The organism is Pseudomonas sp. FEN (assembly GCF_904067045.1).
GTDB lineage: Bacteria > Pseudomonadota > Gammaproteobacteria > Pseudomonadales > Pseudomonadaceae > Aquipseudomonas.
Window position 1 is genome coordinate 1 of record NZ_CAJFDC010000014.1, and the last position, 57,671, is coordinate 57,671.

Consider the following 57,671-nt stretch of genomic DNA (forward strand, 5'->3'; position numbering starts at 1 on the left):
GACCGTCGTCAAGGGAGACGACACACTGTTTTTCCCTCCCCTAGGCGATCGCCCTCTCGAACCTATCACCACCCTGCGACTTGCCAACGGCAACCCCATTTGCTACCGAAACTTGCGGCGGGCTTCTGCGGGTCGACTACAGGTGGATGCCCAAGTGCAGACGACGCTCCTTTCTCGCGGTGAGATCACGTACGAATAGAAAACGTACTGCTAGGTTTGCCGCAAACCGAGCACCCCTGAATATCAAGTTGCTGAACCGACATGGTCTGATACTTGGCGCCCGTTCGTGCACATCCCCGATCGCTTGGCATCGGAGAATGTGTTCACGGGTCGTGATACTGAAATTACTGCTCTGTGCGAATGGGCTGATGATCCGGACTCTCGAAAATGCATGGTTTGGGGCGACGGGGGTGTTGGCAAGACCACTATGGTCGTTGAGTTCCTGCATCGCTGGCTCGACGGCAAGACGAAAATTGAGTGGACGCCGGAAATCATCACCTTTTATACGGCCAAGAAACCCGATGGGGTCTGAGTGGCTTGGAGCAGATCTCAGTCCAGGAAATTGGTGTTGCGGACGTCGTGCTGGATGTGGCTCGCATGCTAACCACGCCCAAGCTTGATCGCTCTTGGTTCGAGAAAGAACCTAAAGAAGTGGTTCAAAAGCTCGCTACGCTCCAATCTGTACTGAGGGTTTCTCGGGACAACCATCTGATCATTCTCGATAACACCGAGACTATGGCCAACAGCGATGCTGACGTGAAGGCCTTGGCCGTTCAGATCAACGAGCTCACTCGAAGAGTCGGCCGGGTCATCCTAACCTCTCGCCGTAGGGAGTTGATTGAGGCTCTCCCGGTACAAACTGAAAATTGGAGTGACGAAGAGGGGGCGGAGTTCCTGCGCAAACGAGGTGCGACTCTTGGATGCACGGCTATTGCACAGGCAGGCCCTTCCACGCTCAAGCGGTATTCCGAGCGCTGATCAATAAGCCGATCGCTTTGGAGGTGTTTGTCCAGGCAGCTGCCACTCAGGGGGCAGGGCTCGAAGCAGCGTTCCAACGTGTTCAGAAGATGCAGCGCCAAGATCTGGGACAATTCCTCTATGACGATGCATGGGGGCGACTCACCTCAGATCTCAGACGTGTTCTCCTCCTGATGACCCGACTTGGGGACAACCATGACCAATACCTCTTCCAGCTGTGCTGTCAGCGTACGGGGGTGACTGTTGCCGCTGCAAGTGAAGCAATTGAGGAAAGCCGTGGCATCGGTAGCTTCTCTAGGATCGAGGGTGCCGCTCAGATCACCCTTAGCCCTGAGTTCTACAACTACTGCGTGGAACGTTACGAGGTAACTGACGGAAAGCGTGAGCCAACCGACGATGACGTCAACTGGGTCAAGCGTCGTTACCATGAGTTTTTGACCAGCACTGAGGCTAAGGTGTCCGACCGCGCAATCCAGGCATTTCGCACTCCGGCAGCCCGAGCCGCCTGGAAGAGCTATAGCGAAGGCAACTACAGCGACGCCTGCGACTACTATGAAACAGCCGTACTGGAAGACCCAGAGAACGGTTGGCTGTTTGACCGTTACGCCTACACCTTAATGCGCAAGCGTCGGCTACCTGCTGCACTAGAGCAGTCACGTAAAGCTACCCTCCTCCTGCCCGATGAAGCCGAGGTCTACTTCACCAGAGGTATGATCGAGAGCAGGATTGGTGATGAGGATAGCGCTCTTCAGCACCTAACGACGGCGGAAGAACTGGGTAAGCCTAAACACCTCTGTGAGCTTCAGAAGACCTACGCCTATATCAATACTGAACCACAGAACCTGATCAAGGCTCAGGAGTGTGTAGAGCGTGCACTTCGCTTAGCACCCAAAGATCGTTTTTATAGCCGCTTCATGGAGGAGGTCACTCGCCTGCAACGCCGCTGGCTTTGACTCGGCAGCGCAAGGAATTATGTCTTCAAATGAATAGGCCTCCCGAAGGAGGCCTTGACCTTGATAGTTCGAGCTGACCAAACTGGCGCTAGGTGTTGTGCCGCAATCGGTGCGGGACCAAGTCTGTACTCTTCATGACAAGCACTAGCTCAAGCGTAGCGCAGAATGTCTTTAGGTATTTTTAGCAGCGTCAAACTCAAGCAAGCTCCTACCGAGTATGAGGGCGTACCCCGTCAGCACATGTAATAGTTCTTCATGGCGGTTTAATGAAACTCGCACGGGGCTTGCGAGAAGCTGCTCTTCAACGAGTATAATTACTCCCTCGACAGTATCAGTCCCTATAAACCTACGTATCACTTCTTCGGCTGCTGGCCCACGAGCCTTATCGGTGAGCAAGCAAGAATTTTTGAGTATGGCTTCTACGAGCGCACCTGTATTCGAACAGCGCCCCGCTCGATGCACGATGATGTGTCTAAACTTTTCGATCATGAAAAGGTAGAATCGTAAATCCTTTGCCATTTTGTTGTTTTTTTCTGTTTCAGCAATAGCTGGGATTTTGGCCCTAAAATTCCTGATGATATCGGAACTTTTCTTCTTTAAGCGCTCCGTTGACAGCTGCCGTTGATGATCTTCTTTTATTCGAAGCTCTGAATGAACATTCGCGGCCAGTTCGTACACTTCTACCACGTAATCTTCGAAAGCCTCAAATGCATCCACCAATAAAAGCTGACAAATTTTATTTTGATGAATGTGGGCCTCACGGGCGCGTTCGGCTAGGGTATGTGACGTGCTACTATGTGGCTGAAGCCTTCCCGTGAATGGATTGTGGAACATGTATACGTTATAGCTTTTACCAAGAAGATCCTTTTTCTCCTGGCTAAACTCTGAAATCGCATCATGCTGAGTCTTTAGCTCAGCCACCACCTGATCTTTAACCTTGCTCGCCATCCGCTGATGCATTTGCAAAAAAGAGAACTTGTTCAGGAGGGCCTTGAAAAGCTCGTCGAATTCATATGCATCCATGGTTTAAACCTTACAAGTTTTTAGAGTTGATTTACAGTAACCTGCCGCTGCGCACCTAAGCAACATTCAGGTGCGGTATGAATCCGTCTCAATATCTTTCAATTCACTATTGCACCTAACAAAATAATGGCTCACGAAAAACACATAACCAGTGGCGCCGTGGTGGGCTGACTAAGAAATTTGCTAACCCCCTCAAAAGTCCACACTCCTACCGGTCAAATCGCTTGCAGTACAAGAGTATTGTGAACGCTAAAAATGCTCTGAGAAAAAACTTATGCGTCGACTTAATCCACGTCACCTTCAGGCACCAACGGATAGTTGTAAATTACGGTGCTGGCCAGCTGCTTTGCCAAGGCAGCTTTTGGCGAGCTTTTCTTCCAGCGACTGGCCAGTTCCTCCGGGCAGAGCTGTGCGAAGCCTGCAACTTGCAAGGTTCGGAACGCCCAAGCTTCTGCTCTCAGCAGGAAAGCTACTGCCCACGCAAAGATGAGCAATCCTATGCAGCCCAACCACCTACTCGATTTGTCGCTCCAAAGCGTGGGCAGCAGAGAAACTAAAACGGGTATCAGCGCCGTGATCGCGGCCAAGTAAACTCCTGCTTTGGCACAGGTGTTGCGACTGTCCATCCGTCATCCAAAAACGGTTGGCCGATTAGCCCTCGCGCCTGACAATCGAGTTACACCTTGAGCGTGCACAGGGCCGCCGCCCTGGCCATCGCCGGATCCACGGTTACATCGCGCAAGTCTTGCGGCCGTTCGCCAGCCATCGCTGTTTCCCTCACTCCCCCTCCTCCTGCCTGGTCCACGCGGCACTGCGTCGACCTAGTGCTGTTTCCTCAGCTGGTTTTCGGCGCGGCTTTGCGCGGCAACCGAGGGCGCTCTGCCGCTGTCGCACTGCGGCTAGGGGGAGCCAACTGCTGGCTCAGGGTCTCCGCCCGTGCCTGTGCGGCCGCCGCTTGCTCACGGGAGTTGGCCAGCTCGGCCTGTGCGCTCTGCAACTGCTGCTGCAGGCCTTGTAGCCGTTCGGTCGTGCCCACATCCGCCTGACGAGCCTGATCAAGCTGGCCGAGCAGGACTTGTGTTTGTGCCTGCGCGGTGGCGCGCTGTTCGCGCGCCTCGGCCAGGCCAGTCTGGCTGGCCAGCAACGCCTGTTGCAAATTCTGTAGGCGGCCATTCGCCTCCTTGAGCTGGGCGGTCACGGCTTTGCTTTCCTCGCGGGTGCGATCAATCTCGCGGTACGCCCGATCCTCCACTTCGCGGGTGTAGCGTTGCTGCTCAAGCCGCGTTTGCTCTGCCTGTTGCTGGCTTTCCAGCAGTTGCTGGCGCAACTCGGCCAACTGCTGGCGCTCCTCATCTCGCAGGCCGAGCAGCTCCTCACGCCGCTGGCGCAGGTCATCGATCTGTGCCAAGCGCTGGACCAGCAATTGCTCCAGGTCGGCCAGCCGGGTGTCGGCCATCTGCCGCGCGGTCAGCGCCTCGGCGGTCTGCTGGCGGGCTTGGGCCGCTTCCAAGCGCACCCGCGCTTCCAATGCGGCCAGTTCCTCGCGCTCTTCATCCAGCACCTGCTGCTGCCCCGCTAGTGACTGCTCAACCACGCCTTGGGCCAGCGTGGTGGCCTGCTGCCAGATGGCGACAAAGGCTTGCGCTACTTCCGCCGGCAACCCGGGTAGCCGGGTTTCGCCGCGCAGGCGCCCGGCCAGCTGTTCCCACCACTGATCGAGCAAGGTGCCAACCCGCGCCGGACTGCCGCGGCCCAGTTCCAGACGCACCCGCTCCACCGTCGGCCGTTCGCCGCGCGCCAGAACCGCATCCGCAGCGGCAAACACCTCGTTTTCTGGAACTCCTACCGCCACGGGCTACCTCCGGATATATTAGGTCTGATAATGAAAGATTATCCGACCTTATCAAATCAAAACTTAATTAATAATACGTTGAACGTAATGAATAATACAGGTGCGTTGCAGCCCTCGATTGACACGCCACTGTTACTGCACGAACTGGCCGACAGTACCCGTGCCGCCGCCGAGTCCTTCATCGCCGCCGGCACGGCCGCCAATACCGTGCGCAGCTACCAGAGCGCCCTCACCTACTGGTCCGCCTGGCTGCGCCTGCGTTACCAGCGCACGCTCGGCGACAACCCCCTGCCGCCGGAGGTCGCCGTGCAGTTCATCGTCGATCACCTCGCCCGCCCGGCAACCGGCGGCTGGAGCCACCTGCTGCCCGCAGACCTCGATGCTGCCCTGGTCTCAGCAGGGGTCAAGGGCAAGCTGGGACCCCTGGCGTTCAGTACGGTCAGCCATCGCCTCGCCGTCCTGGCCAAGTGGCATCGTTTGAAGCAATGGGACAATCCGACCGAAACGGCGGCGGTGAAGATATTATTGCGTGAAGCGCGCAAGGCCCAAGTTCGCCAGGGGGTAGCACAGCGCAAGAAAACTGCCGTGGTCCTGGAGCCATTGCAGGCGATGCTCGCCACCTGCACCGACGGCGTACGCGGCGTGCGCGATCGTGCACTGTTGCTACTGGCCTGGAGTGGTGGCGGTCGACGCCGCTCAGAAGTAATTGGCCTGCAAGTCGAAGACCTGCGTCGCCTGGATGCCGAGACCTGGCTCTATACGCTCGGGGCGACCAAGACCGACACCGGCGGCGTACGCCGCGACAAGCCACTGCAAGGGCCGGCGGCGCAAGCCCTGGCCGACTGGCTCGCTGTGGCCCCAGCCAGCAGCGGCCCGCTGTTTCGCCGCCTGTACCGAGGTGGCCGGGTCGCACCGCACGGTCTGTCCGGCGACCAGGTCGCGCGGATAGTCAAACGCCGCGCGGCGAAGGCAGGTCTGGACGGGGATTGGGCAGCGCACAGTCTGCGCTCAGGCTTCGTCACCGAGGCAGGACGCCAGGGCGTGCCGCTCGGTGAGGTGATGGCAATGACCGAGCACCGCAGTGTGAGCACGGTGATGGGCTACTTCCAGGCGGGCGCCCTGCTTGACAGTCGGGCCAGTAAACTCCTAGGACCGACACCGGGCGCGAGCGAACCCGCTCCAGAACAAGCAGCCGGGTCAAGGGGGCGAGCGCCTTCTGCGCCTCAACCATGACGACCGGGGAACACTCATGCGGTTACGCGACTGATCGATGCAGGCAAGTGCAGCGCCTACCTGAGGTTACATGGGGAACAAGTCGATGGCGAAAATGGTTTTGCTGGGAGTGCTGTTGTGATAGGACACTCGCGGCACCAACACACCCGCGGGCAAGCTACTGCTCAGGTGACGTTCGACGCAGGCATACACCGAAAGGAAGAACCGCTCCAGCGCGTTGATCGCGGTACCTTCGTGATCCTCGTAGAAATACGAAAGATAGCCCATGGCGTCGCGGTCATGGATAACCGTGCCTCTTTGCAAATGGTAGGAATGGTCTAGGCCGGTGATTTCGTCCGGGAGGAACTGGAAAGTATCGTGATCGAACTCCTGATAGCTGCCTGGGTGCCGAAATGAGTGAAAGTGCCTGCTGACAGTCCCCAACGTCGGAGCGTTGAACATGAACAAGTATGTCTTCGCCTCCAGTCGCAGGCTCTGAAAACTCTGGAAATAGCGAATCACCTCATGAAATCCGGCCCGGTTGATCGAGGTTTTTACTTCGATAATGGCAATCACCGCCTCTGCCGGCACCACAACCACCCCTTCTACTCGATAGAACGGGGCATACCGGTGCGAGTCGTAAATCAGAATATCGCACTGCCTGGATAAACCGCCCGCGCTGTCGATGATGAAGCCCTGCTCCACACTGACCGCCCCCGGTAGGTGGTCTTTGAGGAACTGGCGAAGCACCGCTTCGGCCAGTGCGCCAGTGGTCGGGTTGTGCCGGGTGATGTACACCTTGGCCTGGGCGATCTTGCTGTACAGTTCCTGACTCGCATGATCAAAGTAGTGACTCATGCCTCCTCCCTTTAAAGGTAAGCCGCAAAGCTGATGGCTGCCGCTGGCCAAGCCTCATCGATTGTCAGCATGGCTCACCATCTCGACAAGGCGCCGCCGCGCTGGCAGTTGAGCACCCGCAGCGATTCATCCTGCGGCGCCAACGCAGTGGTTTCCAAAAAATTACGCGGGACTCAAAGATCGAAGATCCGCGAACTGCCCCCCCATCAGACGTCAGCGCTGGCACCGGTCACTCGCCAATTTTTCAGAGCGCTGAAATTAACACGGCGTTGCTCTTTCGGCATCGAGCGAGCATTCCAAAGGTGAACCAGGTCGTTGTGCTGCATGTGAGTAATGCCCACCACCAGTAGTGGACGCTCGGCAGCACCTCAGTGCCAGAGATAGCGGTGTTCGCCGAAAACCGTATGGCCTCTCGCAAGACCGGCGGGCTTATTAGCAGCCCTATCGCACTTGGTGACGTATTCGTTATGGACGTGGAGCATGGCTATTTGATACCGTCCAAAACCCTATCTCGCAACTGTTGGCATCCACAGTCGACGTCACGCACCGGAGACACCATGGAATGGCCGAAATTCGACCTCAACGTTCCTTTCCGGTTGTTATTGACCTTCAATGCGACGTCTCTTCTGGTGATCGTGTTTTTGGTTCAGAAGGGTTACGTGCTGGGGTATTTTTTTCCTGAGCATGCCCTTGTTGTTGTTGCTCTTCCCAATTTCGTGTCGTACGCCCTCTATTTCTGCGCCCCCGTATTGCTCACTGGATTAAGCTTGGTGCTCAGTTCATCGCTGGGCAAAGATGAATTCAAGCCAGGCCAAGTTGATTCTATTGATCATGCCAACAACAGTTTTTTGCCGAGTTACCTCGGTTATTTCTTCGTGGCACTCAGCGTTCCGAATTGGGAAGCTCTGTTTTTTGTATACGGCGTTCTATTTGTTTTTACCTACCGGTCGCAAGCACTGTATTTTAACCCGCTATTTTTATTATACGGCTACGAATTCTACAACATCACCACCACAGCGCGCGCGTCAATTTTCCTGATTTCACGAACAAGGTATAAGTTGCCGACTGACGTCGTGATCGAAAAGGCTAACCGAATCAATGACTATACGTTCATAGAAAAAGGCTGAGCATATGGATTATGTACTGGTAAAGATTAAAAAACTCAGAAAAAAACCATTCTTCAAGTTAATTTCTGACTACACGCTTTTCGACGACTTGGGTATCGATCCCGCCGCTTGCGTGAACTACAATCCTGATCACAATCTGGACGAGGATTCCTGGTTCAAAGTTGAGCATTTCTCCGCGCAAGCGTTTTGTGTCGAGATGGTGAAAGGCGACTTTGACGCCAAGGAATATGACGACTTGGCCAAACGGCTGTTCAATGACATCTCCTACATTGTGGCCAGCCAAGGGGAAGACTTCTACTTTCAGAAAGTCACGCCTTCACTGTTTATCAAGCGTAAGACCGTGGTATTCGGCGAGGTTGCGGAGATTGAGGAATCCCAGAGTCGCTTAGTGATAAATGCCCAGCCGGATGCCATCTACCTCAGAGCTTCTGACACCCTCATCTTCAGAAATCTGGCCACCATTTCCAGCATTTTCCCTGGGATTGATGAACTGTACAAAGAGGCGACGCAGGAAGAAGTTGAGCAGTTTCTTGAAAAGCCCTTTATTGCCCTATCCAACGATTTTGCGGCGGAAAAGGTTTCCAAACCGAATCGCAAGCGTATTGCCTTAGCGATGGCGACGTTAGAGGCGTTACCCGAACAAGACAAAGCAGGAATGCTGACCTACATTGATGGCTACTGCGGTCAGCAACTCGTCTTTGACGCCAACAGTGGCCGGTTCGAGATCTCGACGGACAATGAACTCAAGCTCCTGATTTATGGCATAGAACAACGGTTCTATACCACTCAATTCGGTCAAGAGAAGCGACTGGCCAACTCAGTTCAAGCCCTTGGCTGATGGGGCCGAGACGATGCAATTAGCCGATCAGGCGACACTGAGATCCTCCGTTTTTTTGCAATACTCTTGCCTAAAGGAGAGTCGACACTGAGGAGAAACTCGAAACGGATTCTCAGCCTGACGGCAGCCGCCCGTCAAAGCGGATTGAGAACGAATAGGCATAGCCGACGAATGTACCGATGCCAAGCGCCAAAAGACCGCGAGGCATCTGGTACCAGATCACTCCTTGATAGCGGCCTGATCCCGAATCGCGGACGCTAGCTCCCTGAGGGCATGCACTATCCGTGAGCGCTCGCGCGGATCCTGCGCAGCTACGCTCTCGGCCAACCGTTCGGGCTGCTCCAGCAAGCGCTCCAGCGCATCCAAGTCATTAGCATTAAGCTCCAGCTCAATCAATAATTTGCGCGTCATAACACCCCCTAATGAAAAGTCACAAGTTCCTACTCCGCGGCGTCCCGGCCGGCGACACCCAGTATGCAGGATACGCTCGGTTTGCGTAGCCTAACGATCGAGCAGGTAGTGGAAGTGGGCACGCAGAGGAGCACACCAGCACTCTGAGCGCTGCTGGAGCCAAGCCAGATAACTAAGGACTCGCACCGCATCGCATAACATCCCCCTCCAAAGATACTCAATCTGCCAATCATGTCGTTCACGCTTACAGAGATGCCAGATATGTGCGCACTACGGCAACTTCAGAAATAAGCCGAGCAAGGCAAACATGGCCATCTGGGAGCGACGTTCGAGCTGAGCATCGCTGTTGATGGCGTGCACGGCATCATCCATCCCGATGTCCGTCGGTTGGACGCCGACACCTGGCTCTACGCCTTGAGGGCAGGTGTGTGAGTATCGTCAGCCTTGTGCAGAAGATATAGCCGCTGCCATAGCATCGTAGATAACACCATGATCAAAGCGTGGCTCTCAATTGTCCGTCATATGGCAGCCGCACACGCTACCACATCAAGAGGTGCTGTTAGGCTCATTCTGGGGGGGAGCCAGGCTGAGCGGCTTGCCGGCCAGCCGTGCGATGTCATTTGCGCTGACGAACTCCTGATCAACAGCAAAGTGTTCGCAAAGGTGCAGCAATCCCTGAACGTCGCTCCGAGCTGTCTGAACGATCATCCGCCCCTGTCCATCCTTGCACACGGCTGAGACGTAAGGATGCCTGGAACCGTCATGCCGGATCGCTTCCATCATCGGTTCATAGAGGGCCGACAAAGTCATGTCCGGAACCTTGGAAGCAAGACGGCAGAATATCTGCATGCCTGCCATGTCCAAGTCACCCCAAAACTGGATTCGCTGATGCCGCAAGATGTCGCGCAAGGTCGGCACTTCTCCGCCAGCGGAGCGGCTGAGGACACGCGCCTGCCCCACCTCGACAGCCCCCGCAAGCTGATTGCCGTAGTCATTCGCCGAGGCACTCAGACCGAACCCGAAAGTGCAGACGAAAAGACAATGACGAGCTGCCACCGAGTCCACGGCCGCCTCGAAAGACACTGGGTTCTCTACAAGCACGACCGCAGTGGGTGCCTCCAAATTTCCGCCTACCACCACATAGACCGGGCGAGGCAAGAATCGGTCGATCTCGATACCGAAACTGTATAGAGCCTTCCAATCGAGGCTGGATAGCAGCTTCGACGACCCCATGAGATACATCGCACTGACACTGAACACTTGCTCGCCAAAGTGCTGCGCTTGGTTTTCTCGCAGGCGAATAAGCCCGTCCAGCAGCGACGCCATGTTTCTTGAGGAGAACGCCTCCATTGCGCTGCCGATTGCCTGTAGTGCGAGTTTGTCTCGTTCTGGGAGGGTTGAGTCAGCCAAGACGGCACGCCATGCCTCGACATGCGAAGGCACTTCCTGGTCAGGCCGCACTACGGCTAGGAAGCCGCTGATAGGCTCTCCGTGTTGTCCGGCGGCGTAATCGATAAGTTGCTCGCCCCGAAGCTGGATAAGCGCCTTGCGTAACGCTACCGGATCGTTCAATACATCGGTTCGCAATTTGTCGAGAATGCCGCTGCAGCGCAGCTTGCCGGTAGCGCTTCCCTTCGACTTCCTGCAAAGCCACGCGTAGACGCGCTCGTGAAGCTCAGGCACGAGGGCAATCCTCACCAGTATTGCTTTCCCGGAATGCACTCGTGTAGGTGATCATCCCGTTGTCGTCTTGCCATGGCTCGACGGTGACGAACCGACGCCGCACACCTCCTTTGACGCCCACCTTCTTCTTACCGACCAGATGAATCGGGAAGATGTTCTGGTTGTTGACGTAGTGCGGGTTGTGGATAAGGCCGATCAACTGGAAATTCTCATCGACATCCTTGAGTCCCTGGAAGGCGTGATCGATGTAGTCCTCGTTGCTGAGATTCGAGAACAAGCCGTCAAAGAACATGATGCGCTGAGCGCTCTTGAGCGCCGCCTTCTGTTGCTTACGACTACCGTACATAAGCGCCGCGCGCGTCAGAGAATACTCGGCCTGTTTGATGAGCCACATCATCATCAATGCCGTGCGCTGGCCGGTAGAAAGTCCGCCGCCCTCGCCGCTGAGAGGCGATTTCATGCCATCCCATATGGCAGCATGCGTAAAATGGACGCGCTCCTTGGAGAAGATGTTCGCGTATATCTGCTTGTGAATCTCCGCTTTGTACGACTTGTTGCGACGCTCGATATCCTTGTTGAGCGCGACCGGGTTACGATCGCGGGCAGCTTGCTCCCGGTCCTGAATTTCGATGATGAGGGACTCTATGATGCGGCGGATCGTCTCTTCGTCCGCAACGTCTGCTTCGACAAAAAACGAGCGTTTGGCGTGCGCGCCATCACGTCACCAAGGATCTTGAGATTAATTTCCGCCTGCCGTGCGAACCGGACAAGGCTGTCGACAGTCGCCGCCTTATTGGTTTCCATCGTCTCTCGCATTCTCGTCAACTTATCGACGTACTCATCGATGGTCGCTCGAATCTTTTCACGGATATGGTGAATCGCACTCAACTGCGCGAGCGTCGTCGCCTCGGCGATTCGCTCAATCTCGGGGAGTTGTAATCCCTTGATGTGACCAGCACGGGCTTGTTCGCAGAAGCGATTGCGTTCATCGGCAAAGGCGTTTTGTGCCGCCGTCCGTGCTTGGCGGCGTTGAGTGAGTAGCCGAGTGTCGATTTCCAGGGACTTGATCGCTTCCCGCAGGTTGGCGATGGCAGCCTTTGTCTCCACCGAAGTCGACGGCAGCTTCCCAATGCACCCGTTCCGTAACACCTCGGCGTCGGCGAGGATGTCTGGGTGCGCCTTCGCTTCCATAGCGACCCGTGTACGAACGTCATCCGAGAACGTTACGATCTTCCCGTATTGCTCGCGGATTTCCACAATGGCGTCGTGAAGGTCGTAGAGGAACGGCTCCAGGGCAGACAAGCGGCCGTTGAGATCGTTTATGGACTGTTCCGCAGTGTTACGCTGCTCCGTGAAGATGTCCCGCTTCCCTTTGGCTTCTGCGATCCGGTCAGCAAGTGCCAAGCCTTCGGCCTTCGAGGCCTCGATGTAGCGATGGGCACGCTCGAAGTCGATGTCCTGAAGTCGGGCAATAGACGTACTCACGGCGCTTTGCAAGGTCTTGGATTGTTCCTCGGCTTCGCTCATGAAGTGTGCGGCCCCGTCTTCCTCAAACGCTATCGAAGTTTCGAGATCGCGCTTGTCGAGGTGGAACGTCTGATCAAAGCTATTTAGGGCCGCCGCTGCTGAACGTTGATTTTCCGCCAGCTTGCCCTCAATCTCGCTCCGCAATACCTCCAGCTTCCTGAAGAGGTCAGCGGTCATGGACTCAAGTTGTTCAACATCTGCTTTCGCCCGCACCAGGGCGCCCTCTCCACCAGAGCGGAAGAAGTCCTTGGCGGCGATTAGTGCACGCGTGGCGTCCTCCTCGACCAGCCGCTGGAGCCGTTGAATCTCGCGTTTGAGGCGGGCCAACCCACTCTCTTCGTGAGGGATAGTTTGGGCGACCAACTCTTGCCACAACGTCTCGCCGCCGAGCGTTTGGTACTCCTTCGCTGCTGCAATGGTGTCCATTGCGTCGACCTTCCGTTGCTGTTGCGGCAACTGCTTGGAAAGCTCATCAAGGTTCTGCTTTGCCTCTGCATATTTCGTATCCGAGTCCTTCCGAACGGCATCGCGCGCTCTGAGGATAATCGCTACTGCTTCGGATGCCGGATCGATACTGGCAAGCCATGCAGCGGCCTCAGCGTCACGCGACTCAAGGCTCTTTTCTTCCGCCACGAGCCGCTCCTTCTCCTCGACTATGAGAGTTGGATTCAGCAGGATCTTGACCTGCCGCGTCGAGCGGCCAGCGAGGAAGGTGTGAGTGACTTGTCCCGTCACCTCGTAGCTACCGGCTTCGACGAATTGACGCAGTGGCCCGGCCAGAAAGACCGGAACAGTCAGTTTCGCCTTTTCCAAAACCTCGGTGGCTTTGTCCGCATCTTCTGCGGACTGCACGACCGGTGCAGAAAGTGCTGCGGAGAACAGCGATAGGACTGCCTCCCGACGATCCCCAGGCGCCGCCATCGCCAAGGCGTGCAGTCGCGTGAAGGAAACTCCCGCCTTCGCTAGCGCGTCCAGTGCAGCCGAGTAGACTCGCCCGTCAGCAATCGCATAGGCATCAAGTTCTTTTCGTTCCGCACCAATCTCTTCAAGGCGTCTCTTGATCGCGACGCGCTCTCCAAGTAATTCGCCACGCTGACGCTCAATGGCTTCGAGGCGCTGTTCGGGAGTCTCCTCGCCGTGGGTATCGCGGAACTGCAACAACGCCTCAACGTAAGGTTGGTGCTCGGACAGAATTGTCTCTTCCGTCGCGATCTTACCCTTCAAGTTGATCAAGTCTTTGATCGGATTGAGTGCGCCTGGAGCGGCCTCGCCGAAGACCTCATGGAAAACCTTCACCTTGGGCTTTAGGTTATCCAGCTTGTCACGAGTCTCGATGGCTGCGCGCAGTCGCTCGGTCGTACCATGAAGCTGTCCGTTCGTTGTTTCGAGGTTGCTCTGAGGGTTCTGCAGTAGGGGATCGACATCTCCGAACAGTTCGCGAAAAACAGGAAGCGCTGCCGCCAGCTCGCTCAAGCGCTGATGCGCGGCGATTGCGGCACTGAGTTGCTCTGCCGCTGCTTCGTGCCGAGGGCGGAGTTCATCTCGCTGCCGGCAAGCTTGATCCATTTCATCCTTTGCCGCCTCGACAGCCGCAACCGCTTCGGTATGTCGGTCGACAATGATCGACAGCGCCTCCGACAACGGGCAATCCCGGTACTTGGCAGTTACCGCTTGCCAAATCTCATACTTGCCAGTCAGCGACGCCACGCGGTCACTATGGTCGGAGAGCGCCTCACGATCCAAGTTAAGCTGCTTGTCCCCCCATTCTTTGGCCACCCTCGGCTGGTTCTTGTGCTCCGGTGGGAATAAGTCTGCCCGCGCAGCGAACGTCTCATATGCTACTTGGTTCTCTTCTGCCTCCCGGAACTCTGCGATGAGGTTCTCGTACTCGGATGACCATTGTTTGACGCCTGCATCTGCAGTCTTGTGGGAGCTGGATGCCTTTTCAAGTTGGGCAGAAAGCTCGCGCTGAGTTCTGCGATACGGGTTCGTATCGATGATGTCAATCACGATCCCAAAGGCGCGAGTTAGGAGATCAGTAAGGTTGCTAGGGTCACCAGTCGGCAGAAGAGCTTTGGCACCCGTGAGCGTATAGCCGTTGACAGCATGCTTCCGGTGTTGCCCGCGCTTGGACTCTTTAAGATCACAAGAAAATTCAATGACTTGCGAACTTTCTGCGGGTGCATCTGACTCTCGCGATCGAATGCTGGACTCTTTAAGATCACAAGAAATTTCAATAACTTGCGAGCCGACGACTGACGGAGTCACCTGGACCCGTTGCGCTTGCTGATTTAGTCTTCCCGTCTCTATGCCAAAGAGATTTGCGAGCCCGTAATCGGTGATCAGAACTCCGGCCCGTTTGTCGATCACCAGGCTGGCAATCACCGCGCTGAGCTTGCTGTCCTTTCTCCATGACGCATCGTGAGGGATTACCGGTATTCCCGGTATCGGATCTCGTGCCGAGAGCACATGCACCACCGCTGCGTCCCGGACCACTCCAGACAATTCATCCTCGTAAGCCACGTTGGCTTCGAGAACATCCCGCGCCTTGGCTTCGACCGGCTCGAACTTGTCGAGCGCTGCTTCCGCGTCGTTCAGTTCATACTGACGCAGGTTGATGTTGACCAGGGCGTCAGCAGTCGGCTTCAAGGTCTTGTAAAGCGTGTCTTCGAAGTGTTCCTCGTCTTCGTCGCCCTCAGTGCCCATCGATTGGCGGAGAAGCTCTGGGGCGACAAACTGACGAAAGAACGCGGCGTCGTAGGATTCACCGCTTTCAGGCTCCACCTTGTTGATCATCGCAGAGTAGTCGCCAGCCCCCTCCAACTGGAACTCCACGTTCTTCTTGACGACTTCGATGTTGGTGAACTGACGTATCTCTTCCAGCCAATCCTTCTGATTCCGCCATTTGTCCCATCGCGCCCCCTGTATGCGCTCGACGGAACGCCTGAAGGTTTCGTTGCCGATGAGTCGAAGTTTGTCAGGCTCCTGAACGAAACAAGGAGCGTCAGAAAGCAGCCCTAGATAATGATAGAAATAAGGATCCTTGCCACGGCTCCAGGCGAGACCGATCACGTAGGTCACCCCCGGAATCTCACTAGGATCGACAGTGATCAAGTCGCGCTGAAGAATATCTTCGTCATGCGGCTTCTCGACGAACTCCATGCGGATATGGGTCCAACCGTGCTCTGGCGGTGCAATGCGATCCGCTACCTTGGCCTTGAGCCGAGCATCCCGGCTCAGAAGGAATAGCGAGGACTCAGTAAGACTGGTCTTTCCGCCGCCGTTGTCGATTTGTAAGGCAGACGACCGGCCAAAGAGGCGGAAGGTCTCACCGCGATAAAGCGGCACCCATTCACGCCCTTCGGTGTAGCCGTCGCTTAAAAAGTTGGCTACCTGAATGCTAGTGATTGTTGCCATGAGCGACCTCCTCGACTTCCTCGATCAGCACAGCGGACGCTGCGTCAAACGGCAACAACGCCGGCAGCAACGGGACAAGCTGCCGGTCATAGTTCATCTTCATCTCGAATGCGAAGAGGAGCGACTGGCGGTAAACATCCTCTTCAAGGCGCTCCAGCAAGCTGGCGTCCTGCATGATCTCGAGAAAGGCCGAGCACAGTTGCGTGATCGTGCCCTCCTTCGTGGAAGTAAGGGCGTCATAGATGGCCGTCGTCTTCAAGGACGCCGGATCCATTTTGAGAACCGAGTCGTTGATGTAGTTCTTCACCGCATCGGTGAACACGAGGCGATTGAAGGCCGTGTCAACCCAATCTTGCATCGCTCCGGGACTACGGTTCTTCTTCGTGTAGAGGAGGTCGAGAAGGACGAACCAGAGTTGCGTGAACCAGATCTTGATCTCGGTGTCCGAAACCTTGTAGCGCCCGAGTTGCTTCATGCGCGAAATCAATCGCTCGGTGCCAAAGAAAGGTGGATTCGTATCCGGCTTGCGCGCAAGCACGAAGGTCATTGCGCCGGCAGGTATACCAGCCACGTCGAACTCACGGAATGACTGGAGCACAAGGCCCTGTCCGTCGAGAATCTCTTCAAGCAGGGTTCGCATCTGAGGATCGGCATCCCGCAAGATCGTGGCGACCTCGCGCTCCTCGCGTGAGATGTTCCGTCGTGCCGCCTTCGTCTCAGCAATGCGGTGCTTGAGCAGGAAGGCTTGGACGCGGCCAAGTTCCGAGTTATTCACGCATTGCTCCTTATTGCCAATTCAAGGTCACAGAACAGGAAGTCGCCGCCATTGACCTGCTTGGTCACCAAAGTCGGCGACACCCGGATTTCGAGCGGATCTTTGATAGGAAGGGTATCCGGCGCCACGAACACGCCGACCAGATCGCCCACCGAGGGCTTCCCATCCAGAAGGAACCAGCCGCGATCAATAGCCTCTGAGAGGCGCAGCGGTGACTTCTTCAAAAATGTGGCGATCTCTTCTCCGTGTCGTGCGATGAACAGAACCTTGCCCAACTGGGACACCGACTCCACCGTCTCATCGGAGAACTCCATAGCATTTGCCTCAGGCATCCCCTGGCGAATGGGGACCGCGTGCCAGCCATCGAGAACCGAGTGAAATGGAGCCTCAAGAGTTGTCGCGCCCCATTGGCGCATGAAGTGCGCTTCTTGTACTTGACTGAAGGGCGCCTGCACGAGTTCGCGCGCCAAATCAAGGAATGATGGAGGCGGCACTGCAATACGCTTGTTCTGGGCGGCGGCCTGTACCAATTCAGATACGCGCCGGTTGAAGATGATCAGGACTTGCCGTACCCGAAGGAGGTGGGCTCGTACGCTCTCGAAGGTGATGTCCGCGTCGCTACGCTCCAGCCATTCGGAGAAGTCGTCGGCTGTCGACTTCTTGTCTACCTCTTCTTCGGCCTTACGGACGATATCGATCGTCTCGTTGATGACTCGGCAGTATTGGTCGAACCGGCCGACGTATTTTTCGGCTGTCTCCGTCTTCCCGACCTTTTCTAACGCAGAAAGGATGTCGAGGATCTCGTTGCGAAGCTGGCCGACGATCTCATCAGAAAACGTACCGACTTTCTGGAAGTCGCGGAATTCGACAGCGTGAAGAAGGTTGTAAGCATCACCTCGGATGTAGGTGGCGTCCCGAGCGGCATTCACTAGAACCGAAAGCATCCGCCCAGTCGGTGATAGGCGGTACTCGTCCGCGTAATCGGTCTTGTCGACGATGGCGGTCTTCCGCCTCTCAGAGTGCCGCGCCGCTTCAAGTGCCCCTGGCGCCCGCTCCAAGTAATAAAGCTCAGTCGGGCGACGGAGAACATTGAGAACGTAAGCCACATCACTGGCGGCGAGGCCAGGTATTGACAGACTGACGTGACGAAAAATCGCTGCGAACGGCATGTACTCTTGATGGGCGGTTTCATCTTGAGCTTTGAGGCATTGGATGACTAGTGCCGCAATATCAAGATAAACACCATCGGTTTTCCCCGGGCGCGACTCACGCGTAAATGCTGGGGACTCGCCATATCCACGATCGGAATCGTGGAGGTCGAGTAAACGCACTGTTGCAGAGAGTAAGGGGATGTAGTCCACGTCAGCTTCTCATATGGGAAACAGCCACGGTTTGACTTCCGTTACGTTCGTGACCGCCAATTGGTAGTCGGGCGGACGCTGCTTCGTTACATCTACGGCTGCTCGTATGTCTTGAATGAAGTACCCGATCAGCGCGCCGCGGCATGTGACAATGCGAGCCGACGTGTTAGCGAAATACTCAAATCTGATGACCTCTCCTTGCTCGCGACTGAGATCGGGGTGCGCGATCAAGCAAACTGGAACGTGCACGTTCCACGCAGCGTCATCTTCCTCGGAACGTTCTGCGCGCAACCCTGTAGGCATCACATCCACCACCCGGCCAAGGGAGTAGTCCCGGAAATCATCGCGCGTCGAGCAATAGGCACGTACATGCCAACGTCGCCCGGCACGAACCAGGTGATGGGGAGTAATGGTGCGCTGATGCGGCGCTGGGTCCTTCATTGATCGATAGGTGATCTGGACGGTCGCATGGTTTCGAATTGCATGCGATAAGGCGGCAAAAATACTTGGTTCTGGCGTCGTCAGATCGGGGAACGCAGCGCAAACTGGACCGTCGACGACCGCCCCGCCAGTCACATAAGGCAGCCCCACCAGGCTGAGGTATTTCGCTAGAGACTCAGCACAATCACGAGTGTCCGACCTTGCGTGCGCGTAGACTGCGCTCGTTGCATGGTAGCTACGTGACTTGGTGTTCCATTCCACCCATAGGGGATGCGCATCGCGGAATTCCTGGATTAGTTGGCTTGCTCGAATATCTCCAAGGCCGAGCAGGCTCGCTATCCGGCTCCGGTTTAGGAAACCTTCCCATAGCAGCAGCAATTCAAGAATAGATTGACGCTGTTGTGCTGAATCCACTCTGCCCATGCTGCTCTCCGACGGACGTATAAAAATCTATACCATACAATCTATTGATCGCATAATAGATTTTACATTCATGCGTCGCGTCGCCCTGGCAAGCCAACGCCCTGTCTTACTTGCAGCAGCCCCCCCCCCGCTCAACCAACGCCATCATCAGTTCAGTACATATGGCAAAGCTGAGCGCGATGAAAGATAAGCTAATGAATTAAGCGCTCGGGACACTAGGTCACCCCTATGCCCTGCTCATTCTGCGCCCATTTTGCTTTGCACGGAGTTTGGGCAAATGCACATTTCTGACCATCAGACATAAGCACTATTCGCGCTCAATTACCGCACTAGCAACGGATGCCGTGGCATTAGATTACGTACACAGTTTGGCTAGCTTTCCAATAAATAGTGAAAATGTGCGCGAACGACTGGGCTCCAACCGCCGGAACGCTGCTTCAGCCAATCTAGGTAGCTGGGCACCCTCACCGCATCGCTGTGCATCGATCCCCAGAGCCGCTCAATATAGCCGTCGTATGCCGGACCGCCTCCGAGCTGCCACACGCGCACGCAGTTCGGCAGCTTCAAAAATAAGCCGAGCAAGGCAAACATGGCCATGCGGATCTCCGCGGAATGCTCCCCTACGTCTTTGCACAAAAAAGCTTCACAACCTGCCTCTGGCCGTAAATTAGAGCGCAGGGAACACCATGACTTGATATCCAGAAGCCGGGCGATATACGAGCGTGGATCAATCGGATAATTTCGCTTTTTGCCTATGATCGCCAGGATATCCTCCATGAACAGCTCCACCTCAGGGACGCTCGCTGCAAGCTCAACATCACCGATGATAACGGTTCCGCGCTGCACAGAGGCCTGATACCAGCGCTGAAAATACCAGGCCATGAGCTGCAGAATTTGGGGTGTCGAACACCGGAACTTCACCCTTCGCTCAATTGACCGAAACGTCACAGGCGCTGGGAGACGCTCCAGTGTCAAATTGAATTGGACGAATGAAAGCAGCGCGGCCGGCGCCGAGGTACTGTCTCCTGTATGCAGGAGGCAGCCGTGTACCGGACACACATTAAACCACCAATAAAACCAGGTGATTCTCGATGAGGGTTGTCGACCGCTGCGAAAATCATTGAGGAGGCAGAGCTCGCAAAACTGCAGGCGCTTCTCGGGCGCTGCCTTGAGCCAGTCACCGGGCAAGGGAAATGATCGCCTTAAGCATTCGCTTGAAAGGCCTAATGCCATGGATAAATCCTCCGCCACCGCGGGAGTTAGGTTCCCATCAGCGTCTTCGACACCCAGCCGCTTTAGGCAGCGTGTGGCACGTATAAAGGGGGCGGGATTTTTGGTGCGCGCCCCCCTGGCAAGCCACGCAGAAAAAGCCTCTTGAGGTACCGGCTTAAGCAGTCCGCCGAAGTGCGCATTACTCCTCATGGTCGAAACGATCGAGATATGGCGGGATGTCGGCGGCCTTTTCCAAGCAGTCCAGATCAATTTCTTCCTTGCGGTCCAAGATTGCCCAAACCGCACCCCGGGTAATCCGCTTGACTATGGCATCGGTGATGCCGCCCGTGGCGCTCAGCAGGAACTTAACCTTCTCTTGCCGCCAGAGTTCCGATGGCCTCCTCAGTGGCAACGCGCTTTCATACCCGGCTAGAAATGACCTGAAGCTCTCGTTTTCTTTCCAGCGCGGCAGATCGTATATTTGAAAGCGGCGTTCTAGCTGGGCATCACTGCTGATGGCATGCACGGCGTCATCGACGCCGAATGCAATGATCGACAGCGACATCGGCGGGCTACTCAGCGCTCTCAGAAAGGCCAGGTTCTTTCGCTGATCAACCCGTCCGGCATTGAGGAGATTGTGCACCTCATCGATCAGCACCAGGCGCATGCTCCTCAGCTGAGCCAGTCGACAAAACGCCTCAGGGACCAGACCATTGCGAATTTTGCCGATTGGTACTCCCAGAGCCTCACTGATGCTATCTTCGAAACCGCGCAAGCTAGGATCCGGGGACAGGCTGAATGAAATGTAGCCGTAGGAATCTACATGCCTCTTTCTGAGGTTCTCCATATCCAACTGAATTCTTTCAAAAAGACTGGTTTTACCCATTCCCGGGCGACCGGAAATCAAGATGCACTGCGCCTGAGTTTTGGGAGGCATTTCATAGACCGCTCTGACCGCGGTCCTGACCGAACTAACTTGAGGGTAGTTGACCCAGCAATCCTTATAGATGCTGCCGATTCGGCCCTTGTCCCCGAGGAGCGCGAGGTTGCGACGCTGTGGTGAAATGTGCTCCAAGCTCAATGCATCTTTCATAGGCACTCACCTCATCATGGGCTCCGGACCCTATTCTTCGATCTCGTAAGCTTTCGGCTTAAGGCTGTAATCCGTCGACGCGGGGTGATCCGGAACCGCAATTTTTTCATTAAGTGGATGACCCGGATCGGTGAAGCGAGTTTTTTTTCGCTCTCTCATTTTTCGCGCCTGCTTGCTTTTCACACCAGCGGCATTTACGAGTGTTTCGTTTTTTTCAATTAGATTGAATACTTCCGCAGTGGGAACCCTGCGTTCGCTCTCATCCTTTAGTTGTGCTCTCAACCGCTTAAATTCCGTGAGTGTGGTGTTCGGCAACCGCAGATCCGCGTAACCCAGCTCTATATACGTCCGCTCGCCAGTGGGGAGTACCCACACTTTGCTTAATGACTCCGGATCGTAGCGCACAGTGCACTTTGTCCCGATGTCAAAGCGCTTCAAGGTTGAAGAGTAGTAATCGATGTTATGAAGCCTGACGCCCGCTCGACCGATCACCCTTTTTTTTATTGGCATGAAGTCGATCAGCAGGCGCAATTGATCGTCAATAATCGGCGGATAGGCAAAGCCACCATCCTTATTGAGGTAATGCTTCTCCCACTGAAGCAGCGGTGAGCAGCCGAGCGCTGAGTGTGTTGTTTTGTGATAGATCTCGACCTCTCGGATGAACCACTCTCGAAACTCAGGAAACGATAGCGTGGCATGCTGATCGCTTTTGTAGTGGCCTTTATCTTTTGCCGAGGACATGGTGGTTCCCGGCAACATATGGACTTTTCCCATCAACGTGCCGATCAGGCGTTCAATGTGGGCTCCGTTGTGGGGCGTACCTTTGGGCCTGAACGTCAACTCAATGCCATACCACCGACAGCTGTCAGATAAATTTTTCGACCTGAACTCCCTGGCATTGTCGACGTGGATTCTTTTCGGTACGCCGTAGAACGGATACTCCCCACCAGTAAAACCGTACGTTTTTAACCAGCGCTCCTTGGGCAATATCGAATGGGAGATACACAGCGCTACCGACATCGCCGAGGGATACGACAAGGATAAATAAAAGCCGAGCACCACCCGCGTATATACGTCGATGGCGATAGTGACCCAGGGGCGGATCAGCGGCAGTCGCTGGTCACTGTCGACGATAATGCAATCGACAAGGGCATGATCTATCTGGATCAGCTCCAGAGGCGCCTCAGGCTGTATCTTTCCTCCACGAACCTCGTAGGCCTGACGCGCGGCTTTCGAGCCCGATTTCTTGGCCAGTAGTGCGCGTGGCTTACGCTCTCTAATTCTGTTGGCTATGGTGGCGGGGCTCGGTGCCTGGATGGACAGCGCTCGGCAGCGCTCCATCACTTTTGCGATGATGCTCTTGGAGGTTACCCCGGGACCGCCATAGCACTCATCAATGGTTTCTTGGATGATGCCCTCCGCATCCGCCTCGATCATCTTGGTTCCTTTGGACCTGCCGCGTAGCTGCGGGAGCAGGCTCAACGGGCCCACATTCATGTCCAACCTGGTCAAGAGCCTGCGAACTTGGGATGCGCTCATCCCTAGCGCTGCGGTGCATTGCGCCATATCTTGCCTGGAGAGAGGGCTCTTGCCGACCATCGGAGACAGGACGTTAAACCGCTCTGACGCCAACTGAAGGTCAGTCTCCTTTACATCTTCGATGAGAAGCGTTTTTTGTATCTGGGCGATCTCATGATCCGAGAAAGTTGGGGGGCTTTTCAGCTCACATTCGATTTCTCCAGGCGATAGCAAGACCGCTTCTCCGGTAACAATATCCCTTGCCTGTATTTTATTTGAAGAAACGGAGGCGATGATCTCCAGCTTTTTATTACCAGCCAGCACTAGAACGCCCGGAGTTATGCTTATTTGTTGCATGGCTTCACCCACAACAAAACACGCGATACTAGGCTAAAAATCTAGTTAAATATGCGCAATTTTCAAGATTGCGATGTTGCTACTCGGTAATGCGCAATGGAAAACCTTACTTTTCAACCACCTATGACTCGCGCATATTTAGTTAATCTCGACACTTGGCTTGCATAAATCCACGCAACGCTACGGTACCAAACTGCTACGCAGCATGATCGTCTGTGCCGGTGATGCGCTCTGAACCGAAACGCAACTGGCCCCATTGCATCTGTCTACGCCTTGAGTAACGATCCTGACCAGTAGGCCGCAGCGGCCCTTTATCGGAGAAGGACCTTCATGGGATTTTATCAGTGCCTGCCTTGCGTAAAAATATTCGAAGAAAACGTCGCGTCCGTTCCTCTTTGCCCGTTTTGTCGCGGCCAGGTCATACCCTATACAGGTCCTACACCGTCCAGCCTTTGCATCACACCATTGACCACACAACTGGCACCTATTTTGCCATTGCCGGAAGTCTCGCCTATCTCCTTCAAGTTCATCAGTCTTACTGCCGAGAATGTGGATTTCTGGAGAAATTACGCAACGCTCATGCGATTCATCGCATCCAATCTGTTCTCTGGCGTCACCGTGTATGGCTACCAACAGGCCGTAAAAGGCTTTATGGATGCGTTGGATTGTTTTAAAAAAACTCCTAGCAGCCAGGTATGGGTGGCCGTCGCCACGTTTGGATCAATCAAGAGCAATCCCTCTGCCAGGTCCTTTGTCAACATCGAGATGTGCATGACTGTCACAACACATCCAGACGTCCCGATAACTACACATATGGGGATTTTTCGCTCTCCCTTGCGCTTGGTAAAAACTCCCGAGCTGGAAAAGGTTCGCGGCTTACATGCCGGCGGTGTCAGCGTGGGTGATATCATTGCCGTTCTGGAAAAGAAGCGAAGCCTGGCACACCCCGTCCGCCGGCTTTCAACCCAACTTCATGCCTTTGCTGCCAAGCGTTGTCTGCAAGAGAGCCGTGGGCTTGCAAAGATCTTCATGATTACCGCGCCATTGGCGAAAATGCTGGAAATTCTGAATAAGGATTGCTCCGCCTACTCGACTGAAAAAATAAAATCAGAGAAAGCAGGCAGTACATTGGTCACTCTGGTAGGCGAAGCTCAAACACCCAAACGTCACCAGTTTGTAGTCAATAACATTCAAAACTACCCGTGGCTCACTGAACTGACTGACCTGAATGGATCTCGTCCGAAGATTGCCATCGAGATGCAGCCCTTGGCGAGTGCCATGGATGAGAGTACGCGTGTCGAATCCGTTCTGGACTGGCTTGAGAGTCGGCACAATCCCGCTCGCTAAAGGTCATCGCCTTCGACCAGATCAGGCTCGTAGTCTCCGCCACGCAAAAAACATACGACTGGCTCTCCACTGTACAACTGACGAAAAACCGCCGGCAGCAGATCCGGCAGATCTTCGGCCAGTAATCCGGGACCGAACTCAGTGGCCGCCGCGCCATGCAGCCAGGCACCCGCTGCCGCGCTGGCAAAGGCCGGCATTCCTTGGGCGAGCAGGCCCAGGATAATTCCGCTCAAGACATCGCCCGTACCCGCGGTAGCCAAGGTCGACGGCGCATTGGTATTGATGATTGCCCGGCCATCGGGTGCCGCGATGATCGTGTCACTGCCCTTGAGCACTACCACCGCCCCGCTACGCTTGGCCGCGGCTCGGGCGCGGGTCAACTTGTCGCCAGCAGGATCAAATATCCGGCGAAATTCAGCCTCGTCATGGGTCAGTACGCAAGGCCCGTCAATCGCTCGATCAAGCGCGCCCGGGTCATGCTCAAAGACAGTCAGCGCATCGGCATCGATCACTGTCGGGCGCCCGGTGGCAAGCATGGCCAATACGTGCCCACGGGTTTCGTTGTCCACGCCGGTACCGGCGCCGATCAGCCAGGCGGAAAAACGACTGCCATCGAGCAAATGGCCAAAGTCCTCCGGCGTCCCCCAGGAACGCACCAAGATGCTGCTCAGCGTCGAGGCGTAAACCGGCAAGGCGATTTCCGGCACCACAATGCTGGTGAGGCCGGCCCCGGCTCTTGCCGCACCTCTAGCGGCCATTCGAGCCGCCCCGGTCATCGGGTAGCCACCAAATATCAGTGCATGGCCTCGGCTGTATTTGTCGGTATCAGCCTCGGTTCGCGGCAGGCTGGCCAGCCACAACAGCGGATGGTTCTCAAAAGTCTGCGGGGCGATGACATCGAGCACCGCTTCAGGCGTGCCGATATCGACAACGACAACCCCACCACAAAGGTCCCGCCCCGGTAGCAGCAGATGACCTTGTTTCTTGCGGAAAAACGTCACGGTCAGTGCTGCCGGTACCGCTCCCAGCGCTTCACCGCTATCGCCCATCATCCCGCTGGGGGTATCGATTGCAACAAGCGGCGCCGTGCCATGGCTCGCGGCGGCAAGCGTTTCCAATGCCTGGCCTTCCAGTGGGCGGCTGAGGCCGGCACCAAACAAAGCATCAACGATCAGTTCGGCGCCTTCGAGCACCAAGGGGCTCAAGGTTTCGACTTCCCCACCCCAGCGCTGTGCATGTTGCCCGGCTTCGCCCTTCAGATCGGCTCGACTACCCAGCATCGCCACGCGCACCGGCCAGCCGGCCTGCGCCAGCAGGTACGCGGTGACGAATCCGTCACCACCGTTATTGCCTGGCCCGCACAGCACTACGACCGGTCTGGGTGTCCAACGCCGCTCGATTTCGCGCGACACCGCGGCGCCGGCATTGCCCATCAGATCAAAAGACGACACGCCGGCAGCGACCGATAGCCGGTCGGCCTCCGTCATCTGCCGGACCGTGAGGAGCTCGTTCTTGAGTTGCCTATCCGTTTTCATGAAATTGATCCCGTATCCGTGGTCGCGCATACCACCTTAGTGACAGGACTTCGCCTCAATCAATACCTGTGCACTGACGGCCCCCAAGGAGGCCTCCAACTCCGTGGCTGCGGAGTCAATCAAGTTAAGCGTATTACTGGCTGGTGAGTAGCCACGGAAACTACCTACACTACTCCCGTCTGAAGCTATTGCGCCAAAGGCCAGGAGCCATGAAAAAATTCACGCGTCGTCATGCCGAATCCCATAACAGCAGTCGTATAGGCTGGCTGAGAGCGGCCGTGCTGGGAGCAAACGATGGCATTGTCTCAACCTCCAGTCTGTTGATCGGGGTCGCCGCCGCGAATGCCTCTCACAGCGCACTGCTCGTGACGGGCATGGCGGGACTCGTGGCGGGCGCCATGTCGATGGCGGCAGGTGAGTATGTTTCGGTGCACTCCCAGGCCGATACCGAGCACGCCGACCTGGTCAGGGAGAAAATGGAGATAGAGACAAAGCCTGCGGCCGAGCATCGAGAACTGGCGGAGATCTACGTGCGGCGAGGGGTCGAGCCTGAGCTTGCCAGGCAGGTTGCCAGTCAACTGATGGCGCACGATGCCCTGGGTTCACACGCCCGAGATGAGCTGGGGATTTCCGAGGAACTGACTGCCAAGCCTCTCTCTGCGGCATTTGCTTCGGCGATGAGTTTCATCGTCGGAGCTATCTTGCCGGTCGCTGTAGTACTGATAGCACCGTTTCAGAATCTGATCTTCTGGATATCCGCAATGTCACTTATTTTCCTCGCCACCTTGGGCGCAGTCGCCGCCCGGACAGGCGGCGCTCCGTTGTTGATGGGGGCTTGGCGCGTGACCTTTTGGGGCGCGTTGGCGATGGCAATTACCGCCGTGGTTGGCCGAATGTTCGGGGCGGTTGTCTAGCGCAGCAAATCACCGATCGGTCCAGCACACAGCCCCAAACTGGATCAGGCTTTGAACTCGATGCACAATTGAGGCGCGCGCTGGGTAGCACTCTCAACGCTCGATGCTACTCTCTAAGCGGTGGCTATTACTCTCAGGGCATTTTCGGGAGCTACACCAACCGTGCTTGAGATCAGTCATGAGCCAGACCACACGTATGTCGAATTCTCGTACCACGGTGCTTTACAGGCGCTTTCTGTGGCTATCGCTGTTGCTGGCCTGTAGCGCGCATGGCGCAGCCTTACCGGTTGACCTGTTTATTCTCGACGCACCACCACTGACGCTTGTCGATAGCGCCAAAGGCCACGGAATAGTCGGAGATGCCGCGCTCATGGCTATTGCCAGGGTCGGCTATGTCGCTCATATACAGGCGCTTCCCTGGGCTCGATCGCAAAAGTACGTCAGTGAGAAACAGGACCTGCTGATAGCCCCTCTGTCCCGCACGCCAGAACGTGAGGATCGCTTCACCTGGATCGCGCCCATCATGACCATGGATCGGGCTTTTTTCAGCCTTGAGCATCGAGTGAGCAGCTATGCCGAAGCCAAGAAGGTCTACCGTGTGATCGGCGTGGGACTGGGCAGCGCACAAGAGGAAATCCTGCGCACGCAAGGCTTCTCCCATGAGCAGATCTACCCGTTGACCATTGGCGACAATCCCGCGCAGATGCTCCTGAAAGGTCGCATCGATGCCTGGTTCAACGGTGTCCCTGAAAGCGAGTACATCTGGCCGAAGGTATCTCGACGCAAACTGCTCATGAGTCCTGTCATGAGCACCGTGGATCTGTATCTCGCCTGCTCGAAGCAATGCTCCGCCGAACTGGTGCAAGGCTTGCGCGAAGCGATTGAAGCACTGCGCAGCGACGGGACTCTGGCACGGATACGAAAGAGTTATTTGTCACAATAGTCAGTTTGCGGCTTTTGCCTAAGCGTCCTGAGACAGCAAGGCCAGGCTGTGTCGGGCAATGACGGCGTTCTCGTCAGTGGCTATGACCCATGCGCCGACTTTGCTCTCGGGCAGGGACAGGCAGGCCGATGCAGCGATGTCAGGTTCGCGCTTGCGCGCCACGCCCAACCAGGAGCAGCCCTCAAGAATCGCATCGCGCACCTCATGCGCGTGCTCGCCGATGCCGCCGGTGAACACCAGGGCGTCGACGCCACCGAGCAGCGCGGCCATGCCACCGATTTCCTTGACGATACGACGCACGAACAGCGCTATGGCCTGTTTGGCCGGCTCCGAACGACTGGCCATCAGTGTGCGCATATCACTGGCCACGCCACCCGAAACGCCCAGCAATCCGCATTCGTGATACAGCAAGTGCTCGACGGCCTGCACGCTCATGCCGCGCTCGCGCAACAGGTACAGCACGATCCCGGGATCCAGGGTTCCCGGGCGGTTGCCCATGAGCAATCCGTCGAGCGTGGAAAACCCCATGGTGGTACCGCGACTGATCCGGTTCTGCAGCGCGCAGAGGCTGGCGCCATTGCCGAGGTGTGCGACGATTGTGCGCCCCTGCGCCGCGCGCGGGTCGTAATCAGGCAACACACTGCTGATAAACTCGTAGGACAAACCATGGAAGCCGTAACGACGGATACCCTCCTCGCTCAACGCCCTGGGTAAGCCGTAAAGGGTTTCCAGCGGATCGAGCGTGTGGTGAAACGCCGTGTCGAAACAAGCCACCTGGCGCAGCGCCGGATACTCACGGGCCAGATGGAGCATCGGCGCCAGACACAACGGCTGGTGCAAGGGCGCCATCGGTGTCAGCGCCTGCATCTCGCGGATCAATGGCGCGTCGACCCGCGCCGCCACCTCACGGCGCTTGCCACCATGCACCACTCGATGCGCCGCGCCGGCAATACGCCATTGGGCGTGGCTGTCGATCCAGCGCATCAGCTGGCTCAAAGTGGCTTCGTCCATGCCGTCCTCGGCACTCGGCCATTGTTCCTGCTGTTGGGCCTTGAACCGGGTGTCCTGATAACTCAGGCGCGCCCTGCGCTGACGCACTTCGACACTGCCCTGCCCCAGGCAGTGAGGCGTTGAGGTATTTGCGCCATACAGGGAAAACTTCAGTGTTGAAGAGCCGGCGTTGAATACCAATAACGCGGGGCAAGGATCATCCGTCATGGCGCACTCCCGAGTGAGCGGTTCAGCACATTTGCGCGCCAGCTACTGGTCAGGGCCGGCCTCTCGGCTTTCGCTTGCCGGTGTCCATTGCCATTGCGCCACTTCCGGTAAATCCTGGCCATTTTCGATCAGGTACAGGGTATGTTTTTCCCGCGAGGCCCAGTAACGCGCGCGTGCTGCCTCAACCTGCGGCTGCAAGCGCGGGACACGTTCAATCACGTCCAGGGCAAGCTGGTAACGGTCCAGGTGGTTGATCACCGTCAGGTCAAAGGGCGTCGTGGTGGCCCCCTCCTCCTGGAACCCGCGGACATGAAAACGCTCCTGATCGCCACGGCCGTGCAATAGCCGGTGGATCAGCGAAGGATAGCCATGGAAGGCGAAAATAACCGGTTTGTCGCGGGGGAACAGTTCCTCGAAAGCACCGTTCGATAGACCGTGCGGGTGCTCGCTATCGGGTTGCAGCACCATCAGGTCAACCACATTGACCACCCTGACCTTCAAGTCCGCTACGTAGTCGCGCAACAAGGTCACGGCCGCCAGGGTTTCGAGGGTCGGAACATCGCCGGCGCAGGCCATCACCACATCCGGGTCGGCGTCGTCATGACAGGCCCACTCCCAGCGACCAATGCCGCGCAGGCAATGGCTGATGGCCGAATCGATATCCAGCCACTGCCACGCCGGCTGTTTGCCGGCAACAATGACATTGATGTAGTTGCGACTGCGCAGGCAATGATCCGTCACCGACAACAGGCAATTGGCATCGGGTGGCAGATAGATGCGCGCCACCTCGGCTTTCTTGTTGACCACCAGGTCGATGAAGCCCGGATCCTGATGGGAAAAGCCATTGTGGTCCTGTTGCCAGACATGGGAAGACAGTAAAAGGTTGAGCGAAGCGATGGGCTTGCGCCAGGTCACGCTGGCGGCTGCTTTCAACCACTTGGCGTGCTGGTTGACCATGGAACCGACGATGTGAATGAACGCTTCATAGCAGGAAAACAGCCCGTGACGCCCAGTGAGCAGATAGCCCTCCAGCCATCCTTCGCAGACGTGCTCGCTGAGTATTTCCATCACCCGTCCATTGGCGGCCAGATGATTGTCATCAGGCTCCAAAGCCGCCATCCAGGTCTTGCCACTGACCTCATAGACCGCGTCGAGCCGGTTCGACGCCGTTTCATCCGGGCCAAACAGGCGAAAGTTCGTGGACGTCAGATTGCTTCTCATGACCTCTTTCAAAAACACACCCAGCACACGCGTGGCTTCGGCCTTTAAAGCCCCCGGGGCTGGCAGCTTGACCGCGTACTCTGAAAAACGCGGGATTTCCAGGGCGCGCAGCATCAACCCACCGTTGGCATGGGGATTGGCACTCATGCGGCGGCGTCCCTTGGGGGCCAGCTCGGCAAGGTGTGCCAACAAGCTGCCGTTATCGTTGAACAGCTCCGCTGGCCGGTAACTCTCGAGCCATTCCTGGAGTTGCAACAGATGCCGGGGTTGCTGCAGGTCGGCCAACGGCACCTGGTGGGAACGCCAAGTGCCTTCGACATGCAAGCCATCGACAAACTTGGGGCCGGTCCAGCCTTTGGGCGTGCGCAGCACCAACATCGGCCAGAGCGGACGCTCTGGCACCGACTGCTCCGGCTGTCGGCGCGCGACACGCTGGATTTCGCGGATGTCCGATAAAATGGTGTCCAGGGTTTTAGCCAGCGCCTGGTGCACTGTCTCGGGGTCGTCGCCGTCGACAAAGTAAGGCTCATAGCCATAGCCATACATCAAGGCACTGAGTTCTTCCTCGCTGATGCGTGACAGCAGCGTAGGATTGGCGATCTTATAGCCATTGAGGTGCAAAATCGGTAGCACGGCACCATCGTGTCGCGGGTCGAGAAACTTGTTCGAATGCCAACTGGCGGCCAGCGCTCCGGTTTCGGCCTCGCCGTCGCCGATCACACACGCCACGATCAGGTCTGGATTGTCAAAGGCCGCACCGTAGGCGTGAGCCAGGCAGTAACCCAACTCCCCTCCTTCATTGATTGATCCGGGCACTTGCGCCGACACATGACTGGAGATGCCATATGGCCAGGAAAACTGTCGAAACAGCTGCAACAGCCCCTGGGCGTTTTGCTCCACGCGCGGATTGAGCTCGGTGTAGGTCCCTTCCAGATAAGCCTGCGCCATGATGGCCGGGGCACCGTGTCCAGGGCCGGTGACGAAGATCAGGTTCAGGTCATGGGCCTTGATCAGGCGATTGAGGTGCACGTAGATCAGGTTCAAGCCCGGGCTCGTCCCCCAGTGCCCCAGCAGCCGAGGCTTTATATCGGTCAGCGCCAGGGGCCGGCGCAACAGCGGATTATCCTTGAGATAGATCTGCCCAACGGCCAGGTAGTTGGAGGCCCGCCAGTAGGCATCGAGGCTTTCCAATTGATCATCGTTCAGAACATCACCCATGAGGAACTCCGATTGCTGCGAGCACGAGCATTTACTATCGGAGTCGGAGCACTTTCTGGCTTGATCTACATCAAACCATCGGGCTTCCGTACCCCGTTACCTGGTCATCAATTCTGCTGCGAAACGTCGTTGACCTGCGTCCCCTCTTGCATCTGTTCCCGCGCATTATGGACAGCGGGCGGCAGTTTGAGTGCAAGTACATTGCAGGCGGGATTATCGAGAATACCCTCGGCGGTGCTGCCAATCGTCGAACTGAGCAGATGGTGATTGGCCGAACCGATGATCAGAAGATCATAAGCATTACGCTGGATATAACAACGAATGACGTTGGCCGGCGCGCCCACCAGGAAATGCCGATGCTCCTGGGCGATCCCGTGCGCGGTTGCCAATGCATCGAATACATTCCGGCGGGTCTCATAGCTCGGTAACTCACCTTTGGAGACGGTCGCGGTAATGTTGGTACAGTCCACGGCATCACTGTTGTAGACGGTAATCAGATGCAACGAAGCATTACGGGCTTCCGCCAATTGCCGGGCCATACTGATGAGCTGGTCATTTTCCGCCGCGTTGCCTTCGCTCTCAAGCTCGATATCCACGGCAACCAGAAACTTGCTGAGGCGAGGGGCCGGCGCTTGCTTGATGTAGAGTACCGAGGTCGGACTGGCACACAACAAGTCCCAGTCCAGTGATGACAGCACCAGACGTTTTAAATGAGCTTCCTCATGCAAGTCCTTGATAATCAGATCGGCATTCACTTGCTGTGCATAGGCTGCCAGCTCGGACGCGGATGGCTTGCCCCAGACCACGTCGTAATGCACTTCAAGTCCCTTTTCGCGTAACAACACGGTTTCGCTGTTCAACCACAACCGATGAGCATCCATCATGCCTTCGCGGGCTTTGTCTCGATTGGCGATGTTGGCGTGCCCGAGCAAATCGATTGCCGCCGAGTGGACAAACGCAACCAGGTACAGCGGTGCATTGAGCGTCTGCGCCAGGACTCCCGCATATTCCAACGCAGGGGTATGCACGGCTTCTGGCGGAGCGATAAGGAGCAAACGCGATGATCGGATCATGACACACCTCGGCATTCGGTGAAGTTACAGGCAGCCCTGCCGTTGAATGGTCCATGTACGCCTGTGCCGCGTCATGGCCAACTTCTATCCTGAGCCCAAAGCCGCGTGCCGGTTTGATCTCCCTCAATAATACTGAAACAGGTCGGAGACCTCCCCGCATTCAAATGGAAGCCGGAAAGAACGCATGGAAGCTCGTTTGAATGGTTTTTGCCGCAACCTCCTTTTACCGGCTGTCAAGATAACGGAACAGTTCCTCCTCCTGATCGAAATGCAATCGCACAAGGGTGTCCAGGCGAATCAACTGATGTTGAATCTCGTCAGCGGAAGCCGTCGCCTGCGCGGCGCTGAAGTCCACGCTCATGCGCGCCAGTAAATGGATAAGGCGGAAAATCTCCCGGTGTACGTGACTCATCGCTGACAAGGGGTCCTCGCCCCGCAGGCTTCGGGTCAGCAGTGGATACAGGGTGTTTTCATCTTCCCGTTCATGCTGGGCCAGGGTGACTTGCAGTTTTTCCACCAGCGCCAGCAAGTCGCTCCGCGCTTGTTCAAGCGGGCGCTGGGCAAAGTCGCCGGCCAGTTGATGCAGATCGCTCAGCACAGCGGCCAGTTGAGTGTGTTCGTCTTGAAGGTGATCGATATGCTCCACGGCGAGCTTTCGTTGGCTGAGGCCCCATGATTCTCCCAATGCACGCAAGGCATTGATGATGATCAGCACGTCGATGCCCTCCTGCACGATGGCGCCGGCAAGCGGCGGCAGATAGCCGAAGGCAGCGATAGCCATCGCCAGCAGTGACATGCCCATGCCGACCCGCACGCCCTGGCGGGCAATCCGGCGTGTCCGGCGGGCAATATCCAGCGCCTCGACCAGCCGGTCCAGGCGATCGACCAGCAACACGACACCGGCCGCTTGCGCGGAGGCCGTGGCACCGGCCGCGCCCATGGCCACGCCGACGTTGGCCGCGGCCAAGGCCGGCGCATCGTTGATGCCGTCGCCGACCATCAGCGTGCTGGCGTGTCGGCAGCCTTCCTGTACGGCACGCACCTTGTCTTCGGGGGTCAAGCCGGCACGCAACTCGTCGATTCCGGCCGACAAGGCAATCATCTCGGCGGTTTCCAGGCGGTCGCCGGTGAGCATGACGATCCGTTCGATACCCCGGTTACGCAGGCGCCGCAACGTCTGCGGGGTTTCCCGCCGCAGGTTGTCCGAAAACACCAGCAGGCCGGCGAGAGCCCCATCCACTTCGATGAAGCTGCCACTGCATGCCAGGTAATCCATGTGGCGCAGCATGGCGACGGCCCAGTCAGCCACGGGAACTTGTTCATGGGCAAAAGACAAAGTGCCGAAACGTACCCGCTGGCCATCGACCTGCCCACAAAGACCGGAACCCGGACGTTCTTCCACATCCTGGGGGACACTGAGAGGCAGTTGGCGCTGCTGCGCCGCTTCGACAATGGCCTGGGAGATGGGATGCGTCGAGGCTTGTGCCAACGAAGCGGCCAGCCCCAGCAGACGCTGCGGATCGAGCAGTCCGTTGACTTCTATCGACTGCAGACGGGCATGGCCGCTGGTCAGCGTGCCGGTCTTGTCGAGAAACACCTGTTTGACCTCGGCCAGCGCCTCCAGGGTCGTCCCGTCCTTGATCAGGATCCCGCGTCGCGCGGCCCTCGAGATGCCCGACATGATGGCAATCGGTACCGCCAGAATCAGCGGACACGGCGTGGCCACCACCAGAACCGCCAGGGCCCGCAGCGGATCTCCGCTTATTTGCCAGGCCAGCGCGGCAATCAGCAACGTCAGCGGAATGAACAACAAAGCATAGCGGTCGGCCAGGCGCACGTAGGGTGCGCGCGAACGGCGTGCCGCCTCGGCCAGCCGAACGACCCCGGAATAGGTGCTCTGCGCGGCCGTCCGGGTGGCCATCAGCAGGAACGGAGCACCGACATTGGAAACGCCGCTGGGCAGCAGTTCGCCTTCCCGGCGGGTGACCGGCAGCGACTCGCCGCTGAGCGCCGACTCGTCCAGAATGGCCGCCGCGCTCAGCAGTCGGCCGTCGACCGGCACCACCTCGCCCAGACGGACCAGCAGTGTCTGCTGCGGTTGGACTTGCTCAACCGGGATTTTGCGCAAGTCGTCCTGCTCCTGCAGCCAGGCAAACCGTGGTGCCCGATCGACAAGCGCACGCAATTCGCGTTCGGCGCGTTGTTTGGTAAAGAACTCCAGGGTGCGTCCGCTGGCCAGCATCAAGGCCACCACCGCCGCCACCAGCGTCTGCTGAAAGACCAGGGCGGCGGCAATCGACAGCAGTGCAATGAGATCGACGCCTACCTCGCGTCGAGCCAGGCGCCTGGCGATCTCGACAAGCAGCACCAGGACCATCAACAGACTGCCCGCGGCCCAGCACCTCGATGCCCAGTCAGACGCATGGGCAAAATAGGCAACCCCCCCGGCCAGCAGCGTCAGGCTGGTGATCAGCAATAACAGTGGGTCCAGCCACTTGCCGGACATCGATACGAGCCCCTCAAAACCTCCGGGTTTCAAGATACGCAACGTTCCCTCCCTGCCCCAGGCAATGGTTGCTGATTGGAATCAAGCACGTCCAGGTCGCTCGCGAGCGCCATCCCGTAAAAACACCTTGAGCTGCGCCAGCGAACGGGTATTGAGCACGTCGCCTGCTTCCAGCCAGGCTCGACGTGCCTGAGCGACACCATGGCGCAAATAGGCAAAATCGGCGCAGCGGTGGGCATCCGAATTGATGCTGATCAGCACACCTTCGTCCTTGGCATATTGGCACTGGAGATCGAACAGATCCATGCGCCGCGGCTGCGCGTTGAGTTCCATGGCGCAACCACGTTGGGACGCGGCCTTGATAATTGCCGGGAGATCCATGTTCAGCGGTTCGCGCTGATTGATCAGCCGACACAGCGGGTGCGCCAGAATCGAGAAGTAGCGATGATCCATGGCCCTCAGAATACGCTGGGTCTGTTGGCGCAGGGGCAGCTCGAAATGACTGTGGACGGCGCCCACCACCAGATCCAGGCGTTGCAGGATATCGTCCGGCAGATCCAGGCTGCCGTCTTCGAGAATGTCCACCTCGATGCCCTTGAGCAAGGTCATGCCTTGCAAGCGAGCGTTGAGCGCGTCGATCTGGTCGATTTGCTCCAACAATCGCTCGATATCCAAGCCATGGGCCACTCTGAGGGAACGTGAATGCTCGGTGATCGCCAGGTACTCCAAGCCGGCCGCCGTCGCCGCGAACGCCATCTCTTCCAGACTGTTGCCGCCATCCGAGGCCCGGGTATGGGCATGCAGGTCACCCTTGAGATCGCTCAACTCAATCAGCCTGGGCAAACGGCCTTTGAGGGCCGCCGCGACTTCACCACGGTCCTCGCGGAGTTCCGGTGTGATCCACGGCAACCCCAACGCCTGGTAAACAGCAACCTCGGTGCTGCTGGCCAGGCATTGCCTGGCCCTGAACAGGCCATACTCACTGAGCTTGAGTCCCAGTTTCTGCGCCCGCTGGCGAATCGTGATGTTATGCGCCTTGCTACCGGTGAAATACACCAGGGCGGCGCCATACACCTCCGGCTCGACGACGCGCACATCCACCTGCATGCCCGAAGTCAACAGGACGCTGACACGCATGGGCCCCTTGACCAGTACCGTGGCAATCTCCGGATGTTCGATGAAGTGTGCGGTGACGTCCACGGAAGGCGCTGCCGCGACAAGGAGATCGATATCGCCGACGGTGTCGCGCATACGGCGCAGACTTCCGGCCACCGTTGCTTGCTCGACCCCCGGAATCTGCCGCAGGTACTCGATCAATTCGTGAGCCAGCGGTTCGACAAAAGCCAACGGCAGACGGCGGTCCCTGCCAATCCCCTTCTGCGCGGCACGCAGCAGCCGCGCCTCCATCTTTTCGCCGAAGCCGGGCAGATGTCGAATGCGCCCCTGCTGGGCGGCCCGGCATAGCTGCTGTGCGGATTCAATACCCAGATCGTGATAGAGCTGTTTGACCCGTTTGGGCCCGAGCCCGGCGATGGAAAGCAGTCCGACCAGCCCGGGTGGCAATGTCGAACGCAAGCGTTGGTGCAGGGCGCAATCGCCGCTGCTGACGATTTCGTTGATCTTGCCCGCCAGATCAACCCCGATGCCCCTCAGCTTGGGTAGCGGTTCGCCACTGGCGATCAGCTCGGCCACCTCGAACGTCAAGGCCCTTATAGTCCGCGCCGCGTTGCGGTATGCCAGGATTCGGAAAGGGTTGGCGTCGTCGATTTCGAGCAGATTCGCGATCTCTTCAAAAATCCCGGCGATGTGATCATTGCCAATCGGTCCCTGGGCCGAGGACAACGGCCCCTGGGGAGGACCTGCGGTGAGCTTCATGGCGTCATCCCGACTGGATGGAGGTCGTGGAGCCAGCATTACCGATCTTGCTCCCTCACGATTGATATAAATCAGCCCGGGCAATGTCCGCAGCTTACATTTCGCCGCCGGTCGTCCATCAATATGCGGTGTCCCGACTATTGATAAAACTCAAATGGTCGACCGCATTCAGGCGTAGGAATGATTGATGAGGTGGTACAAGCCAGCGACGTTGAACAGATCGAACACATGCCAATCCTTGCCCACCCTCGACCGTCGACGTGATGCCGCGCGGCAACGCACGTCGGGCAATCCACCCTGGCGGGATGACATTCATGAACACACCCTCACAAGATCTGTCGGACAAGCTTTATGGCTCACATAGCCACATTGCCGAGCCCTCCATCGCCCCGCTCCTGCGTCAATACGCGGAACCCTTGCCGGAATTGAACTCAGCCGCTTTTGGGGAAATGTTCGACCGCTACGCCGATGCCCGCGTGGTGATGATCGGTGAGGCCAGTCATGGCACCAGCGACTTCTATCGAACCCGAGCGGCGATCACCCGACGGCTGATCGAGCAGCATGGTTTCAACATCGTTGCGGTTGAAGCCGACTGGCCAGATGCCAGCCATGTGAACCGTTATGTCCAGGGACAGGCGCCGATGGCCTGGAAACAGCACATTTTCAGCCGATTTCCCACCTGGATGTGGCGCAATAACGACGTAAGAGCTTTCACCCACTGGCTGCATCAGTACAACCACAAGCACCCCGCCGAGCAGCGCGTCGAATTTCGCGGTTTGGATGTCTACAGCTTGCGCAACTCCATCCATGAAGTGCTGGTTTATCTGGATCGGACCGATCCGCAGTTGGCCCGCGAGGCACGACGGCGCTATGGCTGCCTGACGCCGTGGCAGGACGACCCCACGCTTTACGGTCATTTTGTCGAGCGCGGCGGCTTGATGCCCTGTGAGCATGGCGTAATCGAACAACTCAATAACATGCTCGCCGAACAACTGGCCGGGCTATTGCCGGACGACGAGGCATTTTTCGATGCCGCGCAGAACGCCCGGGTCGTCCGGGCCGCGGAACAATACTATCGGGCGATCTATCGTGGCTCGGACGCTTCCTGGAACCTGCGCGACCGGCATATGTTCGACACATTACGTGCGTTGCTCGAACATCGCGGTCCACAAGCCAAGGCAGTGGTATGGGCGCACAACTCCCATATCGGCAATGCCGCCGCCACGGAGATGGGCTGGAAAGGACAGTTCAATATCGGTCAACTGTGTCGTCACGCTTATGGGCGCGATGTCGTCCTGATCGGCATGAGCACCGACCGTGGTCAGGTAGCCGCCGCCGATGACTGGGATGGCGATATGCTGATCAAGGAGATCCGCCCCTCGCGTCCGGACAGTTGGGAGCATCAGTTCCTCAAGGCCGGAGTCCCGGCTTCATTGACCGACTGGCGCGGCCCGCAGCGCAAGGATTTGCGTCAAGCCCTGTCGGAACCATTGCTGGAGCGGGCTATCGGGGTGATTTATCGCCCCCAGACCGAACGTGGCAGTCACTATTTCGAAGCGGTGTTGGCCGAACAATTCGACGCGATGGTCTGGATCGAACAGACACAACCGGTGATTGCGCTGCCACTGCCGAAAGGCCAGGAGCTCGAACCGGAGGACGACACCTATCCGTTTGGGGTGTGAAACGGATCAAGTCAAGCCTCCGAGTGTTCCCCCGTACCTTTGCCAGGAGCGGATTCGCGCTGCCAGGCCCGCTGCAACAGGTCCATGACCTGTTGATCCGAGGTCTGGGAAAAATCCAGGTACCAATAACCGATCGACATGAGCCATTCGGGGATCAGCGGGCAGATCACCTCTTCCACTTCGCTGTATAGCGATTCAACGGTTTCCTGCGGGGCAACCGGTACGGCAACGACTATGCGAGACGGTGCTTGCAAACGCACCGCCTGTATCGCCGCAATCATCGAAGCGCCCGTCGCCAGACCGTCGTCGACCAGAATCACCACCTGATCCTTGAGTTGCACTGGCGGGCGCGCGGCTCGGTAAACCTGCTCGCGACGCAGCAACTCCCGGGTTTCCCGGGCGACTACCGCCTCGAGCGTGGCCCGATCTATCGAGTGAGCCCGCAATATGTCTTCATTGACGATCTGTATGCCGCCACTGGCGATCGCGCCCATGGCGTACTCCGGTTGCGCTGGAATTCCCAACTTGCGCACCAGTAACAGGTCCAGGCGAACGTCCAGGGCAGTGGCCACCTCATAGGCGACCGGAACGCCGCCACGGGGCAAGGCGAGGACGATGACATCCGGCCTATGCGCGTATTTGAGCAAGGGTTCCACCAGGCTCCGACCGGCAGCAGCCCGGTCAGGCAAGACGGTTTGCAATGAAAGATCCTGAGTCACTGGAAGATCTCCTCAGGCGATCGCGCCTGGCGGTTCGTATCCAGGAGATTCCTTTTCCGGAATATCGGTCATGGTCGCTTCGGTCAGCAGCAGGATACTGGCGACTGAAACAGCATTTTCGAGGGCAATCCGCACCACCTTGGTCGGATCGATGATGCCGGCTTCGTACATATCCACATAGCCATTGGCTGAAGCATCGAAGCCAACGTTTCCGGGCTCCGCGAGCATCCGGGCAACGACAACGCCGGCATCTACCGCCGAGTTCTCGGCAATGATCCGGGCCGGTGCTTCAAGCGCCCGGCGAAGAATCTGCAGTCCGGTCCTGAAATCGCCCTCGTGATGTGCTTCCTCGGCCGCGAGCATCGGCACGGCCTTGAGCAGGGCCAGCCCTCCCCCCGGAACAATGCCTTCGGCGATCGCTGCGCGAGTCGCGCAGATGGCGTCATCCAGCGCATCCTTACGGGCTTTCATCTCGGCCTCGGAAGGCGCGCCGACCCGAATCACCGCGACACCGCCAGACAGCCTGGCCAAGCGCTCCTGAAGCTTTTCACGGTCGTAGTCACTGGTAGTCGTGTCGATTTGCGCACGAATCTGTTGCACACGTGCCTCGATGGCCTCGCGTGTACCGGCGCCGCCAATCAGCGCGGTGCTGTCTTTTTGCACCACGACCCGGTGCGCGCGCCCCAACTGGCTCAACTCCACCTGTTCGAGGTTGATACCCAGTTCGTTGGAAACCACGGTGGCTCCGGTCAGAACGGCAATGTCCTGAAGCATGTCCTTGCGTCGGTCGCCAAAGCCTGGCGCCTTGATCGCCACCGCCCGCAAGACCCCGCGCATGTGGTTGACCACCAGGGTGGTCAACGCCTCGCCCTCGATGTCATCGGCAATCAGCACCAGGGGCTGTCCACTTTTGGCAATGAGTTCAAGCAATGGCAGCAGGTCTTTGAGCACACCGATCTTATGGTCACAAAGCAGCAGATAGGCATCATCGAGCTCGACCTGCATCTTCTCGGTGTCCGTCACGAAATAGGGCGAGACATAGCCTCGATCCAGACGCATACCCTCCATCACCTCGACCACCGTTTCCGTGGTTTTGGACTCCTCGACACTGACGACACCTTCGATGCCGACCTTCTCCAGCGCGTCCGCAACCAGTTGCCCGATAACGGCATCGTTATGCGCCGACAGCGCCGCCACCTGGGCCTTTTCCTTGGGGGTGCTGACCGGTCGCGATTGGGCGACCAGCGATTGCATGACCAGGGACAGCCCCCGGTCCATACCGCGTTTCAGGTCGATCGCACTGGCACCGGCGACAACATTGCGGATGCCGTCGGCCAGGATTGCATGGGCCAGTATCGTTGAGGTACTGGTGCCGTCCCCGACCGCATCGCCGGTACGCTCCGCCGCCTGGCGCAGCATCTGCGCACCGAGATTTTCCTCCGGGTCCGGCAGGTCGATTCGCTTGGCGATCGTGACGCCGTCGTTGCAGACGGTCGGATTACCCCATTTGTTCTGAATCAACACCGATTTTGACTTCGGCCCGAGGGTCACCCGGACCGCATCCGCCAACTGTGTTGCGCCACACAGGATTTTCTCGCGAGCCGCGGCACGAAACAGGACTTTACTGTGGGCCATCAGGTTGCCCTCCTGGTTGTTTCGACAACAGGTGTGTTCTTGCAGCTTCTATGAAATGGCGGGCCCGGCGTTGATTTATATCAATCCGCGGAGCCTTCGCGGCCAACGCTCGCCAAGGCCCTTCGCGCGATGCAACGTCCGGATGAAAGACCGCCGGCGCCAGCCCGCCAATTGACAAAAATCAATCCGCGCGGGAGGAAACCGAGTCCAAATAAAGTCTTGAAATCCACCGGGCTTTCATCAGGCGCAATGGCTGGGGTTCCGATTCGAAGTCACCGCCAGGCGTGAAGTCTTCATCCATCTCGTGCGAGGAAAAGACCATGGACAAATACCAGGACAGTCAGAAAAACAAGCTGTTCAAAGCCCCCACTCACGATCCCTATTGCCTGCAGAAAGTCGAAGGCAGTGCCCTCTGTCCGCAGTGTGGAGCGGTCTATCAAGCCGGCAACTGGACTTGGCACACCCCGGAAAGCTCCGTGATTGCCGATGCCAAAACGGTGACCTGCCCAGCCTGCCGGCGTACCGCTGACAACATCCCGGCGGGGACGCTGACGCTGTCCGGCGGTTTTCTGTCCGGGCATCGAGACGAAATCGTCCATCTGATCGAACATACAGAGAAAAAGGAAAACGCCGAGCATGCCCTGGAACGGATCATCAAGCTGACCGACTCGGAGGGCAGCCTGGTCGTGACCACTACCGGTATCCATCTGGCGAACCGTCTGGCGCATGCCCTGAAAGACGCTTTCAAAGGTCACGCCGATTACCACTACGGCGATAATGAATATCGGTTGGACGTCAACTGGTCACGTGACGACTGAGAACCTGGCGAGGTTGTGCTCGACAGGGAGTACAACCTGCCCCGCCCGATTACCTACTGCCGGAGCCACGATCCGTATCGGCGATTCCATGATCCTTCTGGCGCGCCCCCATGAGCGCCTCCTGGCCTGAGTCCGGGGCATGCCATTCGCGATGGGCCAGCCACAGGCCCGGCAGCATCGGCAGCCAGAAGGTCAGGCCGCGAAACAGCAGCGTGGCGGAAAGGGCCACGGCAATGCTCACCCCGATCCAGTGCAAGGTCACGACGGCGGCGGCTTCGAACGCACCCAGCCCCCCCGGCAAAATGCCGATACTGCGCAATACACTGGCCAACATGAATCCGGCGAACAGTCCCAATGGCGGCGCCGATACACCCAGTGCACGGACCAACACCCACAAGGTGGCGCTGTCCAGCACGATGATTGCCAACTCCAGCAAGGTGATGCGCCAGAGCAACGCGCGACTGCGAACCAGCCGTGGGTCGGCGCCGGTGAGCAACGAAACACCCCTGGCAATAATGGCAAAACGTTGTCCCGGTACATGCGCGGCCAGATCCGTGTTGCCGGCCAGCCTTGGCGTGACGACGGCCAACAGCAGACTTACGGCCACAAACACCAGGCAGGTGAGCATGACCGCCGTAGTCGCATGCCCCTGGAAGATCACCACCGGCAATGCCATGCCGACTGTCAGGACATAGGCCAGGAAGTACGCGGACAAATCCAGCACCAGGCAGGCCAGGACCACCGGCCGGGCGAAACCGAGGCGAACAAAGGAGGCGACCACCGCAAATGCCCCGCTGATGCCAGACGACGGCAGGGCCTGATCGACGAACAACTTCATCAGGCTGAGTTTGCCCGCATCCCAGAGTGACAGGTGCTGCGCCCCGGCTTTGAGCACCACCCGAAAGATCTGTCCCTGTGCCGCATAGGTCAGGGCTTGCAGGCCGAAGGCAGCCACCAGCCAGAGGGGTTGTGCCTGGGTCAGCAGGCGTGCGAAGGATTCGACTTCAGCAAAGTGCAACGCCACGCCAATCACCGTTGCGAGCATTGCCGCGCCCAACAGCCAGGTCAGCCAGAGGGCAAAGCGACTGTAGTGCCGATCTTCGTTGATCCCTTGCGGGTGGGTGACAGCGGGAGTGGGCGGTTTAACAGACATGCCATGCCCCTGGGCAATTCCGCGGATGGCTTGATTCTGGGCCGTGACTGACGAATTTGCTTGATCCATATCAATCGCCAGTGCGGGATGGATCCGAGTGCCGGAGCACTCGGGAGTTGCTTGAGGGGGCAGTGCTAATGCGCGGCCAGCAGTGGGCTCACCAACTGATCCAGCAATGACCGATCGATTTTCGGATCGCCCACGCTACCGTCCTTGCGCACCACGCCGTGCCGGTCGATGACATAGGTCATCGGCATGCGCCAGACTCGGCCAAAGCCCTTGAACCCGGCATCCCGCTGGAACGCCGCCGGATAGCTGTAGCGCGCCATGACCTTGCGCACCATGGCATCGTCCTCCGGCTCATCCATGCTGATCGCAATAATCTTCAGTCCTTCGCTTTTGTGCTGCTGGTAATAGGCTTCCATGGCTGGCATTTCCTCTCGACACGGCTCGCACCAGGAGGCCCAGAAATTCACAATCACCACCTGGCCGTCCTGTTTTTGCAAATCGAAGGACTCGCCATCCAGCGTTTTCGCCGTCAGCTCCGGCGCGTGTTCGCCCACATCAATCGCCCATGCCGGCGAGCCAACCAGGCTGCAGCAGAATGCGAGCCAGGGCAGTAGTCTTTTTGCACACATCAGGTTTCCCTCGGTGTCATTGATCACTGGAATGAGTAGCGTGCACCAATGGTTGCGGTATAGCGCGGCGCAAGCTGCACGCCGTTGACATCCTGGTACACCGGCAACTGTACGAAGCTGTACAACGAGATTTTTTTGCCGATAGGCACCGTCACGCCAGGGCTGAGGTAGGCCAGGGTACCGCCGGTACTGACGGTATCGGCATTGGCGCCCTCATCGCGCTCGACATGGCGTACATTCAACTGGATTTGTGGCATGACATAGGCATTGCCCATGTAGCGCAGGCCAAGATTGAGGTTGATACCATCGCCAGGGCGATAGTGATCGCTTGAGTTCAGCGCCTTCTGCAGCATGGCCTGGCCAAAGTAGTCCCAGTTCTTGTTGAGCGTATCCATGTAGTAGACCCCCAGGATGCCATCGGTGGTCCCGGTCCCGGGTTGCAGGCCACGATCTATCGCCACGGGGCCTGGGGCGGTCGGGTCGGTCGATGCCGCGGTATCGTCATGAGCGCCGGTGGGCAGTTTCAACCCGAACAACAGCCCCAGGTTGTGCTGTGGTGTGAACCCCTGATAACGACCGATGACCTTGACGTCGCCGAGACTGGAGGTCCTGGAGCTGTACTGGCCGCCGCCATCGCCCGGGGTGACGCCATCCGATGCCGTACCCAAGGTGCTATGGCTTCGAAAGATATAGGGCAGTTGCAGATCCACGCCCCAGCTCGCATTGAAGCTGTAGTCCAGGCCCAGCGTCAGGTAGTCGTTGCGCGTGTACTTCTCGACTTCCTGTGGGTTGCCGTTATTGGAGAGCTGGCTCGCGGCGCTTGGGGAAATACTGTGGGTACCGCTGCGCAATTGGTTTTGGTTCAGGTAGTCGTAACGCAGGTCCAGTTTCAGCCCCGAGGAGTTGCTGATCCCGAGATTGTCCCAATCGGAACTGAGGGTGCAGCCACAACTGGCACAAGCAAGCGCGAGGTGTGGGAATAAAGCAGTGACAGACAAAGCCGCAAGCGGCAGTGCGCTTCGACGGGTACGGCGCGGTAATGGCATGAGCATGGAGTTGGCATTCCTGGATTTAGTTGCAACGCATAGAGGCAAACCTCCCCAGCAGGTGGGGGAGGATTTGTCATCGCAAGGGAACATCAGGAATAAGCCGGTGGCCCGCGCGGTTCGCAGACCAGCCAGATGCTGCTGATATAACGTGGGTAGATCGCCTGCGCCAGCCCGACCTCGGCGTGAGCGGAAAGCTGCCACTGAACGATGCTGGGCGGTAAACCGATATCGACCGCATGCACGACGCACAGCAGGCAATGGCATTCGTGATCCTGGCCCGGCGCGGGATCATGGCTGCCGGGAGCCTGGACCTGTCCGCTCATGCCAGCCATGTTGCAGTGTTCGCCCATCGCCATTGGCTGCCCATGCGCAGCCGGCAGCCAGAGCATCACGCTCGGCAGCAATGCCGCGAGCATGGCCAGGCAAGCGGCAAATTGACGCAATGAGTGGGGAATCCGGGGCATGGACACAGAAGTGACGTCGCTGATGGTTATTGGCACCAAGGGTGACAAACAACGCTTGCCAGTACAACGTGTCGACAAAGGTTGCGGCATTGTGCCGCAACCCGCAACGCCCTGCGGAGCCGGCTGTATCTGCCCCGCGCGTTCAACCCAGGTCGCCGCCCCCTACTGGCAGGGTCACGCCGGTAATGTAGGATGCCTCGTCGGAAGCGAGGAACAGGATCGCTCCGGCCTGTTCGTCGATACTTCCATAGCGTTTCATCAAGCTGCTGTCCACGGTCTGCTCGACGATTTGTCGGTACCAGGCCTGTTCATCCTCGCTTTGCGCCTGTGCGTTACGCGGAATCCGCCGTGGCGGCGCATCGGTACCACCCGGCGCCGTGGCATTGACCCGGATGCCGCGGCCGGCGGTCTCGAAGGCCAGGCAGGCGGTCAGCGCGTTGACGCCGCCCTTGGCGGCGCCATAGGGCACGCGGTTGACTCCACGGGTGGCCACCGACGACACGTTGACGATCGCGCCACCGCCCTGCGCCAGCATGTAGGGCAGTACCGCGTGGCAGCACCACAGGGTCGGGAACAGCGAACGACGCACCTCGGCTTCGATCTCACGCGCCTGATAGTGTTCGAAAGGCTTGGCCCAGATGGTTCCGCCGACGTTGTTGACGAGGATATCGATCCGCCCGAAGCGCTCATGGGCGGCCTGCATGACGTCCACGCACTGGTCGTGGCGTTCCAGGTCGGCGGTGAGGGTCAAGGTCCGTTCGCCGCGCAGTTCATGAATCAGCTCGGAGCGATCCACCGCGACCAGCCAGGCGCCCTCCTCCAGCATGCGTTCGGCCACCCGGCGGCCGATCCCCTGGGCCGCGCCAGTGACCAGCGCGACCCTGTCCTTGAAACGTGGGTTCATCACGATCTCCTCAGGCGACATCGCCGATAACGATGTTATTGGCGGTGAACTTCTCGTAGTGGAAGCTGAACGGAGTCAGCCCCATGGCCTTGAAGTGCTGCCGCACCGCATCGACCATCGGTGGCGGCCCGCACAGGTAAACGTCGACGTCACCTTCGTTGAGCACCCCGGGTGCCAGATGCTGGGTCACATAACCCTGGCGCGGGTGCCGCGTCCGCGGATCGCCGACACAGGTGACGAAGCTGAAGTTCGGCAAGCGCGCGCAGAACCCTTGCAACGCCTCGAGCATGACCAGGTCCTGGTCCCGGGACACTCCATAGATCAGGCTGATCGACTGCTGCTCGTTGCGCTCGGCAAGGACTTCGAGCATCGACAGAAACGGCGCGAGTCCCGTGCCTCCGGCCAGGAACAGCAGCGGCCGGGTGACCGCGCGCAGGTAGAAACTGCCCAGCGGCCCGGTCATCGACACTCTCTCTCCGGGTTGGGCGCGACCCAGCCAGCCACTCATGAGTCCGCCGGCGACCTGCTTGATCAGGAAGCTGGCCTGGCCGCTGCCGGGTAGGCTGCTGAACGAGTACGAACGAGTCTGTTCACTGCCGGGGACAGCGATATTCACGTACTGTCCCGGCAGAAAGGCCAATGTCTGGTCGAGTTCGAAGTGGACCTCAAGGGCCGCGTCGGCATGCGTAGTGATAGCGCCCAGGGTTGCGTCAAACCGCATGGTGCCAGTTTTGCAGGTACTGGACGCTACGGGCACGGCCAGCACACAGTCGCTTTCAGGGACCATCTGGCAGGTCAGCACCTGCCGCTGCTCGACTTCATCGGCGCCCAGCGCTTCGTCGAGGTAGTCTTCGCCGAGGTCGTAGGCGCCGCTTTCGCAGCGGCACTTGCAGGTGCCACAGACGCCGTCGGAGCAGTCCATGGGCAGGTTGATAGCCTGGCGAAAGGCGGCGTCGAGCACCTTTTCGCCAGCGTTGCAGTCGATGAACCGGGTGACCCCGTCCTCGAAGTTCAGGGCGATGCGATACGTCATGGGGCTCACCCTCAAATATGATAGATATCAATAACCTGGTGGATATAGTCGTTCTTGAGTATCACCTTCTTGCGGGTGATCAGCGGTTGTTCGCCGCTGACATCGAGGCGATAGAACGAGGTACCGAAGTACGAATCCGTGGTCTTGTAGCGATGACTGAGGGTGTGCCAGTTGAAGCGCAACTCGACTTCACGCGCATCGTCGGCCAGCACTTCGAGGTTGGCGATCAGGTGCACGGTGCGTGGTTGCGGCGTGCTGGCACTGGAACGCTCGGTCTTGATGCGGAACACGCGGTCTTCCAGTCCGTCGCGGTTGGGGTAATAGATCAACGAGATTTCGCGCTGCGGGTCCTCGGTGAGGCTGTCGTGGTCATCCCAGGCCGGCATCCAGAACTCCGCCCGCGGGCTATAGCATTGCAGCCATTCGTCCCATTGGCGGTCATCGAGCAAGCGGGCCTCGCGGTGGAGGAAATCCAGCAGGCGATCACGGGAAATATTCATGCCCGGCCCTCCTTGTCGGTGGCGATCAAGTGCTTGCGCTCTTTCTCCAGTGCCGTGAGCAGGCTCGCGGCCCAATGCGCGTGCTGGCGCACGAACAGCCCCTCGTCCTCGGTCTTGATGCCGCTCAGCCACGGCCGCATGCCCATCGCCCGGGCATTCTCGTCGGCCCCCTCCAGCCATTGTTTCGCCCCACGGCTGAGGTCGTTCCACAATGGGATCGAGCCCTGGTAGCCGGTCTGGCAGGAACGGAACTCCTCCAGGTCGTCGGGGGTGCCCATGCCGCTGACATTGAAGAAATCTTCGTATTGGCGGATGCGGGTCGCGCGTTCCTCGGCGCTTTCACCCTTGGGTGCCATGCAGTAGATCGTCACCTCGGTCTTGTCGACCGCGAGCGGTCGTACCACGCGGATTTGCGTCGAGAACTGATCCATCAGGTAAACGTTGGGGTACAAGCACAGGTTGCGGGTCTGCTCGACGATGAAGTCGGCACGTGCCTGGCCCAGTCGCTCGGCCAGGGCCTCGCGGTGGGCATGTACCGGACGCACCTCCGGGTTGAGCAGCCGAGTCCAGAGCAGGATATGCCCATGCTCGAAGGCGTAGACACCGCCAAGGCTTTTCGACCAGCCATTGGCATCCACGGTGCGCGTGCCCTCGCTTTCGTAGTTGCGCCGCTGCATGGTTGCCGAATAGTTCCAGTGCACGGAACTGACGTGGTAGCCGTCGGCACCGTTCTCGATCTGCAGCTTCCAGTTGCCGTCGTAGACATAGGTCGAGCTGCCGCGCAGCACTTCCAGGCCTTCGGGGGCCTGATCGACCATCTGGTCGATGATGACCCGGGTTTCCCCCAGGTAATCGCTCAACGCCGGGACCTGTTCCGAAAGGCTGCCGAAGAGGAACCCGCGATAGTTCTCGAAGCGCCCCAGGCGCCGCAGGTCATGGGAACCGTCGCAATCGAAGCTGTCGGGGTAGGCGCCGGTCTTGCCATCCTTGACCTTGAGCAGCTTGCCGGCGTTGCTGAAGGTCCAGCCATGGAACGGGCAGGTGAACGAGCCTTTGTTGCCTTGCTTGTGTCGACAGAGCATGGCGCCACGGTGGGCGCAGGCGTTCACCAGGCCATGCAGCAGACCCTGCTTGTCACGGGTGATCACCACCGGCTGGCGGCCGATGAAGGTGGTGAAATAGTCGTTGATCTCCGGGACCTGGCTTTCATGGGCCAGGTAGACCCAGCCACCTTCGAAAATGTGTTTCATCTCCAGCGAGAACAGCTCGGTGTCGGTGAAGATATCGCGGCGGCAACGGAAAAGTCCGTTAGTGGGGTCTTCCTGAACGGACTCGCTGATCTGGCGCGCGAGTCGGTCGAGTGTGTCGGTCATGGGCTGGGCCCTCCATTGTTCTTGTCTCAGGCGCCCTCACCTTATGCCCGCCCCGCCCTCGACAATATCCGCCCCCTGCAAATCGCTATCCCGTGAGCGCAACGGCCTCCTGCCGGCGGCGCCAGGTGTGCGAGGGCAATTCACCGAAGCGCTTGCGGTAGGCCTCGGAAAAGCGCCCCAGATGCAGGAAACCATGATCCAGGGCCACTTCGGTGATGCTCCGCGCGCCTGGCAACTGCAACACCGCATGCACCCGCTCCAGCTTGCGCTGACGCACATAATCGCGGGGCGAAAGGCCGACATGCCGTTCGAACAGCAAATACAGGGAACGCTCGCTGACCCGCGCCACTTCACGCAACTGCGCAATGCCGATCTCATCGCGCAGATGCGCCTCGATAAACTGGCGTACCGCTTCGAAGCCACCGGTGTCCACGACCTCGGGGCGGACTTGCCGCACATTGTTCGCCAGCAGGGCCAGCAGCTTGCTGGCGACGATCCGCTCGTACAGCGCCTGAACCTCGGGCGTCGCGCGGTTCTCGGCCTCATGGCAGACCAGCGCGAGCAGTTGTACAAAGCCGTCCAGCCCGGCCAGGTCGCGGCACTCGCTATCGAAGCGGATACCCTGGCGCGGGAGCAGCCAGTGCTGAGCCAGGCAGGCATTTTCCAGCAGGCGCATCGGCAGCTTGACGATGAACTTCTCGCAATCGGCCGAATACGTCAGGTCCACCGGATCATCCGGGTTGATCAGCAGGACCTCGCCAGGCCGATAGATCCGTTCCTCGCCCCGGGAGCTCGAGCGGCAATGCCCGCTCAGCAGGATTTGCAGGTGATAGATGCTTTCCAGGGCCGGCGACATCACCCGCACCCGGGCGCCGTAACTGATACGACAGAGGTCGAGAGTGGAAAAGGTGCGGTGCTTGATGCTCGCCTGCGCGCGCGCCTGGGGCGGCAGGCGAATGCAATGGTTGCCGACATGCTGGTTGACATATTCGGAGACGGCATGGGGATCGGCCTGCTCGTAGATCCGACTGCGCTCACTCAACAGGTTCGTCATGGGATAAGCCTCTCTTGTTGTTCGATCAAGGCTGGCGTAACGACAAAAGTCCCGTGAGCAAATACCCACGGGACTCGCGACGCCGGTGCACGCCGGGTATCAGGCTTCGAGCGCCCTCACCCGTTCACGTCGGTCCTGCTCCTTGGCGGCGGCGGTCGACTGCAATGTGAAATCGAAATCGATCTCGGCATGTCGCCCGTTGGCATCATCCTTGAAGACGATTTCAGCAATCAGTTCGTCGCGGGTGGCATAGGCGAAGTCATCGTGCAGGTACCGATCGCCAGCCAGGTTGATCTGCGTGGTCAGGTGCCGATGACCGGGGGCGGAAATGAAGAAGTGGATATGCGCCGGGCGTTGGCCGTGCCGGCCCAACTGGTCGAGCAACTGCTGGGTCGGACCATCGGGCGGGCAGCCGTAGCCGGAGGGCACGATGCTCTGGAAGCGAAAGCGACCTTCGGCGTCCGTGCGGATGCGGCGGCGCAGGTTGAATTCGGACTGGGTGGGATCGAAGTACGAATAGGTGCCACCGGTGTTGGCGTGCCACACATCGACGAGCGCATGGGCCAGCGGCTTGCCCTCCAGATCGCGGACCTGGCCGCGCATGAACAGCACGGTGCCTGGATCGCGGCCGTCATCGAGCCTGGCTTCGCGCTCGCAAAGTGGCGCCCCGGCGACATACAGCGGCCCTTCGATGGTCCGCGGGGTGCCGCCGACATGCCCGGCCTGCTCGTCTTCGGCGTCCAGCAACAGGTCGAGATAATGTTCCAGGCCCAGGCCGGCGACGAGCAGACCGGCCTCCTGGCGGCTGCCCAGTTCGTTCAGGTAGTTCACCGCCTTCCAGAACTCTTCCGGCGAGATTTGCAGGTCTTCGATCAGGCGGATGCTGTCGGTCAACACCCGATGGACAATCTGCTTCACCCGCGGGCTGCCAGTTGGCTGGTCAAGGCCGGCGGCGCCTGCGAAGAAATCCTGGACTTCGGCAGTTTGGGAGATATGAACGGTCATGCTGGTGTTCCTCATCATTGTTCTTGTGGATGCAAACGTTGGAAAGTTCGAACTCAGCGGTCGTCGGCATGGACCGAAGAGGGATGCCTGCACAGCGCCATGATTTCAATGTCCATATAGGGGTAAAGCGGCAGTTGCATCAGGGTATCGTGCAGGGCCTGGGCATCCGGCACGTCGAATACACTGACATTGGCATACAGCCCGGCAATGCGCCAAAGATGGCGCCAGGTACCTTGTCGTTGCAGGCTCTGGGCCAGCTCGCGCTCCTCGGCCTTGAGCTGCGCGGCCTGTTCGGCCGGCATGTCGCTGGGCAGTTTGACGGTCATGCGCACGTGAAAAAGCATGGTCTGGATGTCCTCTCGGTTCAACGAATCAATGGCGGGCAAAGCGCGCCAGGCGCTTTTCATCGAGTTCCAGTCCCAGTCCGGGCGCACGCGGGATCAGCAACTGGAAATCACGATAGATCGGCGGTTCGCACAGAATGTCTTCGGTCAGCAGCAACGGGCCGAACAATTCGGTATGCCACTCCAGCTTGTCGAGGGTGGCAAAGGCGTGCGCGGCCGCCAGGGTGCCGATACTGCCCTCGAGCATGGTTCCGCCGTACAGGCCGATGCCCGCCGCCTCGGCAATCGCGGCGGTACGCAACACCGCGCGTGGGCCACCGGTCTTGGCGATCTTCAAGGCGAAAATGCTCGCGGCGCCCATTTGCGCCAGGGCAAAGCTGTCCTGCACCGACTCGATGGCTTCATCGGCCATCAGCGGGATCGGGCTGTGAGCACTCAGGCGCACCATGCCGGCCCGGTCATGCCGCGACAGCGGTTGTTCGATCAGTTCGACCCCGGCATCGGCCAGTTGGCGACAGGCGTGCACCGCCACGGCTTCGCTCCAGGCCTGGTTGATATCCACGCGAACGCTGGCGCGCTCGCCCAGGGCGCGCTTGATCGCGGCGACATGGGCAATGTCGCGAGCCGGCTCACCGGCGCCGATCTTGAGTTTGAAATGACGATGGCGGCGCAAGTCGAGCATGCGCTCGGCTTCCTCGATGTCCTTGGCGGTGTCACCGCTGGCCAGGGTCCAGGCCACTTCCACGCCGTCACGCAGACGGCCACCGAGCAGTTCGGCCAGCGGCAGGCCCAGGCGCTTGCCCTGGGCATCGAGCAAGGCGGTTTCCACCGCCGAGCGGGCGAAGGTGTTAGCGCGGATGGCGCGGTCGACCCGCTGCATGGCGGCATTCACATTGCCGGCCTCCTGGCCGATCAGCAGTGGCGCGAACCAGGTATCGAGGTTGACCTTGATGCTTTCCGGGCTTTCCCCGGCGTACGCCAGGCCGCCAATGGTGGTGGCCTCACCGATGCCGACGATGCCGTCGCTGCAACGGATACGCAGAATGACCAGCGTCTGGCCATGCATGGTGTGCATCGCCAGCTTGTGCGGGCGGATGGTGGGCAGATCGACAATCTGGGTATCGAAGTGTTCGATAGTTACAGCGCTCATGGCGTATCCGTCTACGTGTTGTTTGTCTTCAGGCCAAGATTGACTCGCCGGAAGGTGACGGTCCAATATTGAATTAGTCTCGCTTCATACCCAGGAGGTATCGTGGAGCTTCGTCATTTGCGTTATTTCAAGGTGCTCGCCCAGACCTTGAATTTCACCCGCGCGGCCGAGCAGTTGAACATCGCCCAGCCACCCCTCAGCCGGCAGATCCAACAATTGGAGGAAGAGTTGGGAGTCCCGCTGCTGGAACGCTCGCGGCCATTGCGCCTGACCGAGGCCGGGCGATTTTTCCAGGAACATTCCAGCCAGTTGCTCGAACAGCTCGAACGGGTCTGCACCGATACCCGGCGCGTCGCCGCTGGTCGCAAGCGCTGGCTGGGCATCGGCTTTGCACCGTCGACCCTGTACGGTGCCCTGCCCGACCTGATCCGCCGCCTGCGCAGTTTCGGCGATATCGAACTGGGTCTGTCGGAGCTGATCACCCTGCAGCAGCTGGAAGCCTTGAAAAGTGGACGTATCGATATCGGTTTCGGTCGGATGCTGTTCGATGACCCGGCCATCGTGCAGAAAGTCCTCAGGCAAGACCCCCTGGTCGCGGCCTTGCCGGCCGGACATCCGCTGCTCGGGCGGGCGGTCAGCCTGGAGGAGCTGGCCGCGCAGCCGTTTATCCTCTACCCGGCCAGCCCGCGTCCCAGTTATGCCGACCACGTCCTGGGGGTATTCGCCGGACATGGCCTGAGCATCCACGTGGCGCAGATGGCCAATGAACTGCAGACCACCATCGGCCTGGTGGCGGCCGGGGTCGGCATTGCCCTGGTGCCCGCATCGGTACAGCGCTTGCACCGGGATGACATCGGCTATACATCATTGCAGGACAGCAGCATCACCTCGCCGATCGTGGTCAGTTACCGGGCCGGCGACGTATCGGAGGTGTTGCAGCGCTGCCTGCAATTGCTGACCGGTCATGACGCGTAGCGGCGAGGCTGTGGGAACAAGGCCAACCAGGGGATTAGCGTTTTTCCCCGCCAAGCACTTCGCATAAACGACTCATGCACACCGAACCCACCACCGCCAGGATGATCGGCACCAGGAAGTCGTGATCGATCCGGGTGAACTCCGCCACCAATACAATGGCGGTGATCGGCATGGCCATGGACGCCGCCAGGAACGCCGCCGCGCCGACGATGGCGAAGGCTCCCAGTTCCACACCGGGCCAGGCCAGGTTCCATAATCCGCCCAGGAGAATCGCCATCAACGCTCCGATCGCCAGGGCGGGCGTCAGCAACCCGCCTTCGGCTCCCGCGCGCAAGCTGCTGCTGGTGACCAGCACCTTGGCCAGCAACAAGGCGGCCGCGAGGCCCAGGCTCAGCTCATTGTCAAAGCCCAACTGCGCCGGTCCCTTGCCGTTGCCCAACACTTGCGGCAGGTAGACCGCCAAGCAGCCGATCAGGGTGAAGTTGATCAAGGACAATATCGGCAGCCGCAAGCCGCGAGCGGCCTTGATCCGCGCACGCCCCGTCAAGCGCACGAAGCCATAGGCGGCAAGGCCGAAGAATGGCCCGGCAATCAGCGACCAGGCGAGCAGCCCGGGTGTCAGCGCCAGGCTCGGTATTACGTATTGCACCTGTGCTCCCAAGCCGATCCAGGCGACGGCGGCGCCAATGGCCGACGTCGCCAGGGCCATGAGCGCCGCCGGCCAGCTGAAAACCCCCAGCAGCCCTTCCAGGACAAATACCGCGCCTCCCAACGGCACGTTATAGACCGCCGCCAAGCCGGCCCCTGCCCCACAGGCAATCAGCAATCGGTGGTTCTCCGGGGCCAGTTGCGCCTTGCGCGATAACCAGGCCCCCACCAAGGCACCGACCTCGCGCGGAGCGACTTCCCGGCCCAGCGGTGAACCCAGGCCCACCGTGACGATCTGCAGAAGCGCATGGCACAAGGTGGTCCGAGGGGGCATTGCGGGGCCCTCGGGCGAGACGGCTTTGCGGATGCCGACCAGCGGCCGGCCGAAGCGGTAGATGGCCCACCAGCCCAGACCCGCGACCACGCCGCACAGCACCAACACCAGGATCCGCCGCGAGGTCGAGGCGCTGCTTACGCCGATCAGGAAACTTTCATGGCTGGTGAGGCTGTCCTGACCGTAGCCATAGGCCAAGTGCTGGACGGCATGCAGCAGCATCGCCAGCAGCGTGCCGCCCAGGCCGGCACCGACACCGGTCAGGATCACCACCAGGGCAAGGACGAATAAGGCACGGAACCGGGAGCGAGCGTTGACTGCGGTGGATAGCGCTGGTTCCGGCAAAGCCATTCGAATCTCCGCAAGGTCAGGTGCACGACGACCGGATGGCCGCGCGCCGAGCGTGATTATGTCGCCTGCGGCGCAATCTGCACATCCCGCCCCCGCGGCCTCTGGACTTCATCTGCGCCTGCCCGGTGGATTGAACCGGCCACTACCACACCGCGATATGGGAGTCGGCCCGTGGTTCCGTCCCGCCGCACAGTACACCGCTCACGGGGTCTCGCAGGATGATCTGGCCACGTCCATAGTCGGTCAGATCGCAGGCGATCTGCACCTGATGGCCGCGCCGCGCCAGTGCCGTCGCCAGGTCTCGCGAGGCGCCCTGCTCGATGCCGACCTTCATTCCGCCCAGCCACTGCCAGCGCGGCGCATCGAGCGCGGCCTGGGGGTTCAGGCCAAAGTCCACCAGGTTCATCACCATCTGCACATGGCCCTGCGGCTGCATGTAGCCGCCCATCACGCCGAATGGCCCGAGGGCTTCGCCAGCCTGGCTGAGAAAGCCGGGAATAATGGTGTGGAAGGTCTTCTTGCCGGGCACCAGGCAGTTGGCATGGGTCGGGTCGAGGCTGAATTCCTGTCCGCGGTTCTGCAAGGCGATGCCGCTGTCAGGCAGCACCACGCCGGAGCCGAAGCCGTGGTAGTTGCTCTGGATAAACGAGACCATGTTGCCTTCGGCATCGGCGCTCGCCAGGTACACCGTGCCGCTGGCGTGGGGATCGCCGGGCGCGGGCGGCTGCGCCTGCTCACCGATCTGTCCGCGCCGTTGGCTGCTGTAAGCGTCGCTGAGCAAGTCAGCCACCGCCACCCGCATGTGCAACGGATCGGTGATGTAGTGCAAACCATCGCTGTAGGCCAGCTTCATGGCCTCCAACTGACGGTGCCAGGTTTGCTGGCTGTCACGATGGTCGAAGGTGAAGCCTTCGAGGATCTTCAACGTCATCAGCACCACCAGGCCCTGACCGCTCGGAGGAATCTCCCAGACGTCATAGCCGCGGTAATTGACGCGGATCGGTTCGACCCACTGTGCGCGATAGCCTTGCAGATCGCTGCCGCGCAGGTAGCCGCCAGTGGCGCGGGAATGGGCATCCAGGCGCGCGGCCAGGTCGCCGCGATACAGGCTTTCGCAGGCCGTGGCGGCCAGTTCTTCCAGGGTCCTGGCCTGGGCCGGGTTACGGAAAATCTCTCCGGCCCGCGGCGCACGTCCGGCGATCAGGAATGTGTCGAACCAGGGGGCGAGCACGGCGTCGCGATGTGGCGTGAATTCTTCCAGCGCCAGCTGCCATTGATGGGCCACCACCGGCGACACTGGAAAGCCCTCGCGCGCCAGGCTGATGGCCGGTTGCAGCAGTTCGGCAAAGGGCAGCTTGCCAAAGCGTTTCGACAACTCGGCCCAGGCCGACGGGCAACCCGGCACGGTCACTGGCGTCCAGCCATAGAGTGGCATCTGTGTGTGGCCCGCCGCCTTGAGCGTATCGATGTTTAACGCCGCCGGGGCCTGGCCGTTGCCGTTAAGACCGTGCAATTGGCCCTTGCACCAGACCAGCGCGAAGGCGTCGCCCCCCAGACCGCAACCGGTGGGCTCGACCACCGTCAGCGCCGCCGCCGTGGCGATGGCCGCGTCAATGGCATTGCCGCCCTGGCGCATGATCTCGATGCCGGCCTCGGCGGCCAGGGGCTGTGAGGCCGCGACCATGCCACGGCGGGCAAACACGCTCTGGCGTTGCGACGGATAAGGGTATTCATGGGCAGAAAATTTCAACATGGCAAAGTCTCTTCCAAGCAAGCATTCTTTGGCCGGTTGGATTCCGGGTCCACTCCCGGAGCATCCGACGTTGACTGACGACCCGCTCACAGCACGCGACTGAGAAAGGCTTGGGTACGCGGATGTACGGGGCGGCTGAAGATCTGTTCCGGCGGTCCCTGTTCGATCAGTTCGCCCTGGTCGAGGACCACCACCCGGTCAGCGACTTCCCGGGCAAAGCCCATCTCGTGGGTGACCACCAGCATGGTCATGCCCTCCTCGGCCAACTGCTTCATCACCTGCAGCACCTCGCCGACGGTTTCCGGATCCAGGGCACTGGTGGGCTCGTCGAACAGCATGGCCTGGGGTTTCATCGCCAGGGCCCGGGCAATCGCCACCCGCTGTTGCTGACCGCCGGAGAGCATCGACGGATAATGCAGGGCCTTGTCCGCCAGGCCGACCCGGGCGAGCAAGGCCCGCGCCTGCTCCAGCGCCTCGGCTCGCGGCACGCCGAGCACCTGGATCGGCGCTTCGATGATATTTTCCAGGGCCGTCATATGCGGAAACAGATTGAAGCGCTGGAAGACCATGCCGATGTCCCGGCGCTGGCGCGCGATGCTGCGCTCGGAGTCGCGTACCAGGCTGCCGTCGGCGCGCTCGTGGTAGCCCATGGCCCGGCCATTGACGCGAATACGCCCACGCTGGATGTCTTCCAGCAGGTTGATGCAGCGGATGAAGGTGGTCTTGCCCGAGCCCGAGGCGCCGATCAGTACCACCACTTCTCCGCGCCGCACTTGCAGGGAAATGCCCTTGAGTATCTGCAAGTCGCCAAAGGACTTGTGAATATCCTGGGCCTCGATGATCAGTTCTTCACTCTTGTGCGCCATGCTTAACGCCCCCTCAGCAGTTTAAAGGCACTGCGACCAAACATCCGGCTGGAGGCCGGCGGCGGTGACGAAGGCCGATCCGACTGACCAAAGCGTGCTTCGAGCCAGCGCTGGAAGAAGCCCCACAGCGTGGTGAGTAACAGGAAGTAGATCGCCACTACCAGGTACAGCTCGAACACCCGGAACGTCGCCGAGGTGACCATCTGCGTGCTCAGCAACAACTCCTGCACACCGATCACGCTGACCAACGTGGTGTTCTTGAGCATCACGTTGAACTCGTTGCCCAGCGCCGGAACTATCACTCGGAATGCCTG

General features: G+C 58.9%; 50 protein-coding genes (1 of these 50 running past the window's edge). 12 read left to right on the plus strand and 38 right to left on the minus strand.

The annotated features are described in order from the left end of the window. Positions 1-286: 286 nt before the first annotated feature. Genes PFEN_RS16485 through PFEN_RS16495 form a run of 3 tightly spaced genes read left to right on the plus strand, consistent with a single transcriptional unit; the run spans position 287 to position 1,931 of the window. On the plus strand, positions 287-532 hold the full coding sequence (locus tag PFEN_RS16485; protein ID WP_191487890.1) for an ATP-binding protein: 246 nt from the start codon (positions 287-289) through the stop codon (positions 530-532). Positions 533-537: 5 nt separating this feature from the next. After that, positions 538-978, plus strand: a complete 441-nt coding sequence (locus tag PFEN_RS16490; protein WP_191487891.1) for a hypothetical protein — start codon at positions 538-540, stop codon at positions 976-978. Further along, on the plus strand, positions 921-1,931 hold the full coding sequence (locus PFEN_RS16495; protein ID WP_191487892.1) for a tetratricopeptide repeat protein: 1,011 nt from the start codon (positions 921-923) through the stop codon (positions 1,929-1,931). The genes PFEN_RS16490 and PFEN_RS16495 overlap by 58 nt, the downstream gene beginning before the upstream one ends. Before the next feature lie 171 nt (positions 1,932-2,102). On the opposite strand, the gene PFEN_RS16500 is transcribed toward PFEN_RS16495, so the two are convergent. The 3 genes from PFEN_RS16500 to PFEN_RS16510 form a co-directional block, all read right to left on the minus strand. Next, complete coding sequence (locus PFEN_RS16500) at positions 2,103-2,954, minus strand: hypothetical protein (protein WP_191487893.1); 852 nt, start codon at positions 2,952-2,954, stop codon at positions 2,103-2,105. A 284-nt stretch (positions 2,955-3,238) separates the two neighbouring features. After that, positions 3,239-3,541, minus strand: a complete 303-nt coding sequence (locus tag PFEN_RS30655) for a hypothetical protein (RefSeq protein ID WP_224770984.1) — start codon at positions 3,539-3,541, stop codon at positions 3,239-3,241. Between the two features lie 248 nt (positions 3,542-3,789). Then, positions 3,790-4,806, minus strand: a complete 1,017-nt coding sequence (locus tag PFEN_RS16510; RefSeq protein ID WP_191487894.1) for a DNA-binding protein — start codon at positions 4,804-4,806, stop codon at positions 3,790-3,792. An 87-nt stretch (positions 4,807-4,893) separates the two neighbouring features. Between PFEN_RS16510 and PFEN_RS16515 the strand changes: the two genes are divergently transcribed. Next, positions 4,894-6,039, plus strand: a complete 1,146-nt coding sequence (locus tag PFEN_RS16515; RefSeq protein ID WP_191487895.1) for a site-specific integrase — start codon at positions 4,894-4,896, stop codon at positions 6,037-6,039. Positions 6,040-6,105: 66 nt separating this feature from the next. Here PFEN_RS16515 and PFEN_RS16520 read toward each other — a convergent pair whose 3' ends face one another. Beyond that, entirely contained in the window at positions 6,106-6,876 is a 771-nt protein-coding gene (locus tag PFEN_RS16520) for a DUF6602 domain-containing protein (RefSeq protein ID WP_191487896.1), read from the minus strand. A 386-nt stretch (positions 6,877-7,262) separates the two neighbouring features. On the opposite strand from PFEN_RS16520, the gene PFEN_RS16525 reads away from it, so the two are divergent. Together PFEN_RS16525 and PFEN_RS16530 are read left to right on the plus strand one after the other, a co-directional pair. Then, on the plus strand, positions 7,263-8,003 hold the full coding sequence (locus tag PFEN_RS16525) for a hypothetical protein (protein ID WP_224770985.1): 741 nt from the start codon (positions 7,263-7,265) through the stop codon (positions 8,001-8,003). A 4-nt stretch (positions 8,004-8,007) separates the two neighbouring features. Further along, positions 8,008-8,841, plus strand: coding sequence for an ATP F0F1 synthase synthase (locus PFEN_RS16530; protein ID WP_191487897.1), 834 nt, complete (start codon positions 8,008-8,010; stop codon positions 8,839-8,841). A 219-nt stretch (positions 8,842-9,060) separates the two neighbouring features. Here the strand turns inward: PFEN_RS16530 and PFEN_RS16535 are convergent, their stop codons facing one another. From PFEN_RS16535 to PFEN_RS16580, 10 genes are all read right to left on the minus strand, one after another. Then, complete coding sequence (locus tag PFEN_RS16535; protein ID WP_191487898.1) at positions 9,061-9,252, minus strand: hypothetical protein; 192 nt, start codon at positions 9,250-9,252, stop codon at positions 9,061-9,063. Positions 9,253-9,798: 546 nt separating this feature from the next. Next, the gene (locus tag PFEN_RS16540; protein ID WP_191487899.1) at positions 9,799-10,935 is read right to left on the minus strand and encodes a Wadjet anti-phage system protein JetD domain-containing protein; all 1,137 of its coding nucleotides are present in this window, start codon (positions 10,933-10,935) and stop codon (positions 9,799-9,801) included. Further along, positions 10,928-11,395, minus strand: coding sequence for a hypothetical protein (locus PFEN_RS16545; protein WP_191487900.1), 468 nt, complete (start codon positions 11,393-11,395; stop codon positions 10,928-10,930). The genes PFEN_RS16540 and PFEN_RS16545 overlap by 8 nt, the downstream gene beginning before the upstream one ends. A gap of 182 nt (positions 11,396-11,577) precedes the next feature. Beyond that, the gene (locus tag PFEN_RS16550) at positions 11,578-15,879 is read right to left on the minus strand and encodes a hypothetical protein (protein WP_191487901.1); all 4,302 of its coding nucleotides are present in this window, start codon (positions 15,877-15,879) and stop codon (positions 11,578-11,580) included. Further along, on the minus strand, positions 15,863-16,654 hold the full coding sequence (locus PFEN_RS16555) for a hypothetical protein (RefSeq protein ID WP_191487902.1): 792 nt from the start codon (positions 16,652-16,654) through the stop codon (positions 15,863-15,865). The genes PFEN_RS16550 and PFEN_RS16555 overlap by 17 nt, the downstream gene beginning before the upstream one ends. Beyond that, entirely contained in the window at positions 16,651-18,015 is a 1,365-nt protein-coding gene (locus PFEN_RS16560; RefSeq protein ID WP_191487903.1) for a hypothetical protein, read from the minus strand. Before PFEN_RS16560 ends, PFEN_RS16555 begins: the two co-directional genes overlap by 4 nt. Positions 18,016-18,024: 9 nt before the next feature. Further along, positions 18,025-18,879, minus strand: a complete 855-nt coding sequence (locus tag PFEN_RS16565) for a helix-turn-helix transcriptional regulator (protein WP_191487904.1) — start codon at positions 18,877-18,879, stop codon at positions 18,025-18,027. Between the two features lie 372 nt (positions 18,880-19,251). Then, positions 19,252-20,301: a TniQ family protein gene (locus PFEN_RS16570; protein WP_224771000.1), complete on the minus strand. Its 1,050-nt coding sequence runs from the start codon at positions 20,299-20,301 to the stop codon at positions 19,252-19,254. Continuing rightward, a complete protein-coding gene (locus PFEN_RS16575) occupies positions 20,291-21,184 on the minus strand; it encodes a TniB family NTP-binding protein (protein WP_191487906.1) in 894 nt (297 codons plus the stop codon). Before PFEN_RS16575 ends, PFEN_RS16570 begins: the two co-directional genes overlap by 11 nt. A 30-nt stretch (positions 21,185-21,214) precedes the next feature. Next, positions 21,215-23,059, minus strand: coding sequence for a Mu transposase C-terminal domain-containing protein (locus PFEN_RS16580; protein WP_191487907.1), 1,845 nt, complete (start codon positions 23,057-23,059; stop codon positions 21,215-21,217). A 330-nt stretch (positions 23,060-23,389) separates the two neighbouring features. Between PFEN_RS16580 and PFEN_RS16585 the strand changes: the two genes are divergently transcribed. Further along, positions 23,390-24,406, plus strand: coding sequence for a hypothetical protein (locus PFEN_RS16585; protein ID WP_191487908.1), 1,017 nt, complete (start codon positions 23,390-23,392; stop codon positions 24,404-24,406). Here PFEN_RS16585 and PFEN_RS16590 read toward each other — a convergent pair. Next, positions 24,403-25,941: an NAD(P)H-hydrate dehydratase gene (locus tag PFEN_RS16590; protein WP_191487909.1), complete on the minus strand. Its 1,539-nt coding sequence runs from the start codon at positions 25,939-25,941 to the stop codon at positions 24,403-24,405. The genes PFEN_RS16585 and PFEN_RS16590 overlap by 4 nt on opposite strands. Before the next feature lie 209 nt (positions 25,942-26,150). On the opposite strand from PFEN_RS16590, the gene PFEN_RS16595 reads away from it, so the two are divergent. Together PFEN_RS16595 and PFEN_RS16600 are read left to right on the plus strand one after the other, a co-directional pair. Then, positions 26,151-26,855: a VIT family protein gene (locus tag PFEN_RS16595; protein WP_191487910.1), complete on the plus strand. Its 705-nt coding sequence runs from the start codon at positions 26,151-26,153 to the stop codon at positions 26,853-26,855. Between the two features lie 178 nt (positions 26,856-27,033). Next, positions 27,034-27,798: a substrate-binding periplasmic protein gene (locus tag PFEN_RS16600; RefSeq protein WP_191487911.1), complete on the plus strand. Its 765-nt coding sequence runs from the start codon at positions 27,034-27,036 to the stop codon at positions 27,796-27,798. 18 nt (positions 27,799-27,816) lie between these two features. Here PFEN_RS16600 and PFEN_RS16605 read toward each other — a convergent pair whose 3' ends face one another. From PFEN_RS16605 to polX, 5 genes are all read right to left on the minus strand, one after another. Further along, a complete protein-coding gene (locus PFEN_RS16605) occupies positions 27,817-29,016 on the minus strand; it encodes an acetate/propionate family kinase (RefSeq protein ID WP_191487912.1) in 1,200 nt (399 codons plus the stop codon). Between the two features lie 42 nt (positions 29,017-29,058). Beyond that, the gene (locus tag PFEN_RS16610) at positions 29,059-31,455 is read right to left on the minus strand and encodes a phosphoketolase (RefSeq protein WP_191487913.1); all 2,397 of its coding nucleotides are present in this window, start codon (positions 31,453-31,455) and stop codon (positions 29,059-29,061) included. A gap of 107 nt (positions 31,456-31,562) precedes the next feature. Further along, positions 31,563-32,528 carry a universal stress protein gene (locus PFEN_RS16615; protein ID WP_191487914.1) on the minus strand — a complete coding sequence of 322 codons (966 nt, stop codon included), beginning with the start codon at positions 32,526-32,528 and terminating at the stop codon, positions 31,563-31,565. Between the two features lie 223 nt (positions 32,529-32,751). Continuing rightward, on the minus strand, positions 32,752-35,034 hold the full coding sequence (locus PFEN_RS16620; protein WP_191487915.1) for a heavy metal translocating P-type ATPase: 2,283 nt from the start codon (positions 35,032-35,034) through the stop codon (positions 32,752-32,754). An 81-nt stretch (positions 35,035-35,115) separates the two neighbouring features. Then, positions 35,116-36,909 (minus strand): DNA polymerase/3'-5' exonuclease PolX, encoded by a 1,794-nt coding sequence (gene polX / locus PFEN_RS16625; RefSeq protein WP_191487916.1) that lies wholly within the window; start codon positions 36,907-36,909, stop codon positions 35,116-35,118. A gap of 314 nt (positions 36,910-37,223) precedes the next feature. Here polX and PFEN_RS16630 point away from each other — a divergent pair, with 314 nt between their 5' ends. Then, positions 37,224-38,591, plus strand: coding sequence for an erythromycin esterase family protein (locus PFEN_RS16630; RefSeq protein ID WP_191487917.1), 1,368 nt, complete (start codon positions 37,224-37,226; stop codon positions 38,589-38,591). Between the two features lie 11 nt (positions 38,592-38,602). On the opposite strand, the gene PFEN_RS16635 is transcribed toward PFEN_RS16630, so the two are convergent. Both PFEN_RS16635 and groL read right to left on the minus strand, forming a co-directional pair. After that, positions 38,603-39,310: a phosphoribosyltransferase gene (locus PFEN_RS16635; protein ID WP_191487918.1), complete on the minus strand. Its 708-nt coding sequence runs from the start codon at positions 39,308-39,310 to the stop codon at positions 38,603-38,605. A 12-nt stretch (positions 39,311-39,322) separates the two neighbouring features. Next, entirely contained in the window at positions 39,323-40,945 is a 1,623-nt protein-coding gene (gene groL, locus PFEN_RS16640; RefSeq protein WP_191487919.1) for a chaperonin GroEL, read from the minus strand. Between the two features lie 320 nt (positions 40,946-41,265). Between groL and PFEN_RS16645 the strand changes: the two genes are divergently transcribed. Next, on the plus strand, positions 41,266-41,763 hold the full coding sequence (locus PFEN_RS16645) for a BCAM0308 family protein (protein ID WP_191487920.1): 498 nt from the start codon (positions 41,266-41,268) through the stop codon (positions 41,761-41,763). 49 nt (positions 41,764-41,812) lie between these two features. Here the strand turns inward: PFEN_RS16645 and PFEN_RS16650 are convergent, their stop codons facing one another. The 12 genes from PFEN_RS16650 to PFEN_RS16705 all read right to left on the minus strand — a co-directional run bounded on the left by PFEN_RS16650 (position 41,813) and on the right by PFEN_RS16705 (position 52,430). Then, positions 41,813-42,916: a lysylphosphatidylglycerol synthase transmembrane domain-containing protein gene (locus tag PFEN_RS16650; protein WP_224770986.1), complete on the minus strand. Its 1,104-nt coding sequence runs from the start codon at positions 42,914-42,916 to the stop codon at positions 41,813-41,815. 134 nt (positions 42,917-43,050) lie between these two features. Then, positions 43,051-43,554, minus strand: coding sequence for a TlpA disulfide reductase family protein (locus PFEN_RS16655; protein ID WP_191487921.1), 504 nt, complete (start codon positions 43,552-43,554; stop codon positions 43,051-43,053). 23 nt (positions 43,555-43,577) lie between these two features. Further along, positions 43,578-44,606, minus strand: coding sequence for a TonB-dependent receptor (locus PFEN_RS16660; RefSeq protein WP_191487922.1), 1,029 nt, complete (start codon positions 44,604-44,606; stop codon positions 43,578-43,580). 86 nt (positions 44,607-44,692) lie between these two features. Continuing rightward, positions 44,693-45,046 carry a DUF2946 family protein gene (locus PFEN_RS16665; RefSeq protein WP_191487923.1) on the minus strand — a complete coding sequence of 118 codons (354 nt, stop codon included), beginning with the start codon at positions 45,044-45,046 and terminating at the stop codon, positions 44,693-44,695. Positions 45,047-45,209: 163 nt separating this feature from the next. Continuing rightward, entirely contained in the window at positions 45,210-45,971 is a 762-nt protein-coding gene (locus PFEN_RS16670; protein ID WP_191487924.1) for a 1,6-dihydroxycyclohexa-2,4-diene-1-carboxylate dehydrogenase, read from the minus strand. Positions 45,972-45,981: 10 nt separating this feature from the next. After that, complete coding sequence (gene benC / locus PFEN_RS16675; RefSeq protein WP_191487925.1) at positions 45,982-47,004, minus strand: benzoate 1,2-dioxygenase electron transfer component BenC; 1,023 nt, start codon at positions 47,002-47,004, stop codon at positions 45,982-45,984. 11 nt (positions 47,005-47,015) lie between these two features. Beyond that, the gene (gene benB / locus PFEN_RS16680; protein ID WP_191487926.1) at positions 47,016-47,504 is read right to left on the minus strand and encodes a benzoate 1,2-dioxygenase small subunit; all 489 of its coding nucleotides are present in this window, start codon (positions 47,502-47,504) and stop codon (positions 47,016-47,018) included. Then, the gene (locus PFEN_RS16685; protein ID WP_191487927.1) at positions 47,501-48,877 is read right to left on the minus strand and encodes a Rieske 2Fe-2S domain-containing protein; all 1,377 of its coding nucleotides are present in this window, start codon (positions 48,875-48,877) and stop codon (positions 47,501-47,503) included. Before PFEN_RS16685 ends, benB begins: the two co-directional genes overlap by 4 nt. 85 nt (positions 48,878-48,962) lie before the next feature. Continuing rightward, positions 48,963-49,931: an AraC family transcriptional regulator gene (locus PFEN_RS16690; protein WP_191487928.1), complete on the minus strand. Its 969-nt coding sequence runs from the start codon at positions 49,929-49,931 to the stop codon at positions 48,963-48,965. A 99-nt stretch (positions 49,932-50,030) separates the two neighbouring features. Further along, a complete protein-coding gene (gene catA, locus PFEN_RS16695) occupies positions 50,031-50,936 on the minus strand; it encodes a catechol 1,2-dioxygenase (protein ID WP_191487929.1) in 906 nt (301 codons plus the stop codon). A gap of 53 nt (positions 50,937-50,989) precedes the next feature. Beyond that, a complete protein-coding gene (catC, locus tag PFEN_RS16700) occupies positions 50,990-51,280 on the minus strand; it encodes a muconolactone Delta-isomerase (protein WP_191487930.1) in 291 nt (96 codons plus the stop codon). A gap of 28 nt (positions 51,281-51,308) precedes the next feature. Further along, positions 51,309-52,430 carry a muconate cycloisomerase family protein gene (locus tag PFEN_RS16705; protein WP_191487931.1) on the minus strand — a complete coding sequence of 374 codons (1,122 nt, stop codon included), beginning with the start codon at positions 52,428-52,430 and terminating at the stop codon, positions 51,309-51,311. Positions 52,431-52,532: 102 nt separating this feature from the next. Here PFEN_RS16705 and PFEN_RS16710 point away from each other — a divergent pair, with 102 nt between their 5' ends. After that, positions 52,533-53,405 carry a LysR family transcriptional regulator gene (locus tag PFEN_RS16710; RefSeq protein ID WP_191487932.1) on the plus strand — a complete coding sequence of 291 codons (873 nt, stop codon included), beginning with the start codon at positions 52,533-52,535 and terminating at the stop codon, positions 53,403-53,405. A 34-nt stretch (positions 53,406-53,439) separates the two neighbouring features. Here the strand turns inward: PFEN_RS16710 and PFEN_RS16715 are convergent, their stop codons facing one another. The 4 genes from PFEN_RS16715 to PFEN_RS16730 form a co-directional block, all read right to left on the minus strand. After that, positions 53,440-54,738: a chloride channel protein gene (locus PFEN_RS16715; protein WP_191487933.1), complete on the minus strand. Its 1,299-nt coding sequence runs from the start codon at positions 54,736-54,738 to the stop codon at positions 53,440-53,442. A gap of 142 nt (positions 54,739-54,880) precedes the next feature. Continuing rightward, on the minus strand, positions 54,881-56,491 hold the full coding sequence (locus PFEN_RS16720; protein ID WP_191487934.1) for a gamma-glutamyltransferase family protein: 1,611 nt from the start codon (positions 56,489-56,491) through the stop codon (positions 54,881-54,883). Between the two features lie 86 nt (positions 56,492-56,577). After that, positions 56,578-57,357: an amino acid ABC transporter ATP-binding protein gene (locus tag PFEN_RS16725; RefSeq protein ID WP_191487935.1), complete on the minus strand. Its 780-nt coding sequence runs from the start codon at positions 57,355-57,357 to the stop codon at positions 56,578-56,580. 2 nt (positions 57,358-57,359) lie between these two features. Continuing rightward, positions 57,360-57,671 carry the final stretch of an amino acid ABC transporter permease gene (locus PFEN_RS16730; protein ID WP_191487936.1) on the minus strand. 465 nt of this gene lie beyond the right edge of the window, so the window shows 312 of its 777 coding nt (coding positions 466-777); its start codon lies beyond the right edge, outside the window; it ends in the stop codon at positions 57,360-57,362.

Coding starts and splice junctions, on each gene's coding strand:
- PFEN_RS16495 (WP_191487892.1), top strand. CDS start 921: ATGCACGGCTATTGCACAGGCAGGCCCTTCCACGCTCAAGCGGTATTC.
- PFEN_RS16500 (WP_191487893.1), bottom strand. CDS start 2,954: ATGGATGCATATGAATTCGACGAGCTTTTCAAGGCCCTCCTGAACAAG.
- PFEN_RS16515 (WP_191487895.1), top strand. CDS start 4,894: ATGAATAATACAGGTGCGTTGCAGCCCTCGATTGACACGCCACTGTTA.
- PFEN_RS16520 (WP_191487896.1), bottom strand. CDS start 6,876: ATGAGTCACTACTTTGATCATGCGAGTCAGGAACTGTACAGCAAGATC.
- PFEN_RS16530 (WP_191487897.1), top strand. CDS start 8,008: ATGGATTATGTACTGGTAAAGATTAAAAAACTCAGAAAAAAACCATTC.
- PFEN_RS16535 (WP_191487898.1), bottom strand. CDS start 9,252: ATGACGCGCAAATTATTGATTGAGCTGGAGCTTAATGCTAATGACTTG.
- PFEN_RS16545 (WP_191487900.1), bottom strand. CDS start 11,395: ATGAAATCGCCTCTCAGCGGCGAGGGCGGCGGACTTTCTACCGGCCAG.
- PFEN_RS16550 (WP_191487901.1), bottom strand. CDS start 15,879: ATGGCAACAATCACTAGCATTCAGGTAGCCAACTTTTTAAGCGACGGC.
- PFEN_RS16565 (WP_191487904.1), bottom strand. CDS start 18,879: ATGGGCAGAGTGGATTCAGCACAACAGCGTCAATCTATTCTTGAATTG.
- PFEN_RS16570 (WP_224771000.1), bottom strand. CDS start 20,301: ATGAGGAGTAATGCGCACTTCGGCGGACTGCTTAAGCCGGTACCTCAA.
- PFEN_RS16575 (WP_191487906.1), bottom strand. CDS start 21,184: ATGAAAGATGCATTGAGCTTGGAGCACATTTCACCACAGCGTCGCAAC.
- PFEN_RS16580 (WP_191487907.1), bottom strand. CDS start 23,059: ATGCAACAAATAAGCATAACTCCGGGCGTTCTAGTGCTGGCTGGTAAT.
- PFEN_RS16585 (WP_191487908.1), top strand. CDS start 23,390: ATGGGATTTTATCAGTGCCTGCCTTGCGTAAAAATATTCGAAGAAAAC.
- PFEN_RS16590 (WP_191487909.1), bottom strand. CDS start 25,941: ATGAAAACGGATAGGCAACTCAAGAACGAGCTCCTCACGGTCCGGCAG.
- PFEN_RS16595 (WP_191487910.1), top strand. CDS start 26,151: ATGAAAAAATTCACGCGTCGTCATGCCGAATCCCATAACAGCAGTCGT.
- PFEN_RS16600 (WP_191487911.1), top strand. CDS start 27,034: ATGAGCCAGACCACACGTATGTCGAATTCTCGTACCACGGTGCTTTAC.
- PFEN_RS16605 (WP_191487912.1), bottom strand. CDS start 29,016: ATGACGGATGATCCTTGCCCCGCGTTATTGGTATTCAACGCCGGCTCT.
- PFEN_RS16610 (WP_191487913.1), bottom strand. CDS start 31,455: ATGGGTGATGTTCTGAACGATGATCAATTGGAAAGCCTCGATGCCTAC.
- PFEN_RS16615 (WP_191487914.1), bottom strand. CDS start 32,528: ATGATCCGATCATCGCGTTTGCTCCTTATCGCTCCGCCAGAAGCCGTG.
- PFEN_RS16620 (WP_191487915.1), bottom strand. CDS start 35,034: ATGTCCGGCAAGTGGCTGGACCCACTGTTATTGCTGATCACCAGCCTG.
- polX (WP_191487916.1), bottom strand. CDS start 36,909: ATGAAGCTCACCGCAGGTCCTCCCCAGGGGCCGTTGTCCTCGGCCCAG.
- PFEN_RS16630 (WP_191487917.1), top strand. CDS start 37,224: ATGAACACACCCTCACAAGATCTGTCGGACAAGCTTTATGGCTCACAT.
- groL (WP_191487919.1), bottom strand. CDS start 40,945: ATGGCCCACAGTAAAGTCCTGTTTCGTGCCGCGGCTCGCGAGAAAATC.
- PFEN_RS16645 (WP_191487920.1), top strand. CDS start 41,266: ATGGACAAATACCAGGACAGTCAGAAAAACAAGCTGTTCAAAGCCCCC.
- PFEN_RS16650 (WP_224770986.1), bottom strand. CDS start 42,916: ATGTCTGTTAAACCGCCCACTCCCGCTGTCACCCACCCGCAAGGGATC.
- PFEN_RS16655 (WP_191487921.1), bottom strand. CDS start 43,554: ATGTGTGCAAAAAGACTACTGCCCTGGCTCGCATTCTGCTGCAGCCTG.
- PFEN_RS16660 (WP_191487922.1), bottom strand. CDS start 44,606: ATGCTCATGCCATTACCGCGCCGTACCCGTCGAAGCGCACTGCCGCTT.
- PFEN_RS16670 (WP_191487924.1), bottom strand. CDS start 45,971: ATGAACCCACGTTTCAAGGACAGGGTCGCGCTGGTCACTGGCGCGGCC.
- benC (WP_191487925.1), bottom strand. CDS start 47,004: ATGACGTATCGCATCGCCCTGAACTTCGAGGACGGGGTCACCCGGTTC.
- benB (WP_191487926.1), bottom strand. CDS start 47,504: ATGAATATTTCCCGTGATCGCCTGCTGGATTTCCTCCACCGCGAGGCC.
- PFEN_RS16685 (WP_191487927.1), bottom strand. CDS start 48,877: ATGACCGACACACTCGACCGACTCGCGCGCCAGATCAGCGAGTCCGTT.
- PFEN_RS16690 (WP_191487928.1), bottom strand. CDS start 49,931: ATGACGAACCTGTTGAGTGAGCGCAGTCGGATCTACGAGCAGGCCGAT.
- catA (WP_191487929.1), bottom strand. CDS start 50,936: ATGACCGTTCATATCTCCCAAACTGCCGAAGTCCAGGATTTCTTCGCA.
- catC (WP_191487930.1), bottom strand. CDS start 51,280: ATGCTTTTTCACGTGCGCATGACCGTCAAACTGCCCAGCGACATGCCG.
- PFEN_RS16705 (WP_191487931.1), bottom strand. CDS start 52,430: ATGAGCGCTGTAACTATCGAACACTTCGATACCCAGATTGTCGATCTG.
- PFEN_RS16715 (WP_191487933.1), bottom strand. CDS start 54,738: ATGGCTTTGCCGGAACCAGCGCTATCCACCGCAGTCAACGCTCGCTCC.
- PFEN_RS16720 (WP_191487934.1), bottom strand. CDS start 56,491: ATGTTGAAATTTTCTGCCCATGAATACCCTTATCCGTCGCAACGCCAG.
- PFEN_RS16725 (WP_191487935.1), bottom strand. CDS start 57,357: ATGGCGCACAAGAGTGAAGAACTGATCATCGAGGCCCAGGATATTCAC.